This window comes from Bradyrhizobium sp. AZCC 1577, from assembly GCF_036924575.1.
Classification (GTDB): Bacteria; Pseudomonadota; Alphaproteobacteria; order Rhizobiales; family Xanthobacteraceae; genus Bradyrhizobium.
Genome location: NZ_JAZHRQ010000001.1, coordinates 6,991,927 through 7,048,193, shown reverse-complemented (window position 1 = coordinate 7,048,193; position 56,267 = coordinate 6,991,927). Strand labels below are relative to the sequence as shown.

At 64.0% G+C, this 56,267-nt stretch carries 55 protein-coding genes and 2 pseudogenes (2 of these 57 only partly in view); 29 read left to right on the top strand and 28 right to left on the bottom strand.

The window, feature by feature from the left end:
- From V1278_RS33370 to V1278_RS33360, 3 genes are all read left to right on the top strand, one after another.
- Positions 1-8, top strand: the end of a protein-coding gene (locus V1278_RS33370) for a hypothetical protein (protein WP_057841639.1). The gene continues 352 nt to the left of window position 1, outside the view; only the last 8 of its 360 coding nucleotides appear in the window; its start codon lies off the left edge, out of view; the stop codon is at positions 6-8.
- Positions 9-422: 414 nt separating this feature from the next.
- Positions 423-1,412 carry a TorF family putative porin gene (locus V1278_RS33365; RefSeq protein ID WP_334366707.1) on the top strand — a complete coding sequence of 330 codons (990 nt, stop codon included), beginning with the start codon at positions 423-425 and terminating at the stop codon, positions 1,410-1,412.
- Positions 1,413-1,479: 67 nt separating this feature from the next.
- Entirely contained in the window at positions 1,480-1,926 is a 447-nt protein-coding gene (locus tag V1278_RS33360; protein WP_334383643.1) for an HPP family protein, read from the top strand.
- Positions 1,927-2,015: 89 nt separating this feature from the next.
- Here V1278_RS33360 and V1278_RS33355 read toward each other — a convergent pair whose 3' ends face one another.
- A complete protein-coding gene (locus V1278_RS33355; RefSeq protein ID WP_334383642.1) occupies positions 2,016-3,758 on the bottom strand; it encodes an ABC transporter ATP-binding protein/permease in 1,743 nt (580 codons plus the stop codon).
- A gap of 289 nt (positions 3,759-4,047) precedes the next feature.
- On the opposite strand from V1278_RS33355, the gene V1278_RS33350 reads away from it, so the two are divergent.
- Positions 4,048-5,712, top strand: coding sequence for an L-lactate permease (locus V1278_RS33350; RefSeq protein WP_334383641.1), 1,665 nt, complete (start codon positions 4,048-4,050; stop codon positions 5,710-5,712).
- A 154-nt stretch (positions 5,713-5,866) separates the two neighbouring features.
- Positions 5,867-6,283, top strand: a complete 417-nt coding sequence (locus V1278_RS33345; protein ID WP_334366711.1) for an META domain-containing protein — start codon at positions 5,867-5,869, stop codon at positions 6,281-6,283.
- Positions 6,284-6,296: 13 nt separating this feature from the next.
- On the opposite strand, the gene V1278_RS33340 is transcribed toward V1278_RS33345, so the two are convergent.
- Complete coding sequence (locus V1278_RS33340) at positions 6,297-6,881, bottom strand: hypothetical protein (RefSeq protein ID WP_334383640.1); 585 nt, start codon at positions 6,879-6,881, stop codon at positions 6,297-6,299.
- Between the two features lie 431 nt (positions 6,882-7,312).
- Here V1278_RS33340 and V1278_RS33335 point away from each other — a divergent pair, with 431 nt between their 5' ends.
- Both V1278_RS33335 and V1278_RS33330 read left to right on the top strand, forming a co-directional pair.
- A complete protein-coding gene (locus V1278_RS33335) occupies positions 7,313-7,771 on the top strand; it encodes a cupin domain-containing protein (protein WP_334383639.1) in 459 nt (152 codons plus the stop codon).
- A 68-nt stretch (positions 7,772-7,839) separates the two neighbouring features.
- Complete coding sequence (locus V1278_RS33330; RefSeq protein ID WP_334383638.1) at positions 7,840-8,310, top strand: SgcJ/EcaC family oxidoreductase; 471 nt, start codon at positions 7,840-7,842, stop codon at positions 8,308-8,310.
- A 15-nt stretch (positions 8,311-8,325) separates the two neighbouring features.
- Here the strand turns inward: V1278_RS33330 and V1278_RS33325 are convergent, their stop codons facing one another.
- From V1278_RS33325 to V1278_RS33305, 5 genes and pseudogenes are all read right to left on the bottom strand, one after another.
- Entirely contained in the window at positions 8,326-9,534 is a 1,209-nt protein-coding gene (locus V1278_RS33325) for a hypothetical protein (protein WP_334383637.1), read from the bottom strand.
- A gap of 91 nt (positions 9,535-9,625) precedes the next feature.
- The gene (locus tag V1278_RS33320; RefSeq protein WP_334366716.1) at positions 9,626-9,994 is read right to left on the bottom strand and encodes a hypothetical protein; all 369 of its coding nucleotides are present in this window, start codon (positions 9,992-9,994) and stop codon (positions 9,626-9,628) included.
- Between the two features lie 32 nt (positions 9,995-10,026).
- On the bottom strand, positions 10,027-10,245 hold the full coding sequence (locus tag V1278_RS33315; protein WP_334366717.1) for a hypothetical protein: 219 nt from the start codon (positions 10,243-10,245) through the stop codon (positions 10,027-10,029).
- A 145-nt stretch (positions 10,246-10,390) separates the two neighbouring features.
- The gene (gene groL / locus V1278_RS33310) at positions 10,391-12,037 is read right to left on the bottom strand and encodes a chaperonin GroEL (protein WP_334383636.1); all 1,647 of its coding nucleotides are present in this window, start codon (positions 12,035-12,037) and stop codon (positions 10,391-10,393) included.
- A 130-nt stretch (positions 12,038-12,167) separates the two neighbouring features.
- Positions 12,168-12,465 (bottom strand): annotated as a pseudogene (locus V1278_RS33305) (co-chaperone GroES).
- Positions 12,466-12,817: 352 nt separating this feature from the next.
- Here V1278_RS33305 and V1278_RS33300 point away from each other — a divergent pair.
- Complete coding sequence (locus tag V1278_RS33300) at positions 12,818-13,327, top strand: hypothetical protein (RefSeq protein ID WP_334366718.1); 510 nt, start codon at positions 12,818-12,820, stop codon at positions 13,325-13,327.
- A 98-nt stretch (positions 13,328-13,425) separates the two neighbouring features.
- Here the strand turns inward: V1278_RS33300 and V1278_RS33295 are convergent, their stop codons facing one another.
- Complete coding sequence (locus V1278_RS33295) at positions 13,426-14,196, bottom strand: protein phosphatase CheZ (RefSeq protein WP_334366719.1); 771 nt, start codon at positions 14,194-14,196, stop codon at positions 13,426-13,428.
- 309 nt (positions 14,197-14,505) lie between these two features.
- Here V1278_RS33295 and V1278_RS33290 point away from each other — a divergent pair, with 309 nt between their 5' ends.
- On the top strand, positions 14,506-15,300 hold the full coding sequence (locus tag V1278_RS33290) for a L,D-transpeptidase (RefSeq protein WP_334366720.1): 795 nt from the start codon (positions 14,506-14,508) through the stop codon (positions 15,298-15,300).
- Positions 15,301-15,510: 210 nt separating this feature from the next.
- On the opposite strand, the gene V1278_RS33285 is transcribed toward V1278_RS33290, so the two are convergent.
- The 6 genes from V1278_RS33285 to V1278_RS33260 all read right to left on the bottom strand — a co-directional run bounded on the left by V1278_RS33285 (position 15,511) and on the right by V1278_RS33260 (position 21,473).
- The gene (locus V1278_RS33285; protein ID WP_334383635.1) at positions 15,511-16,317 is read right to left on the bottom strand and encodes a DUF2076 domain-containing protein; all 807 of its coding nucleotides are present in this window, start codon (positions 16,315-16,317) and stop codon (positions 15,511-15,513) included.
- 132 nt (positions 16,318-16,449) lie between these two features.
- Positions 16,450-17,295, bottom strand: a complete 846-nt coding sequence (locus V1278_RS33280; protein WP_334383634.1) for a ChbG/HpnK family deacetylase — start codon at positions 17,293-17,295, stop codon at positions 16,450-16,452.
- Entirely contained in the window at positions 17,292-18,338 is a 1,047-nt protein-coding gene (locus tag V1278_RS33275; RefSeq protein ID WP_334366723.1) for a glycosyltransferase family 2 protein, read from the bottom strand. The genes V1278_RS33280 and V1278_RS33275 overlap by 4 nt, the downstream gene beginning before the upstream one ends.
- Before the next feature lie 75 nt (positions 18,339-18,413).
- Positions 18,414-19,391, bottom strand: a complete 978-nt coding sequence (gene hisG / locus V1278_RS33270; RefSeq protein ID WP_334383633.1) for an ATP phosphoribosyltransferase — start codon at positions 19,389-19,391, stop codon at positions 18,414-18,416.
- Positions 19,388-20,554, bottom strand: coding sequence for an ATP phosphoribosyltransferase regulatory subunit (locus V1278_RS33265; protein WP_334383632.1), 1,167 nt, complete (start codon positions 20,552-20,554; stop codon positions 19,388-19,390). The genes hisG and V1278_RS33265 overlap by 4 nt, the downstream gene beginning before the upstream one ends.
- 166 nt (positions 20,555-20,720) lie before the next feature.
- The gene (locus tag V1278_RS33260) at positions 20,721-21,473 is read right to left on the bottom strand and encodes a 16S rRNA (uracil(1498)-N(3))-methyltransferase (protein WP_334366727.1); all 753 of its coding nucleotides are present in this window, start codon (positions 21,471-21,473) and stop codon (positions 20,721-20,723) included.
- 209 nt (positions 21,474-21,682) lie between these two features.
- On the opposite strand from V1278_RS33260, the gene V1278_RS33255 reads away from it, so the two are divergent.
- Positions 21,683-22,336, top strand: coding sequence for a hypothetical protein (locus tag V1278_RS33255; RefSeq protein ID WP_334383631.1), 654 nt, complete (start codon positions 21,683-21,685; stop codon positions 22,334-22,336).
- 10 nt (positions 22,337-22,346) lie between these two features.
- Positions 22,347-23,282 (top strand): 4-hydroxybenzoate octaprenyltransferase, encoded by a 936-nt coding sequence (gene ubiA, locus V1278_RS33250; RefSeq protein ID WP_334383630.1) that lies wholly within the window; start codon positions 22,347-22,349, stop codon positions 23,280-23,282.
- Positions 23,283-23,677: 395 nt separating this feature from the next.
- Here ubiA and V1278_RS33245 read toward each other — a convergent pair whose 3' ends face one another.
- Positions 23,678-24,205: a DUF6101 family protein gene (locus V1278_RS33245; protein WP_334384307.1), complete on the bottom strand. Its 528-nt coding sequence runs from the start codon at positions 24,203-24,205 to the stop codon at positions 23,678-23,680.
- A gap of 249 nt (positions 24,206-24,454) precedes the next feature.
- Here V1278_RS33245 and V1278_RS33240 point away from each other — a divergent pair, with 249 nt between their 5' ends.
- The 6 genes from V1278_RS33240 (at position 24,455) to lpxK (ending at position 29,988) form a co-directional block, all read left to right on the top strand.
- A complete protein-coding gene (locus tag V1278_RS33240; RefSeq protein ID WP_334366730.1) occupies positions 24,455-25,855 on the top strand; it encodes a TldD/PmbA family protein in 1,401 nt (466 codons plus the stop codon).
- Positions 25,842-26,651, top strand: coding sequence for an inositol monophosphatase family protein (locus V1278_RS33235; protein WP_334383629.1), 810 nt, complete (start codon positions 25,842-25,844; stop codon positions 26,649-26,651). The genes V1278_RS33240 and V1278_RS33235 overlap by 14 nt, the downstream gene beginning before the upstream one ends.
- Positions 26,652-26,744: 93 nt before the next feature.
- A complete protein-coding gene (locus tag V1278_RS33230; protein WP_028351494.1) occupies positions 26,745-26,993 on the top strand; it encodes a DUF4170 domain-containing protein in 249 nt (82 codons plus the stop codon).
- Entirely contained in the window at positions 26,990-27,703 is a 714-nt protein-coding gene (locus V1278_RS33225; RefSeq protein WP_334366732.1) for a lysophospholipid acyltransferase family protein, read from the top strand. Before V1278_RS33230 ends, V1278_RS33225 begins: the two co-directional genes overlap by 4 nt.
- On the top strand, positions 27,696-29,000 hold the full coding sequence (locus V1278_RS33220) for a 3-deoxy-D-manno-octulosonic acid transferase (RefSeq protein ID WP_334366733.1): 1,305 nt from the start codon (positions 27,696-27,698) through the stop codon (positions 28,998-29,000). The genes V1278_RS33225 and V1278_RS33220 overlap by 8 nt, the downstream gene beginning before the upstream one ends.
- A complete protein-coding gene (gene lpxK, locus V1278_RS33215; protein ID WP_334366734.1) occupies positions 28,993-29,988 on the top strand; it encodes a tetraacyldisaccharide 4'-kinase in 996 nt (331 codons plus the stop codon). Before V1278_RS33220 ends, lpxK begins: the two co-directional genes overlap by 8 nt.
- On the opposite strand, the gene V1278_RS33210 is transcribed toward lpxK, so the two are convergent.
- A complete protein-coding gene (locus V1278_RS33210) occupies positions 29,985-30,212 on the bottom strand; it encodes a DUF2093 domain-containing protein (RefSeq protein WP_057842324.1) in 228 nt (75 codons plus the stop codon). The two genes, lpxK and V1278_RS33210, sit on opposite strands and share 4 nt — an antisense overlap.
- A 187-nt stretch (positions 30,213-30,399) precedes the next feature.
- Here V1278_RS33210 and V1278_RS33205 point away from each other — a divergent pair, with 187 nt between their 5' ends.
- Positions 30,400-31,233, top strand: coding sequence for a dienelactone hydrolase family protein (locus V1278_RS33205; protein ID WP_334366735.1), 834 nt, complete (start codon positions 30,400-30,402; stop codon positions 31,231-31,233).
- Between the two features lies 1 nt (position 31,234).
- Here the strand turns inward: V1278_RS33205 and xseA are convergent, their stop codons facing one another.
- A complete protein-coding gene (gene xseA, locus V1278_RS33200; protein ID WP_334366736.1) occupies positions 31,235-32,854 on the bottom strand; it encodes an exodeoxyribonuclease VII large subunit in 1,620 nt (539 codons plus the stop codon).
- Positions 32,855-32,990: 136 nt separating this feature from the next.
- Between xseA and V1278_RS33195 the strand changes: the two genes are divergently transcribed.
- The 4 genes from V1278_RS33195 (at position 32,991) to purD (ending at position 36,267) form a co-directional block, all read left to right on the top strand.
- A complete protein-coding gene (locus tag V1278_RS33195) occupies positions 32,991-34,001 on the top strand; it encodes an alpha/beta fold hydrolase (RefSeq protein ID WP_334366737.1) in 1,011 nt (336 codons plus the stop codon).
- 25 nt (positions 34,002-34,026) lie between these two features.
- The gene (locus tag V1278_RS33190; protein ID WP_334366738.1) at positions 34,027-34,578 is read left to right on the top strand and encodes a hypothetical protein; all 552 of its coding nucleotides are present in this window, start codon (positions 34,027-34,029) and stop codon (positions 34,576-34,578) included.
- 4 nt (positions 34,579-34,582) lie between these two features.
- Positions 34,583-34,888, top strand: a complete 306-nt coding sequence (locus V1278_RS33185) for a winged helix-turn-helix domain-containing protein (RefSeq protein ID WP_275189683.1) — start codon at positions 34,583-34,585, stop codon at positions 34,886-34,888.
- Positions 34,889-34,983: 95 nt separating this feature from the next.
- Positions 34,984-36,267, top strand: coding sequence for a phosphoribosylamine--glycine ligase (purD, locus tag V1278_RS33180; protein ID WP_334383628.1), 1,284 nt, complete (start codon positions 34,984-34,986; stop codon positions 36,265-36,267).
- Positions 36,268-36,365: 98 nt separating this feature from the next.
- Here the strand turns inward: purD and V1278_RS33175 are convergent, their stop codons facing one another.
- On the bottom strand, positions 36,366-37,598 hold the full coding sequence (locus V1278_RS33175; protein ID WP_334383627.1) for an acyl-CoA dehydrogenase family protein: 1,233 nt from the start codon (positions 37,596-37,598) through the stop codon (positions 36,366-36,368).
- Between the two features lie 123 nt (positions 37,599-37,721).
- Here V1278_RS33175 and V1278_RS33170 point away from each other — a divergent pair, with 123 nt between their 5' ends.
- Positions 37,722-38,627, top strand: a complete 906-nt coding sequence (locus tag V1278_RS33170; protein ID WP_334383626.1) for an alpha/beta fold hydrolase — start codon at positions 37,722-37,724, stop codon at positions 38,625-38,627.
- A gap of 108 nt (positions 38,628-38,735) precedes the next feature.
- Here the strand turns inward: V1278_RS33170 and V1278_RS33165 are convergent, their stop codons facing one another.
- A complete protein-coding gene (locus tag V1278_RS33165; protein WP_334366742.1) occupies positions 38,736-39,194 on the bottom strand; it encodes a nucleoside deaminase in 459 nt (152 codons plus the stop codon).
- Positions 39,195-39,347: 153 nt separating this feature from the next.
- Here V1278_RS33165 and V1278_RS33160 point away from each other — a divergent pair, with 153 nt between their 5' ends.
- Positions 39,348-41,384, top strand: a complete 2,037-nt coding sequence (locus V1278_RS33160) for a pseudouridine synthase (protein ID WP_334383625.1) — start codon at positions 39,348-39,350, stop codon at positions 41,382-41,384.
- Positions 41,385-41,391: 7 nt separating this feature from the next.
- Complete coding sequence (rsmD, locus tag V1278_RS33155; RefSeq protein WP_334383624.1) at positions 41,392-41,946, top strand: 16S rRNA (guanine(966)-N(2))-methyltransferase RsmD; 555 nt, start codon at positions 41,392-41,394, stop codon at positions 41,944-41,946.
- Positions 41,947-42,263: 317 nt separating this feature from the next.
- Here the strand turns inward: rsmD and mutL are convergent, their stop codons facing one another.
- Positions 42,264-44,069 (bottom strand): DNA mismatch repair endonuclease MutL, encoded by a 1,806-nt coding sequence (mutL, locus tag V1278_RS33150; protein WP_334383623.1) that lies wholly within the window; start codon positions 44,067-44,069, stop codon positions 42,264-42,266.
- 304 nt (positions 44,070-44,373) lie between these two features.
- Here mutL and V1278_RS33145 point away from each other — a divergent pair, with 304 nt between their 5' ends.
- The 3 genes from V1278_RS33145 to V1278_RS33135 all read left to right on the top strand — a co-directional run bounded on the left by V1278_RS33145 (position 44,374) and on the right by V1278_RS33135 (position 45,563).
- Positions 44,374-44,664, top strand: a complete 291-nt coding sequence (locus V1278_RS33145; RefSeq protein ID WP_334366746.1) for a hypothetical protein — start codon at positions 44,374-44,376, stop codon at positions 44,662-44,664.
- A gap of 168 nt (positions 44,665-44,832) precedes the next feature.
- Positions 44,833-45,039, top strand: coding sequence for a YgaP family membrane protein (locus V1278_RS33140; protein ID WP_334383622.1), 207 nt, complete (start codon positions 44,833-44,835; stop codon positions 45,037-45,039).
- The gene (locus tag V1278_RS33135; RefSeq protein ID WP_334383621.1) at positions 45,036-45,563 is read left to right on the top strand and encodes an RNA polymerase sigma factor; all 528 of its coding nucleotides are present in this window, start codon (positions 45,036-45,038) and stop codon (positions 45,561-45,563) included. Before V1278_RS33140 ends, V1278_RS33135 begins: the two co-directional genes overlap by 4 nt.
- A gap of 18 nt (positions 45,564-45,581) precedes the next feature.
- Here V1278_RS33135 and arfB read toward each other — a convergent pair whose 3' ends face one another.
- From arfB to V1278_RS33095, 8 genes and pseudogenes are all read right to left on the bottom strand, one after another.
- Positions 45,582-45,998 (bottom strand): alternative ribosome rescue aminoacyl-tRNA hydrolase ArfB, encoded by a 417-nt coding sequence (gene arfB / locus V1278_RS33130; RefSeq protein WP_213288168.1) that lies wholly within the window; start codon positions 45,996-45,998, stop codon positions 45,582-45,584.
- Between the two features lie 227 nt (positions 45,999-46,225).
- A complete protein-coding gene (locus tag V1278_RS33125; RefSeq protein WP_442893710.1) occupies positions 46,226-47,596 on the bottom strand; it encodes a M16 family metallopeptidase in 1,371 nt (456 codons plus the stop codon).
- Positions 47,593-48,984, bottom strand: a complete 1,392-nt coding sequence (locus V1278_RS33120) for a M16 family metallopeptidase (RefSeq protein WP_442894068.1) — start codon at positions 48,982-48,984, stop codon at positions 47,593-47,595. Before V1278_RS33120 ends, V1278_RS33125 begins: the two co-directional genes overlap by 4 nt.
- A 164-nt stretch (positions 48,985-49,148) precedes the next feature.
- The gene (locus V1278_RS33115; protein WP_334366750.1) at positions 49,149-49,865 is read right to left on the bottom strand and encodes a hypothetical protein; all 717 of its coding nucleotides are present in this window, start codon (positions 49,863-49,865) and stop codon (positions 49,149-49,151) included.
- 93 nt (positions 49,866-49,958) lie between these two features.
- Positions 49,959-50,477: a signal peptidase II gene (gene lspA, locus V1278_RS33110; protein WP_334383619.1), complete on the bottom strand. Its 519-nt coding sequence runs from the start codon at positions 50,475-50,477 to the stop codon at positions 49,959-49,961.
- A 516-nt stretch (positions 50,478-50,993) separates the two neighbouring features.
- Positions 50,994-54,011, bottom strand: a pseudogene (ileS, locus tag V1278_RS33105) (isoleucine--tRNA ligase); the annotation flags it as partial.
- Positions 54,012-54,207: 196 nt separating this feature from the next.
- Positions 54,208-54,762: a sugar O-acetyltransferase gene (locus tag V1278_RS33100; protein WP_334383618.1), complete on the bottom strand. Its 555-nt coding sequence runs from the start codon at positions 54,760-54,762 to the stop codon at positions 54,208-54,210.
- Entirely contained in the window at positions 54,759-55,742 is a 984-nt protein-coding gene (locus V1278_RS33095) for a bifunctional riboflavin kinase/FAD synthetase (RefSeq protein ID WP_334383617.1), read from the bottom strand. Before V1278_RS33095 ends, V1278_RS33100 begins: the two co-directional genes overlap by 4 nt.
- Before the next feature lie 211 nt (positions 55,743-55,953).
- Between V1278_RS33095 and V1278_RS33090 the strand changes: the two genes are divergently transcribed.
- Positions 55,954-56,267, top strand: partial view of a response regulator gene (locus tag V1278_RS33090; protein ID WP_028350718.1) — the 5' portion only. 82 nt of this gene lie beyond the right edge of the window; 314 of the gene's 396 nt are visible here — the first part of the coding sequence; the start codon lies at positions 55,954-55,956; its stop codon lies beyond the right edge, outside the window.

The following is a 56,267-nucleotide window of genomic DNA, read 5'->3' as shown; positions in this document are numbered from 1 at the left end:
AGCACTAGCTCGCTCGCCGAGACCGGACATTTCGAGAGGCCGCAGCGTCCCACCCGCTGCGGCCTTTTCGTTGGGACTGGCCGAAAGGAGTGGCGAAGCGACCAGAGCGGTATTTTCACGGGGAGGTTGATTCGTAAGAGCCGCTCTCCGGTGTGTCACCGGTGCCGCGTTTTTCCGGTTCCGTACGTCGCCGGCCAATCAGGAAACCCGTAAAAACGTTGTGAGAATGCAACACCTGTCGAGAACATTTCTGGAAATGGCCTAAACGCCTAAAAAGGCGGCACGTGCTTGACTTTTTTGCTTCACGACCATGACGCTGCGGCCCACTCTGTGACCGCGTTAAGACATTTGGCCGCAGTCGGTTATCGCTTTGCCCGGGGGGCGCCGGAGCTGGACTGTCAAGAAGGGTGATGGGGATCGATATGAAGAAAGTGGCTTTGTTAGCAACGGCGCTGGCAATGGTGTCCGGTTCGGCTCTCGCCGCGGATCTGCGGGTGAAGGCCGTCAAGGCGCCGCCGCCGGTCGCGTTCGATCCCTGGGATATCGCCTTCGGCGCCGGGATCACCAACGACTACATCTTCCGCGGCATCACCCAGTCCAATCACAAGCCCTCGGTCAACGCCTATTTCGAGCCGCGCTACAACGTCACCAAGGACCTCCAGCTCTATGTTGGCTTGGGTGCCGCGAGCATCTCGTTCCCGAACCGCGCGGCCGCTGAAGTCGACGCTTACGGCGGTGTCCGCGCGACGTTTGGTGCTTTCGCTGTCGACGTCGGTGCCTGGGGCTACCTCTATCCGGGTGGCACCTGCCACTACGGTGCGGCAACTGACACTGCCGGCGTCCCGCTCAGCCTCGAATGCCAGACGAATGCTCTGCTCAACGGCAACGTCATCAAAAAGGACCTCAGCTTCTTCGAGGTCTATGGCAAGGTGAACTACACCTTCAACGACAACTTCTCGCTGGGCGGCAATGTCTATTATACGCCGAGCTTCCTCAACACCGGCGCCGAAGGCACCTACGCTTCGATCGTCGGCAAGGCGATCGCGCCGAGCGCCTGGTTCGGCGCCAGCGGCATCGGCATGTATGTGTCGGGTGAATTCGGCCGTCAGTGGCTCGGTACCTCCGACTCCTTCTACGGCGTGGCTGCGTTCCCGAACGGCATCAACTATGCCGATTACAACACCTGGAACATCGGCATTGGCTTCACCTACAAGGTGTTCACGCTGGACTTCCGTTACTCCGACACCAACCTGTCGCAGGGTGATTGTAACGCCTTCACGAGCGACCATACCGCGACGTTCAACGGTAGCTTCACGCCAATCAATCCGACTGGCGTTGGCTCCAAGTGGTGCGGCGCTGCCGGTATCGTCAAACTGTCGGCTGACCTGACCGCGATGACCAACCTGAAGTAAGATCTTCCTGTCGAAGACGAGGGGGCGGCAGAGCGATCTGCCGCCCCTTTTCTTTTGGGTAGCGCAGATGAAACGGGATTGGCGGCGCGCGGCGTATCGGGCGATCTCCCGCAACGATCACCGCAACGTTCTGGCCGGCGCGGTCGCGGGCCTCGGCGGCGCGATTGCCATCGGCGTCATGGAGTGGTTTTCGTTCGCCGCGCATTATCCGCTCGCGGTGATTCCGTTCGCCACCTCGATCGTGCTGGTGATCGGATCGCTTGACGTGGCGCCGGCGCAGCCGCGCGCCCTGATCGGCGGTCACGTGGTGTCGGCCCTGGTCGGCCTGATCGTGCTGAAGCTGACGGGACCGCAGGCCTGGGCAGCGGCCGCCGCCGTCGGCCTTTCGATTCTGGCGATGTACGTCACCGGGACCTTTCACCCGCCGGCAGGCATCAACCCGCTGCTGGTGGTCTCAGGCAATCTGCCCTGGACGTTCCTGCTCGCGCGGTGGTGGCCGGCGCGCTGCTGTTGACCGCGTTCTCCTACATCTGGCACCGCTGGGTGCGCCGCCAGCCATGGCCGCGGCGCTGGCTGTAGGGAAGGGACGATGCCGCACTACGGCTACGACGCCGCGGCGCTCTTGCTGTCCTGCAGCGCGAATCCGTCTCCCGCTCGGGCAAGCACGACATTGCGATCATGGAAGACGTCGAGCGTCGAACGATGGCCGATCGAGACGATGGTGGTCGCCGGCAATTTGGCCTCGAGCAGGCGATACAGCGCCGCCTCCGAAGGTTCGTCGAGCGACGCCGTCGCCTCGTCGAGGAACAGGTATTGCGGCACATGCAACAGCGCCCGTGCCAATCCAAGCCGCTGCTGCTCACCGAGCGACAGCGTCCGATTCCAGTGCCCGTGTTCATCGAGTTGCGACGCGAGCTTCGGCAGCCCGACCAATTCGAGTGTCTGGCTGATCTGCGCAGGCGTGAACGCGCCTTCCTTGGCCGGATATTCAACCGCCGCCCGTAGCGTCCCGGTCGGGAAATACGGCCGCTGCGGCAGCATCATCAATGTCGCCCCGGCAGGCACGGCGATCGAGCCAGAGCCGAACGGCCAGATGCCGGCGATGGCGCGGAACAGCGTGGATTTGCCGGAGCCGGACGGGCCGGTAACCAGCGTGCGCTCGCCTCTGCGCAAGCTGAATCCATCTGTGTTCAACAGCGGCGTTCCGTTCGGCAGACGCAGTGCCAATCCCTTGAGGTCGATGGCGCCTTCGCCCGCCTTGACCACGTGAATTCGCTCGCTGCGGGTTGCCAGTTCGCCCGCCGCCACGATCCCCGCCTCAAACCCGTCGAGGCGGTTGACCACGGCCTGCCATTCGGCAAGCTGACGATAGATGGAGATGAAGAACGACAGCGCGCCCTGCACGTTCGAAAACGCCGATGCGGTTTGCATCATGCCGCCGAGCTGAATCTTCTCGGCGAAATAGGCCGGTGCCACCAGTACATAGGGAAAGACCACGGAAGCCTGATTGTAGCTCGCCGTGAACGCCGTTATCTTCTTGGTCCGGCTCATGATGGCGAGCCAGTTCTCCACCACGCGTCCGAAGCGAACGAGCAGGCGCTCACGCTCGGCCTGCTCGCCGCGCAGCAGCGCGATCTGCTCGGAATTTTCGCGCACGCGCACCAGGTTGAAGCGAAAATCTGCTTCATATTGCTGCTGCCGGAAATCGAGGCCCACCAGCGGCCAGCCGATCAGGTGGGTCAGGATGGTGCCGAGCACCGAGTAGATCAATGCGCCCCAGACAAGGTAGCCGGGAATTGCATATTCCTGGCCGAACAGGTGCAGCGGTGCGGCGTTCGAAAGTGCCCAGAGTATGGCGACAAAGGATACCAGCGTAACAATCGAGTTCAGCAATCCCAGGCCAATGTTGAGCGTGCGATCGACGAACAGCTTGACGTCGTCGGTCATGCGCTGGTCGGGGTTGTCGGCCGCGTCCCCCTGAAGCTGCATCCGGTAGTGGTTGGCTTGACGTAGCCAGTCACCGAGATATTGCGCGGTCATCCAGCGCCGCCAGCGGATTTGCAGCCATTGATTGAGATAGAGCTGATAGACCGCCAGCACGACAAAGATGGTGACCACGACGCAGAAATAGATGATCTCGCTGACGAAGGAGTCCCAGTTGCGATCCTGCAGCGCGTTGTAGAAGCGGGCGTTCCACTGAGTGATCAGGACGTTGATGGCGACGATGGCAAGCTCGATGGCGATCACCGCGGCCAGCAAGCCGCGGCCGGCCCATTTGTCCTCGGAACGGAAATAGGGGGCGGAGATGCGCCACACCGTGGCGAGTGTCGAGCGGAGGTTTTTCACAGGATTGCCGTCTCCGGGATGGGGCTTAAGGCCCTGAAGGAATGGAGGAATCAGGCTCTACTACTAGGTTATGGATTTCGCCTGCCTGCGGCGGCTTGTCGCACCCTCGGCTAGACCCTAGCATGGCTGTGAGGGCGAGGGGCAGCGGCCATCGAACCTTCGCGAGGTTGTGAGCGTTGGCGGTGCCAGGGCTGCCCAACCCCGCTTTTCCAAGTTGTTCCCGCCAATCGCTCAACCCATGCCCGGCCACCCACGCTGGCGGGCCAACAACAATGTCGGGAGAACCGCAATGTGGGATCAAATCTATAATCCGCTTGGCAACACGGCATTGTCGACGATCGCCGCCGCCGTGCCTGTCGTCACGCTGTTGGTGCTGATTGCCAGTGGCAAGGTCAAGGCGCATCTCGCGGCCATCATTGCGCTGATCGCAGCCAACATCATCACGATAGGCATCTTCACCATGCCCGCCGGCATGTCGATCCGCGCCTCGTTGCTTGGCGTCGTGGTCGGCTTCTTCCCGATCGGCTGGATCGTTCTCAACGTCATCTTTCTGTATCGCATCACGGTCGAGACCGGGCGGTTCGAACTGCTGCAGCGGGCGATCGGCGGCGTCACCACCGACCGCAGGCTGCAGCTCCTGTTGATCGCGTTCGCGTTCGGCGCCTTCTTCGAAGGCGCCTCCGGCTTCGGCACGCCGGTCGCGATCACCGGCGCCGTCCTGATCGGGCTCGGCTTCTCGCCGCTGGCGGCCTCCGGCCTCTCGCTGATCGCCAACACCGCGCCGGTCGCCTACGGCGCACTGGGTACGCCGATCCAGGGGCTGGCGTCGGTGACCGGCCTCGATCCCTACGTGCTCGGCGCCATGGTCGGCCGGCAGTTGCCGTTCTTCTCGCTGATCGTCCCGTTCTGGCTGATCTGGGCGTTTGCAGGCTGGCGCGGCATGGTGGCGATCTGGCCGGCCATTCTCGTCACCGGCGTCTCCTTCGCAGTCCCGCAGTTCGTGATCTCGAACTTCATCAATCCCTGGATCGTCGATATCGGCGCCTCGCTGATCTCGATGGGCTGCCTGATCCTGTTCCTCAAAGTGTGGCAACCGCGCGAACTCTGGACGTCGCCCGCATTGCGCGGCCACGATGAATCGGCAGCGACCATGGCGCCGGCCAAGCCGCTGAATACGGCCAAGCTCAGCCAGGCGCAGCTCTGGAGCGCGCTGCTGCCGTGGATCATCGTCTGCGTCGTCATGCTGATCTGGGGCAGCGGCATGTTCAAGAACTGGGCGAATTCGATCTTCGTCTGGAAGTATCAGGTGCCCGAGCTGCACAACATGATCAACAAGGTGCCGCCGGTCGCCGCCAAGCCGACGCCGGAGGCCGCATTGTTCGACTTCACCTATCTGTCGTTCACCGGCACCGGCATGCTGATCGCCGCAATCATTTCAGGCTTCCTGATGGGCTTCTCGCCGGCGAAGATGATCGCCGAATACGGCCGCACCATCAGGCTGTGCGCGATCTCGCTGATCACGATCTCGGCGATGCTGGCCATCGGCACGCTGACGCGGCTCTCCGGCGTCGACGCCACGCTAGGCCTCGCCTTTGCCGCGACCGGCGTGCTCTATCCGTTCTTCGGCACGCTGCTCGGCTGGCTCGGCGTGGCGCTGACGGGATCTGATACCGCGTCCAACGTGCTGTTCGGCAATCTGCAGAAGATCACCTCCGAACAGCTCGGCCTGTCGCCGGTGCTGATGGCCGCCGCCAACTCGTCCGGCGGCGTCATGGGCAAGATGATCGACGCGCAATCGATTGTCGTCGCCTCGACCGCGACCAACTGGTACGGCCACGAAGGCTCGATCCTTCGCTACGTCTTCCTGCATTCGATCGTGCTGGCCTGCCTCGTCGGCGTGCTGGTAACGCTGCAGGCCTACGTCTATCCGTTCACGATGATGGTGCTGAAATAGGCGCTATCGACTCTCTCGCCAAAAATCCCCGCTGGCCGTCGCCCGCGGGGATTTTTTGTCGCGCGGCGCTGTCTTCGGACGGTCTAGCCAACGGCTCACTTGTCCAATAGAACGGCGCGCGGCGGTAGGGTCTGGAATTTTTTCGAGAGGTGGCATGATTTCATTCGCACGCACGGCCCGGGCAGGCGCCGCTTCGCTCTTGCTGATCGCGACGGTCCTGGCCTTCAGCCCGGCGCGCGCCGATGACGGCTTTCCGTTCGGGACGGAAATGCAGCTCGATGTCGGCCGCCAGCCCGGATCCAAGCGGATTCCCAATCTCGAGATCGGCGACAAGGGCGAGGTGGTCCTGGAACTCTGGTGCAAGGGCGGTAAGGGCCAGTTTTCGGTCGCTGGCAATACCGTGATCTTCGTTCCCGGCGCGATGGAGAACCGCACTTGTCCGCCGGATCACGCGCAGCAGGATGATGAGCTGATTGCAGCGCTCGCCGAGGCCGGCACCTGGAAGCGGCAGGGCGATTTCGTATCGTTCATCGGCGCAAAGACGCTGCGCTTCCGCATCAACACGAACTAAATCGGAACTTCGGTCAGGGCGTCGCGATCAGGCCGCTGGCGGTGGCAACAACCCAGCGTCCGCCCCAGCGCACGATCGATTCGACGCGTCCGATTCCGGGAATGGTGTCGCCGCGCGCGGCCATCCTGATACCGTCGGGGCCTTCGAGAACGGCGGTGCCATCCCGAACATCGACAACCGTCCAGCCGGAAATGGTGGTCGGCTTGGTTTCCGGCGCCGCCACCAAGGGCTGCGGCCGCATCGCAATCGGCGAGGCGCTCGCATTTGCCTGGGAGGCCGGGCCCGCAGACGGACGTGCACCGGCCGACAACACGGCGGACGGCTTGGGAATGCTTCCAACGATGGCGGGCGAGTCTGAGGTGGATGCGGTCTTCCGGGTGCCTTCAACCTTGCCGCTCGACCGTGCTTCAGCCATGCGCGGCGCGGGCGCTTGCGCAACAGTTTCAAGGCCGAGCGTGCCTGCCAACTCGGGCCAACTCAGGCCACCGGCCCATCCGAGCCCAAAGCTTGCCGCCACGGCCGCGGTGACCAGCAACACGTTGCGCGCCCGGTCGCGAAATGACTCCCGCACCACCAATACGTCATCGCGATCGGGCACGAGAAAATCCCACGAACCCGCCGGCTGCTCCGGCCCTCGGCCGTCAACCACATTCCCCGACAAGATGCTTTCAACGGTACTCGGCTCGCGGTCTTGCATGGTGTGACCCAGGTTCAGCTAGCCGATGATGTTCCTTTAAACTGAATCGAGTCTTAACAACCTGGCAATCGAACTGCTGCAGCGAGCCCGGTTGACAGGAAAGATGTTCGTCTGGGTCATTGGCGTCGAACCGTATGACGCGAAGCACCCAAAGCGGACAACCGAGCCTATTAAGTCAGCATCTCTGACTTGTGGTTCGCCCTTCGCTGATGATGTAGTTTTTCTGGTGTGACGCACGCAACATTGTGGCGCGAGGCTTCACTCCAGTCCCCATAACTGACCGCCCATTGCGATTTGCGTCTCTTGCTGCATACAGCTTGGGAGGAACTCGCATGAAAAAGTTGCTGCTAACGGCGACCGGCTTGATTGCGCTCTCCATTCCGGCAATGGCCCAAAATACCGAGGTCCGGGTGATGCCCGATACGCTCACCTGGAAGGATAATCCAGCTTTTCCGAAGGGCGTTCAGATTGCGACCCTGGTCGGTGATCCGACGAAAGCGGGCGAGGTTGTCGTCCTGCGCATCAAGTTTCCACCTAACTTCCAGATGCCTCCGCATACGCATCCCTATTCCGAAGTTGTTACAGTCATAAGCGGTGACGTCGGCAGCAGCCATGGTGAAAAATTCGAAAAGAAGGGTGATCTCCTGAAGCCAGGCTCGCTATGGGTGTACCCCGCAAGACACCCGCACTACGCCTGGACCGGAAACGAGGAAGGGATACTTCAAGTCCAATTTATCGGCCCTGGTGGCATCGATTACATCAATCCGGCTGACGATCCGCGCAAACAGTAGCCGCTTGCATTGCAAGAGCCCGTCTCAAGCGGACACTTGCCTGCACGGTATTCGCAAGGGAGGATGTCATGCAATCTTCTCCAAAATTGGCGAACGCAGCACTTGCCCTGTGCATGGTGGCGTTGTCGTTTGGCCCAAGCGCCTCAGCCGAGCCGAAAGCGGAAGTGGCGGCGGCGACTTCGGGATGGGGGCAGGCTCTCGGCGAAGGCGATCCCGAAAAGGTGCTGCCGCTCTATTCGGACGACGCCGTGCTCTGGGGCACACTGTCGCCGACCGTGCGCTCCGACCGGGCGGCGCTACGAGACTATTTCGTGGGCGCCTTCAAGGTTCTGCCCAGCCTCAAGGTCACCTTCGGCGATCAACTCATCCGCGTGTACGGGAATGCAGCAGTCAATACTGGCTACTACACGTTTTCTTATGTGAAGGATGGCGAGACGAAGACCTTGCCCGCGCGCTACAGCTTCACCTATGTCAAGAACGGCCAGCGTTGGCTGATCGTCGACCACCATTCCTCGGCCATGCCATCAACCTCGAGGTAGCTGGCTAAATCATCGTTACTTCCACACCGACTTGTCGGCGTCCCAGCGCTGGCCCTTGAACTCCTTGGCCAGCGCTTCGAGCGAGCCGTTGTCGTCCTTCGGCTCGCCGCCTTCCTCGTCGCCGGTGGATTCTTCCGACACATGCAGTTTTGGGTCGGCGCCTTCATCTGCGGTCGTGATCACCGGGCTCGAGATCCACAGCATCAGCCGATCGGTGGCGCCCGGCTTATCCGGCGAGATCAGCGCGGTGATCTCGACAGTTTCGGTCAGCGCGAGCGCGGGATAGATCGGGCTCGGCCGCTTGAAGCTCAGCGTCAGTTTTCCGGTGTTGGCGTCCCACTCGGTGCCTGCGGGCTTGGCGGCGAGCGTTTTCGCGAGCACGCCTGAAATGGCGGACGCGATCTTGTCCCTGTTGATCTTGTCGCCGTCGCGCCACTCGGCTGCGGCAAAGCGGATGGTGCGGTCCATTTCGATGCTGCCACTGGTCCATCCCGCGGCGACCACGCCGGGCATCGACTTCGCCTTCGCAATCAGCGCTGCGGCGCGCTCCGGATCGACCGTCAGATTGATGGTCTGCTCGCCGGCGCGCAGCGCATCGCAGGAGATCGAAAGGCTGGAGAGCCCGACTTCGACGGCCTCGCCCTTCAGGCTTTTCAGAAAATCCAGCGCGGCGTCGAGCTTGACCCGCACGCCGATCGCTTCCGGCGAGACGTCGGTAAAATCCTTCGGCGCCGGCGTGATGCCGTCGTCGCTGGTCTGGTTGTCCAGAAATTCCTTCTCGCTGAGATCGGAATTGTCGGTCGAGGTCACTTCGGTCACGGTCTGGCCGATGCTGATCTGGCCGCGGAACTCGAAGGTGTCGCCGACAGGCTTGCGCACCAGCTTGACGGTAACCGGCAGCTTGTCACCGAGGCTCTGCGTGGAGCCGGTCAGGTTCTGGCCGCTGACGGCGAGGTTGGCGACGAAGCGGTCCTTGCGGTCCGCACCCTTCGCGGCGGGGTAGCAGACGTCGAGGGTAGCGGCGGTAACGTTCTTGCCCTGACGGGTTTCCTTCAGAATGACATCGGCATTGCCGTCCATCAGCCCGTCGATCGCGGTGAAATAGCGCGTCTCGGTCGCGCCCGGCGCGGTCTTGGGCTGCAGTTTCATCTGGGCGAAGGCGAGGTCCGAAGCGGCCGTGACAACCGCCAGGAGCAACAGAGCGGCGCAGAGAAAAAATCGCATGCGAACGGCCTCGTTATGGCGGGGGTGAATGCGTTCACTTTCCCAGAACTAGCCCGGATTCGCGACTTAATTTTTGCCCCGCATTTCCCGTCTAACCGCCGGATCTGGCGGCGGCCGTTTTTTCGCCGAAATAGAAGCCGGTCACGGCGCCCACCAGGCCGACGAGAGGTGTGAGAACCAACTCGATCACGACCCGAATGGCCTTCAGCTCGTTAGTTTCCGGCGTGCAACTATTCGCGACGTGGCAGCCATAAATTGTGATTAGGCCAGTCACGACGACCGCCGCGACCACACCGACTAATGTCCACACCAGCCAAAGCGCAATAGTGCCGCGAATGTTCTCGCGGTCGGGCGTCGGATCGTACGGCTTCTCGATGATTTGACCTGCGGTGGCAGGTACACTTGCTGTACGTCCTGTAGTTGTTGCCCCAAGCGTATTCAGATCCTGCACGTCAGACATCGGTGCCCCCAAAGACCGGTGCTACGGGATTGTTATATGCGGGAGACCTTCTTGAAGGTCTTGTTGCTTTCTTCGATCAGGATCGATGCGCCGGCGGCTTCCTTGTCGGAAAGATATTTTTCGCGGACGATCGCATCTTGCAAGACGGTGTTGGCCGATACACCACGCTGCTTCGCCAGATCGACCAGTGCATCAAACAGCTCTTTGGGAAGGTCCGCAGTGATCTTAACGGGCTCGTTTGGGTCAGCCATTCGAAAATCTCCGGTTACCGGCAAATATAAGCCGCGTCCGAGGTGGCGTGAAGTAGGTCGGAAAAATATTGGACTGAACGAAAAAGCCCGCCACCTTGCAGGCGGCGGGCTGGTTTTGCAGCGGAAGTAGTCGGACTGAAGGCTCTCAGAAGCCCATGCCGCCCATTCCCCCCATGCCGCCGCCACCGCCGGGCATCGCCGGGGCGGGCTCCTTCGGCAGTTCGGCGACCATGGCTTCGGTGGTCACCAAAAGGCCGGCTACCGACGAAGCGTCCTGCAGCGCGGTGCGCACCACCTTGGCCGGATCGATGATGCCCTTGTCGACCATGTCGACATATTCCTCGGTCTGGGCGTCGAAGCCGAAAGTCTCCGACTTGTTCTCCAGGATCTTGCCGACCACGATCGAGCCTTCGACGCCGGCGTTTTCCGAGATCTGGCGAACCGGGGCTTCCAGCGCCTTCAGCACGATATTGATACCGGCCTGAACGTCGGAATTGTCGTTGTTGATGCGGCCGACCGCCTTCTTGGCGCGGAGCAGCGCCACGCCGCCGCCCGGCACGACGCCTTCCTGGACGGCCGCCCGAGTCGCGTTGAGGGCGTCCTCGACGCGGTCCTTCTTTTCCTTGACCTCGACTTCGGTCGCGCCGCCGACCTTGATCACCGCGACGCCGCCGGCGAGTTTTGCAAGACGCTCCTGCAGCTTCTCGCGGTCGTAGTCCGAGGTGGTCTCCTCGATCTGCGCCTTGATCTGGGTGACGCGGGCCTCGATGTCCTTCTTCTTGCCGGCGCCCTTGACGATCGTGGTGTTCTCCTTGTCGATCACCACCTTGCCGGCGCGGCCGAGCATGTTGATGGTGACGCTTTCGAGCTTCATGCCGAGTTCATCGGAGATGAGCTGACCGCCGGTCAGGATCGCGATGTCTTCCAGCATCGCCTTGCGGCGATCGCCAAAACCCGGCGCCTTGACGGCGGCGACCTTCAGTCCACCGCGCAGGCGGTTGACCACCAGCGTCGCCAGCGCCTCACCCTCGACGTCCTCGGCGATGATCAGGAGCGGACGGCCGGACTGCACCACGGCCTCCAGCACCGGCAGCATCGACTGCAGGCCGGACAGCTTCTTCTCGTGCAAGAGCACGTAGACGTCTTCCAGCTCGGCGGTCATCTTCTCGGCGTTGGTGATGAAGTAGGGCGACAGGTAGCCGCGGTCGAACTTCATGCCCTCGACGATGTCGACCTCGGTCTCGAGCGACTTGTTTTCCTCGACCGTGATCACGCCTTCATTGCCGACCTTCTGCATCGCCTGCGCGATCATCTTGCCGATCGCGGTGTCGCCATTGGCCGAGATGGTGCCGATCTGGGCGACCTCGGAGGAGGCGGCGACCGGCTTGGCGCGCTTCTCGAGGTCCTTGACCACCGCGTGAACCGCGATGTCGATGCCGCGCTTCAGGTCCATCGGGTTCATGCCGGCGGCAACCGCCTTGCCGCCCTCGCGCACGATCGCCTGCGCCAGCACGGTGGCGGTGGTGGTGCCGTCGCCGGCGGTGTCGTTGGTCTTGGAGGCGACTTCGCGCAGCATCTGCGCGCCCATGTTCTCGAACTTGTCCTCGAGCTCGATTTCCTTGGCGACGGTGACACCGTCCTTGGTGATGCGCGGAGCGCCGAAGCTCTTCTCGATCACGACGTTGCGGCCCTTCGGACCGAGCGTCACCTTCACCGCGTTGGCGAGAACGTCGACGCCGCGCAGCATGCGGTCGCGGGCGTCGCCGGAAAATTTAACGTCTTTGGCAGCCATTTGAGTTGCTCCTGGAAAATGGACCTCATCCTGAGGAGCGGGCCTCGCCCGCGTCTCGAAGGATGATTTGTGAAAGCCGGGCCCTTCGAGACGGCAGCTTCGCTGCCTCCTCAGGGTGAGGCAGGGTGCCTTACGTCAGCACGCCCATGATGTCGGACTCCTTCATGATCAGGAGTTCCTCGCCATCGAGCTTGACCTCGGTGCCCGACCATTTGCCGAACAGCACGCGGTCGCCGACCTTGACGTCGATCGGAATCAGCTTGCCGGCCTCGTCGCGGCCGCCCGGGCCCACGGCGGTGACTTCGCCCTGCGACGGCTTTTCCTTGGCGCTGTCGGGAATGATGATGCCGCCCTTGGTCTTCTCTTCGGCATCCGATGCGCTTGACCACGACGCGGTCGTGCAGTGGACGGAATTTGGTTTTAGCCATGACGTCTCCTCTTGAAGTTCCTCTGGGAGGCTTAGGTTTCGGGTCTGTACCACTCGAAAATGGCTGGGAATGCCGGTATTCGACGCCGCCCCGGGGCGGGGCAGCACAACCCTTAGCAATCATTGTATTTGAGTGCTAAACGTGGGGCCGGGGAATATGTCTTGGCGCTGATCCTGTCAAGCAAACAAGGAGATTAAAGCCTTGGTGAGGCCAATATAGGATGGTGCTTCGGAAACCAAATCGGTGCAGCGGCGTCATTTCAACCGACGTCATTGCTCCGGGAGGCTTTTTGCGGTTGGCTGCTTATCGGCTGCTTGACGGGAGCGGCCAAGTGATTGCTCGGGGGAATGCGATGATCAGCTCACGTAATGCGCGTACGGTTGCCAATCTGGCGATCGCGTCGGCGCTTTCGATCTTGCTGGCGGCGTGCAGCAGCATGAGCCTGCCGTCGCTGTCATCCAGTCCGCCGCCCGAGCCTGAAGTCGCGCCGGAAATGCCGGCAACCGTCCGCGCCGACGAGATCGTCGGCCGCTGGGGCCTTGCCTCGTTCCAGAATCCCAATGACCGCGCCCGCACCGAGGCCGCGGCGCGCGGGCAGTGCAAGCAGCCCTACGTGATCGGCGCCGGCGCCAATGGCGGCGTGGTCATGCATCTGGCCGATCAGGCGACGCCGCAGGAACTGCGCCTTAAGGGCAGTCCGAGCGGCAAGAACTATATCGGCCCGCCCGGTCCGGCCGGCGGCGACCAGGACCGCGAGATCGTCTCGTTCGACGGCCGTGTCATGGTCACCCGCTTCATCGAAAAGGATGCCGCGGTCCGTTACGGCAACATGGTCTATGTCCGCTGCGCGCCGCGGGCGTGATTGGACGTCCCTCCGACGGTGGAGGACGGACAACCTGGCAACAAAAAAACGCCGGCATCGCTGCCGGCGTTTTGTTTAGCGCGCGTTAACCAGCCCGATCAATCGAACAATGCGTCGATGTCATTCTGCGAGGCGTGACCGTCGTCGCCGTCCATCTTCGGGCCGTTGAGCAGCTTGGCATCGCCTTCGCGGGTATCGACGATCGGGGGGGCGTGCGCCTTGATGGCATCGACGCCACCCCAGATTTCCATCATCTCGACGATATGCTGTTCGATGAACCTCATCGTGTTCATCACCTTGCTGATGCGCTGGCCTGTCAAGTCCTGGAAATTGCAGGCCTCGAAGATTGAGACGACGCGTTCCTGGATCTCCTCGCTGAGCAGCTTCTGCTGGTCCGGAGAAATGTTCTTGGAAAGCGCGGTCGCCGCCTGGTCGATCGCTTCGGTGGCTTCCAGAATCTGCTGGGTGGCCTGTTCGGTGCCGCCGACGACGGCGCCGAGTTCGCCATTGACCTTGGCCATTTCCTGGCCATCAAAGCTCTTGCCGTGCAGGGTGGCGATTTCGCGCTTGGTGCGGTTGATGGCGTCGTGAATGAGGTCGAGCTCGACCTTCAGCTTCTCGCACTGCTCGATCTGCGCGCGATAGGTTTCCAGAAGCGCGTGGGACTCGGCGACTTCGCGGATAATGTCCGCGCTCTCGGTCGAAGCGGCGCGGGCGTGGCCGAAGCCGGCCATCTGTGACCGGATCGCGCGCAGCTCGGCCATGATCTCGCGATGCATCGGGCCGATCTCGCCGCCTTCTGTAGGCATGACAATTGGCGCATCGCCCAGAATGGCTTCGATACGAAAACGTTTGCGATTTACCGACATGAGTTTTTCCCACCCCTTCATTGCCCGCGTGTTCTAAACCATGGCGATTTAACGTCAGGTTCACGGCGCAATATCGCGCGTTGGCGCTTTGCCCGCGGCCGCACACCAGCGATTAACCATGAGGGGAGCGCGTTCACGCAAAATAAACGCTACCGGACAAATCCGGACGCGCTTGCCGACGTGGTGAATCGAAACACGGCTTCTGTTTACCAAACCGATTAGGTTTTGATTTGTATTGATCGCGCGCAGCGGCGCTCGTCGCGCTGCGGCGCCGCGAACCCGCAGTGACGAACAGTACAGAGTACGTCGATGTCCGGAAAAATCCTTGTTGCGCTCTTCGCGAGCGTGTCTTGCCTTTGCTTCGCCAGTGAGGCTGCAGCGATCGACGCCTCATCATCAGCTGAACCCACCGTGATCTACGCCCGCCAACCGGCGCCGGTGCGCATGGCCTCTGCCCAACGCTCCAACATGGGCGGCGGCTTCATCGAATTCCTGTTCGGCGATGCCCCGCAGGGCGGGCGCTATCAACAAGCGCCGGCCTATCAGCAGCAGCCGGATTACGGCTATGGCGGGCGGCGCGCGTTGCTGCCGCCGATGGATCCGCAGCAGTCGATGCGGCGCGAGGAGGAGGAAGCATTCGACCCTGCGCAGCACCGGCTCGATCCGAAATATGAAAAGCAGGTGGTCGAGTATCACGGCAAGGAAAGCCCAGGCACCATCGTGATCGATACCCCGAACAAGTTCCTGTTCCTGGTGCAGGGCGACGGCAAGGCGCTGCGCTACGGCGTTGGCGTCGGCCGTCCCGGCTTCACCTGGTCGGGCGTCAAGACGATCTCGGCGAAGAAGGAATGGCCGGCCTGGACGCCGCCACCGGAAATGCTGGCGCGCCGCCCTGATCTGCCGCGGCACATGGAAGGCGGCCCGCAAAATCCGCTCGGCGCGCGCGCTATGTATCTGGGATCGTCGCTGTATCGCATCCACGGCTCCAACGAGCCATGGACCATCGGCACCAATGTCTCGTCCGGCTGCATCCGCATGCGCAATGAGGACGTGATCGATCTCTACGGCCGCGTCGGCGTCGGCGCGAAAGTAGTAGTGATCTGATACGAGCCGCAAAAACAGTGTCGTCCCTGCGAACGCAGGGACCCATAACCACCGGTGCTTGTTGCCTGGCAGGCTGCGGCTCAAACCGCCGCGATTACGTACATCCGTGGTTATGGGTCCCTGATCGCGCTTCGCTTGTCAGGGACGACAGCGGAGGAAATCAAAACGGCCGCCTATCGGGCGGCCGTTTCGTTTGATCGCCGACGCGCGTCAGGCGTAATCGCCGTCACCGCCGTCACCGCCATCGTCGCCGTCGAAGCCATCGGCACCGTGATCCATGTCATCGTCATCGTGCGAGGCTTGATCGAAGAATCCTTGCCGCGAACCACTGTCATCATTGTTGTCGGCGCGTCGGCTCGACGACCCGATGTCGTTGATTCCGGCCTCGCGCGCGAGATCGCCGCCGGACTGATCGCCCCACGGCCTGCGGTCTTCGACACCGCCGCTGTGGTTTGCCGTGTCGCCGAACGCTTGATGATTGCCGCCGCCGCCCATCATCCCTCGAATGCTGTTGAGCAGCAGCGATCCGCCGACCACGCCGGCTGCGGCTGCTGCCGCCGTGCCGAGGAATGAGCCGCCACCGCCGCCTTGCTGCGGCTGCTGCGCGCCATAGGGCTGGCCGTAAGCCGGCTGGTTATATTGTCCGGGCGGCGGCGTCTGCTGCAGCACCTGGCCGCTGTTCCACGTCGGGCGGCCGCCCATGTCGGGCGCGCGAACGTTGGGCACCGAGCCGTGCTGCTGATTCTGCCCGAAGATCGCGTCGCGCATCGAATCGAGGAAGCCGCCGGGTTGGTTTTGCTGGCCCGCCGCCGCTTCCAATTCCTGGATGCGCGTGTCGGCGCGCTTCAGTGCCTCGTCCTGCACCAGCGCGGTTTGCACCAGCGCATAGACCGCGTTGGGCGCGTTGCGCAGGCCCTCCATGATTGCGGACATGGCCTCCGGATCGCGCTTGGCGCTCTCCAGCTTGGCGAGCCGGTCGAAAAGATCGTCAATCAGTTGGCGTTCTTGCGGTGTCATGGCCCTCTCCCTCGCGTCGAATCGCGATCGACGCGCCCGAGGATGTAAGGAGGGTTTTGTGTCGCAAGTAGTGGGCGGCCGAATTAATTTTTGGTATGCGACAAAACGCCAGGCGGCTTTCGCTGATATCTGTCAACTCAATGTGACTTTATTCGCCGCCAGCAATGTCGGGAATCGATCGCTTGCCAGAAATGCGTGTTCCGCCTCGCGCTGGGTGGTCAGGGGATCGAGGCCCTCGAGCGTTTCGTCGACAAAGCCGGGGTGGCACATCACGAGCCCGCCTTCCGGCAGCCCTTCGAGGAACTGTCCCATCAGCACGCTGAAATCGGGCTCTTTGGAAAAATCATAGGCGCCGGCGAAGGCGGGGTTGCACGGGATTTTCGCATGGAGGGCGCGCTTGCGAAATTGCGCGCTGAGAACGTCGAGCAGCAAAGCCTTCGGCGCGCTGAGCAGTTGGCCCAACGGCTTGAGGCGTCCGCCTTGGCGAACCCAGGCGCTGGGGGCCGCCTCCTTGACCGCGTGCAGAAAAGCGTCGCGCACCCCAGGGAAGAGTTGCGCGTGCTGATGGCCGTCGACGAAATCGGGCGCGCGGCCGAACAGGTCCTTGAAGGCTGCAAGCTGGGCTGCGAGTTCGTCTTCGATCATTTCGGAATCGAGCCGCCGCAGCAGGCCCGCGCGCAGCAGTCTCGGAAACGGCAGGAACAAGCCGCCGTCGACCGGCCTGAAGTGCATCGTCAGCGGACGAAACGGCGCAGTCAGCGTCGCATGCAGTCCGATCGCGCATCGCGGGCTCGCCGCCGCAACCTCCTGCAACGCGGCGACTTCGGCGCGTCCGATCGCGGCGCCGACCACCATCACCGAGGTGGCATTGAGACGGCCGCGGCCGATCAAATCGCGGATGGCGCGGTTGACGCCTTCGGCCAGTCCGTAATCGTCGGCGCATAGCCAGATCCGGCGCGGCGGCGCGGCATCATTCATTCGGCGGCGGTCCGTTCGGTGGCGCTGGCCGCCGTCTCGCCATCGGCACGCTTCTCGTTGTGCTCGGCGACGAAGTAGATCGGACGCGCCTTCAGCTCGGAAAGGATCTTGCCGATATATTCGCCGACGATGCCGATCATGATGAGCTGCACGCCGCCGATCGTCATCATGCCGATCATCAGCGAGGGATAGCCGGGGACCTGCTTGCCGGTGGTCCAGACCTCCCAGAGAATGGTGAGGCCGAACAGGAACGCGCTGATGGCGAGCAGCACGCCGAGCAGGCTGGCAAAGCGCAGCGGCGCCACCGAGAACGACGTCAGTCCCTCGATGGACAGGCCAATCAGCCGGCCCGGGCTGAACGTGGTGACACCGTGCGCGCGTGGCGCCGGCTCGTAATCGACGCGGATCTGGCGGAAGCCGATCCAGTTCGACAGGCCCTTGAAGAAGCGGTTGCGTTCGGGAAGCTGCCGCAGCGCGGCCGCCGCGCGTGGCGACAGCAGGCGGAAGTCGCCGGCGTCCTCGGGGATCTTCTGCCGCGCGCCCCAATTGATCAGCGCGTAGAAGCCACGTACGGCCTGGCGGCGCAGGAACGATTCATTGTCGCGATGCGCCTTCGCCGTATAGACGACATCGTAGCCGTCATCGATCCAGTGCGCGACGAGCTTTTCGACCAGGCTCGGCGGATGTTGGCCATCGCCGTCCATGAACAGGATGGCGCCGCGGCGGGCATGGTCGAGCCCCGCCATCAGGGCCGCCTCCTTGCCGAAATTGCGCGACAGCGAGACGACCTGCACGTCGAGCGCATCGGCAGCAAGCGAACGCGCGATCGCAAGCGTGTTGTCGGCGCTGCCGTCGTCGACATAGACCACTTCGCAGACGAGGCCGTAGCGCGCCTTCAGCGTCTTGGCGAGCCCGATCAATCGCTCGTGCAGCAAAGCGAGCCCTGCCGCCTCGTTGTACAGCGGCAGGACAATCGACAAGCCTTTCGCCGCCGCGCTGGCTGCGGTCGTCGTCAGGCGGGAAACGTCAGAGCCGAGCGTCATCAATCAGGTCCCAGATTATCCAACCATATATGTTACCTGCGAGATGCTGTCGCAACGATGAACGAAACGGCAGCCTTATTGCCGCAGGAACGTCTCGAGCCCGGCAAATAACGGGTTTTCGCGGTCGAGCACATAGTCGAGCGAGGCGATCGAGACCGTGTCGGCGCCATGCTCGCGCAGGAAGCTGCCGAGCGCGTAAAGATGCATCGGCGGGCAGTGCAGCGTGAGCATGCCGGACGAGGTCGGCCCGCCGAACGGCGCCACCACGCCAAAGCGGTTATGCGCCTCGTTAAGCAACGCCTCGTTGCAGCCGGCGAAACGGGTGCGCACCTCGCGATATTTGCTGGCCCGGGCGCGAGCGGCGATGTGATCGAGGATGACGCGTGCGGTCTCGCGGGCTTCAGCCGACCAGTCGGCATCGCGGGAGGCCACGAGGTTGGCCTGGCTGCGCAAAATCACGCCGTCGTCGAGCACCTTCAGCCCGTTGGCGGCGAGCGTCGCGCCTGTCGTCGTGATGTCGACGATCATCTCGGCGGTGCCGACGGCAGGCGCGCCCTCGGTGGCGCCGGCGCTTTCGACGATGCGATAGTCGACCACGCCGTGAGCGGCGAAGAAGTTGCGCGTCAGGTTGATGTACTTGGTCGCGACCCGCATCCGCCGGTTATGCTGGGCGCGGAAGCCGGTGGTGACGTCGTCGAGATCGGCCATGGTGCGGACGTCGATCCAGGCCTGCGGCACCGCGACCACGACATTGGCGCTGCCGAAGCCTAGGCTGTCGATCAGCAGCACGCGTTTGTCGGCATCGGGGATGCTTTCGCGCAACAGATCCTCGCCGGTGACGCCGAGATGCACCATGCCGCGCGCGAGCTGGGAAGCGATTTCGCTCGCCGAGAGATAGGCGATCTCGACATTGTCGAGGCCTGCAATGGTGCCGCGATAGTCGCGCGCGCCGCGCGGTTTTGCCAGCGCAAGCCCCGCGCGCGTGAAAAACGCCTCGGTATTTTCCTGCAGGCGGCCCTTGGAGGGAACGGCGAGGACGAAGGGAACGGTCATGCGGCGCTCCCTTGCGCGTTGGATTGGCCGAGCTGCGTCAGCGCTTCGATCCACACCGAGAATCCGACCGCCGGGATCGGCGAGGCCGAGCCGAGTTGCGTCATCAGGCCATCGTAGCGCCCGCCAGCAACCAGCGGCTCGACGTCATTACCCTTGGCATGCAGTTCGAATTCAAAGCCGGTGTAATAATCGAGCCCGCGCCCGAACGAGGTGGAGAAGCGCGTTAGCTTGGTGTCGATGCCGCGCGCGGCCATGAAGCCGACGCGGCTTTCGAGCTCATCGATCGCCGCGGTCAGATCGAGCTTGGCGTCTGACGCCAGCGCGCGCAGTTGCTTAACCGATTCATCGGGATCGCCCGCAATCGCCAGGAAGCGCTTGATGATATCGAGCGCGTCGCGCGGCAGTGCACCGCCCTTCAGCGTCGATTGTTCGAGGAAGCGATCGGCGATTTCGTCGACAGTGCGTCCGCCGACATTGGTGGTGCCGGCGATCGACATCAGGTCAGTGACCAGCGCCAGCGCCGCCTTGCGATCGGAGCCGGCGAGCGCCGCCAGCACGCCCTCATATTCGTTGCGGCCGGGCGCAGTCGCAAGCGTCAGCCGTTCGATGTCCTCGGCGAGGCTGACCTTGCGGTTGAAATCCTTGATCAGCCGCCGCCGCCACACCGGATAGAGATCGAGCGCGTCGATCAGCGCAGTGAACAGCGCGACGTCGCCGGTGCGGATTTCGACATCCTTCAATCCGAACGCCGAGGTCGCTCCCAGCGCCAGCGCCAGCATTTCCGCATCCGCCGCGGCGCGGTCCGGCCGGCCGAAGGATTCGATGCCGGCCTGCAAGAATTCGCTGGGCCGCCCGCCCCGATAGCGGAACACCGGCCCGAGATAGCTGAAGCCCGCCGGCTTTCCGGCGCGTTCCGAGGCGAGATAGTCCCGCGCCACCGGAATGGTGAGGTCGGGGCGCAGGCAGAGTTCCTCGCCGGAAGCGTCGGCCGTCAGGTAAAGGCTCTTGCGGATGTCCTCGCCGGAGAGGTCGAGGAACGGCTCCGCCGGCTGCAGGATAGCAGGGTGAGCCTGGACGTAACCGCCTTGTGCAAACGACAATAGCAGCGCGTCCGCCCAGGCGGCGGACCCGGCAGCACCTCTGACGGCAGCGGTCGCGGTCATTTTGCGTCCAAATATCCGTAAAAAACCGGGTTCCAAGTTCGTTTGGGCTCCCCGGGGGTCCGGGCGGCTCATTGGCGCAGGCCTTAGCATGGCCGGGGCGGCGTTTCGACAGGGATTGGCCAACTGAATTAATGGGCGATGTCTCGCCCGGTCAGCCTTCCACCGGCTATCCCGGCCCCTGCCAGTCGCCAAGCGCGGCCTGCACCAGCGCCAGCGCGGCGACACCAGCGGTATCGGCGCGCAGGATGCGGGGGCCCAGAGACAGCCGCAGCGTCCTGGGCTGCCGCAGCAAGAGCGCCCGCTCTTCCTCGGCAAATCCGCCCTCGGGGCCAATCAGGACGTCGATCCCCTCAGCCGCGGTTAACCCCTGTTGCAGCGCCTCGATGGGATTGCCGATGTCAGCCGCCTCGTCACAGAACACCAGCAGGCGGCCGGTCTCGCGCTGTTCGAGAAATCGGTCCAGCGCGATCGGCTCGGCAACGTGCGCAAGGCTCAGGATTCCGCATTGCTCGGCGGCCTCGATGACGTTGGCGCGCATCCGCTCGCCGTTCACCCGCGAAACCTGGGTGTGTCGCGTCAGCACCGGCTGCAGGCTTGAGGCTCCCATCTCGACCGCCTTCTGCACCATGTAGTCGAGGCGCGCGTGTTTCAGCGGCGCAAAGACATAGGCGATATCGGGCAGGCGGTCCTGCGGCCGCGTCTGCGCGACGATGCTCAAGGCGTCGGGTCGCTTGCGGCCCTCGATTGCTGCCTGCCACTCGCCGTCGCGGCCGTTGAACACCAAAATGGTTTCGCCGGCCGCGAGCCGCAGCACATTGCCCAGATAATTGCTCTGGTTGCGCTCCAGCGCGATTCTTTCGCCCTCCCGCAAGGGGGCGTCGACGAACAGGCGCGGGGCGCGAAAATCGAGGTCAGGCATCCGTAATATTCCGTGTCCGCGCCGGTTTTAGCCTAAAGCGCTAGAATCCGGACGCTATTTTTAACTTCCGGGGCGCCCCTGCGCCGCGCTGCTGCCCCAATCAACGGGTTGTTAAGCGTCGGCAGGAATCGTAAAAAGTGCCCACCGCAAATCCGCTTCGTTTTCGAAGACGCTGGGGTTGCCTGGACCTAGCCGGAGATACCGCCTTGATGATCCGCCGCCTGATTGTGCCGCTGACCGCTGCCGTCGTGACCGTTCACGCGGGCCAAGCCTTCGCGCAGGGCGCGTTTCCGGCCCCCTTGCCGAACCAAAGCGCCGCGCCTGCGAATTCGCCTTTTCCGCCGGTGAATGGCGCAGCACCATCGGCCTCGGTCGGCGCCCCGTCGCCGTTCCCGTCGCAGGGCGCTGCCCCGGTTTCCAGAGGGTTCAGCGGCCCGCCGCCACAGGCCAGCGGTTCGGCGGACGCCTGCATGCAGGGCTTCGTCCCGCTGCGCGAGGAAGCCGAGCGGCGCGGCAAGCTGATCAAGGCCGCGAGCGACCGCAAGGCGCCGCCAGATGAAGCCTGCAAGCTGATCGGCAATTTCGGCCAGGCCGAATTGAAGATGATCAAGTACGTCGAGACCAATTCGGCTAAATGCGGAATTCCGCCGCAGATCGCCGACCAGCTCAAGAACGGCCACAAGAATACCGAGAAGATGCAGAAGCAGGTCTGTGCCGTTGCGCAGCAAGCGCAGGCCCGCGGCCCGGCCGGGCCAAGCCTGAGCGAGGTGCTCGGCTCCTCCGCGGCGCTCCCTGAGGCGCAGACGGTCAGGAAGGGTGGCAGCACCTTCGATACGCTGAACGGCAACGTTCTCGCGCGATGACCGCGATCCGATGAGCGACGCGTCTACCCGCGTTGCCGATGCGACCGGCAACTGGGTCGACACGCGCGCGCCGGCCTGGTCGCGGCCTTACTTGCGGCTTTCCCGTTACGACCGTCCGATCGGCTCGTGGCTGTTGTTGATGCCGTGCTGGTGGTCGGCGGCGCTGGCCGCCGGCGTTGCGCGTGACATCTCGCAATTGCCGCTCGTGATCGTGCTGTTCTTCATCGGCGCCTTCGTCATGCGCGGCGCCGGCTGCGCCTGGAACGACATCACCGACCGCGAGCTCGACGCCAGCGTCGAGCGCACGCGCTCGCGGCCGCTGCCCGCTGGTCAGATCAGCGTGACGCAGGCGTTCGCCTTTTTGGTCCTGCAGGCGCTGATCGGGCTCGCGGTGCTCTTGCAGTTCAACCGCTTTGCGATTCTGACCGGCATCGCCTCGCTCGTCATCGTCGCGGTCTATCCCTTCATGAAGCGCATCACCTGGTGGCCGCAGGTCGTGCTGGGGCTGGCGTTCTCCTGGGGCGCGCCGATGGGATTTGCCGTCACGCTCGGCCGCATCGATCTCACCGCGCTCGTGCTCTATGCCGGCTCGATCGCCTGGGTGATCGGCTACGACACTATCTACGCCCATCAGGACACCGAGGACGATGCGCTGATCGGCATCAAGTCGACCGCCCGCCTGTTCGGCGCGCGCACCCATCTGGCGCTGGCGCTGCTTTATTCGCTCGCCGTCATTCTGATCGGCGTCGCGCTGGTACTGGGCGGCGTGCGCTGGCCGGCCTGGATCGGGTTGGTGGCGTTTGCAACGCATCTCGCCTGGCAGATCAGGACGCTCGACATTAGCAATCCCGCGCTGTGCCTCCGCCTGTTCAAGTCGAACCGCGATGCGGGGCTGTTGCTGTTTGCGGGATTACTGATTGACGCGGTGATGCGTTCGGTCTCGTAGGGTGGGCAAAGGCGCGTTGCGACGTGCCCACCATCGATCATCAAGCAAGCTTCATGATGGTAGGCACGCTTTCGCTTTGCCCACCCTCTACCTACGTGTCCGCGAACTGATTTGCCGCGTACGCCACAGTTGCTCTGATGATAGGGCAGGAAGTTCTTAAAACAAACTCGGGCGTACTTCGCCGCGTGATCGCGAAGGTGTGCCGGTGTTTGAAAATTGAATCCGAAAGCTCCTCCATCGTCCCTGCGAACGCAGGGACCCATAACCACCGGCCGAAATTGCTTGATGAGGTCGTTGTTGCCTGGTCTTTTCCGAGAACAACGGCCGCGGAGTATGGGTCCCTGCGTTCGCAGGGACGACAGCACTTGCTTGGCGAGAGTTCTGTTAAAGCAAACTCAATCCCGCGCGATGATCTCGCGCTCGTCGTGATGAACGGTTTCGGTGTTGCCGAGATTGCCGAGCCGACGGCGCACTAAAAATTTCGGGCGGCGGGCGCGGATCGCGTTGTGGCGGCGCCGCCGGGCGGCCGGTTCGCGATGATCATCTTCTGCCAACAGCGGCAGCGCGAAGATGTCACTCCACATCTGCCAGGCGGAGGCGATCTCCTCGTCGTCGGAGCTCACGCACAAGGGAATGTTCAAGGACGGGTCCCGATGCGCCAGCACCAGCATCTGTGCATCGTCGTCGAGACCACGCAGTGCTACGCCGAGAAAATCGCTGACGCGGACGTTGATCGCCATCCGCATGCCCTTGACGGCACGGTGCAGCACGACGCGCTCGCGATGAAGTTCGATCCTGCGCACGCCGCCGTCCGCACGGGTGTCGTGCGCATGGAAGCTGAGCGGCAGAGAAAGAGGGTCGAGCCGCAATGAACGGCTCGACCCGGCGGGATTGATCCCGCTTGTTGCTGTTTGACGCCTCACGGCTCTCATCTCCCCGCCGGGATTATGTTCCCGGTCGATACGCGAGACCTTAGCCGAGCGATTTCCGTTTCGCCTTAAAAAGCCTGGTTAACCCAACGTCACCCGCCAGCATGATTGACGAGACCTTGCGGCGGTGCCGAAAATGTTTGGTATTTGGCGTCGCAAAATGCTTGAAATCCCTGTGAATCAGGCACATCTCAGGGCCTTGCCGGCCGGCGTCCGAACCCTTCAATGTCAGGGATTTTGTTTGTGAACTCTTCACCATCTACGGCTTCGCCGCTTTCGAAGGCCCCCGCAACTTCCGACCTGTTCGATCAATCGGCGCTCTCGACGCTGGCGCAGCGGCTGGTCGAGGCCGCCAAGCGTGCGGGCGCGGATGCCGCCGATGCGGTCGCGGTGCGCGGGGTTTCGCAAGGCGTCGAAGTCCGCGATGGCCGGGTCGAGGAATCCGAGCGTTCCGAAGGCGACGACGTCGGATTGCGCGTGCTGGTCGGCCAGCGTCAGGCGGTGGTCTCGACCAACGATATTTCCGGCGACGGCGTCGCCAAGTTAGCCGAGCGGGCGGTCGCAATGGCCCGCGTCGCGCCCGACGACAAATATGTCGGCCTCGCCGATCCCTCGCTGCTCGCGCGCGAGTTCGCCGAGCTCGATCTGCTCGACCGCAATATTCCGACCACGAGCGAACTCGAGCGGCGTGCCTGCGAAGCGGAAGCCGCAGCTCTGGCAGTCAAGGGCGTGACCAAGTCGAGCGGTGCGTCTGCCTCGAGCGGCATCGGCGGCATGGTGCTGGTGACCTCGACCGGCTTCCACGGCTCATATTTGCGCTCCAGCCACGGCATCTCGGTGACCGCGATCTCCGGCGAAGGCACCAGCATGGAGCGCGATTACGACTTCACCTCGGCCCCGCATGCGTCCGACCTCGATTCTCCCGAGAGCGTCGGCCGCAGGGCAGGCGAGCGTACCGTGGCGCGTTCCAATCCGCGCAAGGTCGAGACCTGCAAGGTGCCGGTCGTCTACGATCCCCGGGCCTCGGGGTCGCTGGTCGGTCATCTCGTCGGCGCCATCAACGGCGCTTCGATTGCGCGCAAGACCAGCTTCCTCAAGGACAAGCTCGGCGAGCAGTTGTTTTCGAGGAACATCCGCATCATCGACGACCCCTTACGCGTGCGCGGCCTGCGCTCGCAGACCTTTGACGCCGAGGGCGTCAGAGTGAAGAAGCTTGCGCTCATCGACGAGGGCGTGCTGACCACCTGGCTGCTGGACTGCGCCACCGCCCGCGAGCTCGGGATGGTCACGACCGGACATGCCCATCGCGGCGTCTCCTCGTCGCCGTCGCCGGGGTCGTACAATCTGCATCTTGAACCCGGCGCGATGACGCCGAAGGAACTGATCGCCGACATCAAGCAGGGCTTTTACGTCACTGACCTGATCGGCTCCGGTGTCAACGGCGTGACCGGCGATTACAGCCGCGGCGCCTCCGGTTTCTGGATCGAGAACGGCGAGCTCACTTACCCCGTCAGCGAGGTGACGATCGCCGGCCACCTGCTGGAGATGTTCAAATCGCTCGTTCCGGCCAACGACCTGGAATTCCGCTACGGCGTCAACGCGCCGACGCTCCGCATCGAGGGCTTGACGCTTGGCGGACGCTGATACCGCCGACCGGATCTGGGCGCGCGATGCCGCGCTGCTGAAGGACACCGTGCGCGAAGCCGGCGCGCTGGCGCTATCGCTGTTTCGCACCGAATTGAAGAACTGGACCAAGGGCACTTCCTCGCCGGTCTCCGAGGCCGATATCGCCGTCAACGACCTCGTCGAGCGGCGGCTGCGCGCGGCGACGCCGGAATATGGCTGGCTGTCCGAGGAAAGCGTCGATGATGACACACGGCTCGGCAAGGAACTGGTCTGGATCGTCGATCCGATCGATGGCACCCGCGCCTATCTCGCGCATCGTGAAGACTGGTGCGTGAGCGTGGCGCTGGTTTCGGGTTCAACCCCGGTACTGGCGGCGGTGTTCGCGCCTGCCAGCGACGAATTCTTTTTCGCAATGCGCGGCAAGGGCACCATGCTGAACGGAAAGCGGGTCCGTGCATCCGCAGGAACGGAGCTCGATTTTTCGCGCATGGCCGGCCCAAAGCCGCTGGTGCAGCGGCTGAGTTCGTCACCGGACGACATCACGCTGCATCCGCGAATCGGATCGCTGGCGCTGAGGCTGTGCCGGGTCGCCGATGGCAGTCTCGATGCCGCTTTTGCAGGCGGCCAAAGCCGCGATTGGGATCTTGCCGCGGCGAATTTGATCGTGCAGGAAGCGAATGGTAGAATGACCGCGCTCTCGGGGGATGCGATTGAGTATAATCGCCGGGAGGTGGTGCACGGGGTGCTTGTGGCAGCGGGATACGATCGGCATGCGCGCATTGTCGAGCATTTCCAGGATCGTCGGCTGCCCTGAATCGGTTGAAATCCGTGCCACAAATCATCCCGTTCATACCGCGATTCACAATATCGATCTTGCTCGCCGGGCACCTCGTTAGGAAAGACCATCATGCCAGATAGTGCCCCGCAGCAATTGCTGCATCTCGTCATCGGCGGCGAGTTGACGGATCTCGAACACGTCACGTTCAAGGACCTCGACCAGGTCGATATCGTCGGCGTGTATCCCAATTACGCATCCGCTTACGCGGCCTGGAAGGCGAAGGCGCAGCAGACCGTCGATAATGCCCACATGCGCTACTTCGTGGTTCACCTCCACCGGCTGCTCGACCCAGGTCAAGACACGAAGTCCTCCAGTTGAAACGCCTCCTTCGCGATTTGCTGCGCAGCACTTGGGTTCAGCGCGCGCTGGGTGTGCTTGCGGCCGAATATCTGCGGCTGGTCTGGCTGACCAACCGCTTCAGTTATGACCCCGCCAACGTCTACGACATCGTCGAGCCGGAGATGCCGGCGATCTTCGCGTTCTGGCACGGCCAGCATTTCATGACGCCGTTCATTAAGAAGAAGGAGAGCCACCGCGCCAAGGTCCTGATCTCGCGACACCGCGACGGCGAGTTCAACGCCATCGCTGCCGAGCGGCTCGGCATCGGAACCATCAGGGGCTCCGGCGATCATAGTGGCGCCTTCCACCGCAAGGGCGGCGTCGGCGCGTTTCGGGAGATGCTGCAGGCGCTGGAAGACAAATGGAACGTCGCTACCACTGCCGACGTGCCGAAGCGCGCGCGGGTGGTCGGGCTTGGCATCATCATGCTGGCGCGGGAGTCTGGCCGGCCGATCATGCCCTTTGCGATGGTGACCAGCCGGTTCATCCGGTTGAAAAACTGGGACTCCACCACCATCAATTTGCCATTCGGGCGCGGTGCCGTGGTAGGCATTGAACATATATACGTGCCGCCGGATGCCGACGCCGAGACTATGGAAAAGCTGCGCCTTCAGGTAGAAGCTTTGCTGAACGAAGCGACTCGTCGCGCCTACGCGGCTGTCGGGCGTCCGGAGGCAGCTCTTGGCTGATCCACTGCCGATGACGTTGCGCGTCTACCGGAAACTGTCCTCCGTGATGGTTCCGTTGTCGCCTGCCGTCATCAACCGGCGCTTGAAGCTCGGCAAGGAGGACCCGGCGCGGGTCGGCGAGCGCCGCGGCATGAGCGCCGATGTTCGCCCCGCAGGGCCTCTTGTGTGGATTCACGGCGCCAGCGTCGGCGAAGTGCTGGCGGCGGCTGCGCTGATCGAGCGGCTGCGGGCCTTGGACCTGCGCATCCTCCTGACGTCGGGCACGGTGACTTCGGCTGCGATCGTCGCCAAGCGGTTCCCCCCTGACGTCATCCATCAATATGTCCCCTATGACTCGCCGCGCTACGTCGCGCGATTCCTCGATCATTGGCGTCCGTCGCTGGCGCTGTTCATCGAGTCCGATCTTTGGCCGAACCTGATCCTGTCGAGTGCCGCGCGGCGGCTGCCGATGGTGCTGATCAATGGACGGATGTCGCAGCGCTCGTTTCCGCGCTGGCGTCGTGTCGCCGGCACCATTTCGGCGCTGCTCGACAAGTTCGACATCTGCCTGGCGCAGTCGCAGACCGATGCGGATCGCTTTGCCGCGCTGGGCAGCCGCAACGTCATGATCACGGGAAATCTCAAGCTCGACGTTCCCGCGCCGCCGGCTGACGCCAACAAGCTGGATATGCTGATGTCGATGACGCGCGGCCGCCCGGTGGTGGTTGCGGCCTCCACGCATCCGGGCGAAGAAGAAATCGTGACGGCAACCCACCGGACGCTCGCCGGATTCTTCCCGGGGCTGCTGACGGTGATCGTGCCGCGGCACCCCGACCGCGGCGAGGCCATCGCGCGCATGATCTCCGCTTCGGGCCTCAATCCGACCCTGCGCTCGCACGAGGACTTGCCTACCGCCACGACCGACATTTATGTCGCCGACACCATGGGCGAACTGGGACTGTTCTACAGGCTGGCGCCGATCGTATTCATGGGCGGATCGCTGGTCGAGCATGGCGGGCAGAATCCGATCGAGGCGATCAAGCTCGGCGCCTCGATCGTCCACGGCCCTCACGTCTTCAACTTCACCGACGTCTACGAAGCCCTCGATTCAGCGGGCGGCGCGCGGCGGGCCGATACGCAGGAAGCGCTGGTCAATCAGTTCGGGCAGATGCTCGCCGATCCCAAGGCGCGCGAAGCCGTGCTCACCGCATCCGAGCGCGTGGTCGGTCAGCTCGGCGGCGCGCTGGAGCGAACGCTCTCTGCGCTTGAGCCGTATCTGCTGCAGTTGCGGATCGAGATGGGAACCGGCAATGCGTGAGCCGGGCTTCTGGCACGGCCCGTCCTCGCTCAACTCGCATCTGTTGAAACCGCTCGGCGCGCTCTATGGCGCCATCGCCGCACAGCGCCTGCAGCGCAAGGGATTGAATGCCGGCATTCCGGTGCTCTGCGTCGGCAATTACCACGTCGGCGGCGCCGGCAAGACGCCGACTGTGCTGGCGCTGGCGAAGCTCATGCGCGACCTCGGCGAGACGCCGGTCGTGCTGAGCCGCGGCTATGGCGGCGAATTGCGCGGGCCGGTCCGGGTCGATCCTGAGCGGCACGCGGCGGCCGATGTCGGCGACGAACCGCTGATGCTGGCAGGCCATCTGCCGGTCGTGGTGTCGCGCAAGCGCGCCGACGGCGTGCCGCTGGCGCGCTCGCAAGGCGCGACCGTGATCCTGATGGACGACGGCTTCCAGAATCCGTCGATCATCAAGGACGCATCCCTGATCGTGATCGACAGCGAACGCGGACTTGGCAACGGGAAGGTATTTCCCGCCGGACCGCTGCGCGCGCCGCTGCGGCCGCAATTGGCCCGCACCGACGCGCTGATCATTGTCGGCAACGGCACCGCTGCCGAGCCAGTGGCCGCCGAGATTGCCGCACAGGGCAAGCCGGTACTGCGCGCGCATCTGAAGCCGGATGACGCGCCGGTCGCCGCGCTTCGGGGCAAGCGCGTGCTGGCATTTGCCGGCATCGGCGATCCCGTGCGATTCTTCAACACGCTGCGCTCAAGCGGCATCGATGTCGTCAGGCAGCAGGCCTTCGCCGATCATCATCCGTATTCACAAGCCGAGATCGAAGGCTTGATTACCGAGGCCGAGCGCGACGGGCTGACATTGGTGACGACGGAAAAGGATCTGGCGCGGCTGCGCGATCGGCAGCACATCGTGCCGTTCGCGGTAACGCTGGAGTTCGACGATCCTGCGCGCCTGCGAAAATTCGTCGCCGACCGGCTATTCAAGGCGCGCGAGAAGCGATCTTAACCCTGCGTCTTCAGCGCACCGGGAAAGTGCCGCTGCAGCACGGCGCCGGGAACCGAATAGGCCTCCTGCAGATCGACGCTCCAGTACTTCAATTCGTCGAGCGGAATCCGCACGTCGGTGACGGCGCAGCGCACGTAGGTTCCGGGCGAGATCACGCGGAAATCGCCGTCCAGATATTGCACCTGCGCTTCGCCATGGCCCGAGGGGCCGAATTTATTGAGCACCGTCAAACTCTCCGATGGGCCGGCCCGCGGGCTGGCCTTAAGTGTAATTTTTGTGGATTCGATCTATCATAAATAGGTCGTACTGTCCGCCCCGCAAACTGACCTACTTGTGATGATTTTGCGCCCACCTGCATGATAGCGTGAATTTCATCGTGCCCGCAGCGTCATACCGATCCGACAGAGACCGATGCGCCTGTTGTCAGCAACGCTATTCCTGACGCTCCTTGCTGCGGCCTCCACGGCCAGTGCCACGCCGTTGCCGACCCCCCGCCAGGTCGATATTCCGGCGACCGGACTGACCCTGCACGCGCAGCTCTACAAGCCTGATGGTGACGGGCCATTTCCCACGGTAATCGCGCTGCATGGCTGCGGCGGATTGAGCGGGCAATCCGAGCCGGTGCTGCCGCGCTACCGTGACTGGGCGGAACAGCTCCTGAAGTCCGGCCATGCCGTGCTGTTGCCGGACAGTTACGGTTCGCGCGAGCTCGACCCGCAATGCCGCGTCAACGAGCGCCGCGTGCTTGCCCGTCGCGAGCGGGTGGCCGACGTCAACGCGTCGCGGCGATGGCTGTTGCAGCAGCCCTGGGTCGCGCGTGACCGCATCAGCCTGATCGGATGGGCCAACGGCGCCAGCGCGGTGCTGTGGGCGGTACGCCCGCAATCATCTTCGCGCGGGACTGACCCGGATTTCCGCTCGGCCATCGCATTCTATCCGGACTGCCGGATCTCCTCCGGCCTCGGCTGGAGCACGCGGGTGCCGACGCTGCTGTTGATTGGCGCGAAGGACGACGTCAGTTCGCCACACGCCTGCCGTCAGATGGTGGAGGGAGCTCGCGGCCGCAGCGCGCTGGCGCGAATCGTGGTCTATCCTGGGGCGGCTCACGATTTCGACCGCGCCAACCTTCCGCTGCGGGCGATCGCGGGGGCCGACGCGGCATTGCCCGAACACGGCCATATCGGCACCGACGCGGATGCGCGAAAGGATGCGCAACAGCGCGTCACGGAGTGGCTGGCGCGCTAAACTAGAACAGGCTTCCCTGATCGACCGGTTTTGGCACGCGCTTCGGCGCTGCCGGCTTGGCCTCGCGCGGGGCTGGCTTGGCAGGGCTCGCGGGGGCAGTCGTCGCGGCCGGCCGGTCCGCATCCGCGGTGACGCCCACGCGGCCGTCGGCGAATTCGACTGAGAGGCGTGCGCTCGGTCCGACCGCGGCGGCGGCATGGACGGCGTGGCCGTGCTCGTCGCGCACCAGGGCAAAGCCGCGGGCGAGCACGCCGCGATAGGACAGCGCCGACAGCAATTGCCCGCTATGGGCGACCCGCGCGTCGAGACGCTGCATGGCGGTCAGAAGCGCGCGGCGGGCGCGCTCGGCCAGCCGTTGCGTGCGTTCGCGGTCGCGTGCGATGGCATTGCGCTGGGCCTGGGCGTTGGAGAGTTTTGATGCCTTGAGCCTGACCTCCAGCCCGGCAAAGCGGTCGCGCCGGTTGCGCAGCAGGGCGCGGGCGGACAGCCTGATCCGTTCACCCGACACCGTGAGACGATGGCTGGCCTGCGCGACCTGTCCGCGCAACACCTTCAGCGTCAGGCCGGCGCTGAGATGCGAAAAGCGGCGGTGATGGGCGTGCGTATTGGCCTTCAATGCGCGGGGCAGGGCGGCGCCGAGGTGATCCAGCCGCTGCCTGGGGATCGCGAGCAGTTCGCTCAAGCTCGGCAGCGCGCGGGCGGTGGCGCGCAATTCGTTGCGGCGGCTCTCCTGGCCGCGTTGCCAGCACACCATGGTGCGGCGCGCCAGGCTTTCCACCTCGGCGAACAATTCGCTGCGCACGGGAACGGCCATTTCGGCCGCCGCCGTCGGCGTCGGCGCGCGCTTGTCGGCGGCGAAATCGATCAGCGTGATATCGGTCTCGTGGCCGACGGCCGAGATCAGCGGGATCACGCTATCGGCGGCAGCGCGAACCACGATCTCCTCGTTGAACGACCACAAATCCTCCAGGGAGCCGCCGCCGCGCGCGACGATCAGGAGATCGGGCCGCGGGATTCGTCCGGTCTCGGGTAGCGCGTTGAAACCGCGGATGGCGGCCGCAACCTGCTCGGCCGAGCCTTCGCCCTGCACCTTGACGGGCCACACCAGCACGCGGCGGGGAAAACGGTCCTCCAACCGATGCAGGATGTCTCTGATAACCGCGCCTGTCGGCGAGGTGACGACCCCGATCACTTCCGGCAGCCACGGCAGCAATTGCTTGCGCGCCTCGTCGAACAGGCCCTCGGCGGCGAGCTTCCGCTTGCGCTCCTCCATCAGCGCCATCAGCGCGCCGATGCCGGCAGGCTCCAGCGAGTCGATGACGATCTGGTATTTCGAGGAGTTTGGATAAGTCGTGAGCTTGCCGGTGGCGATGACCTCAAGCCCCTCCTGCGGCTTGAAGCGCATCCGGGCATGGGCGAACTTCCAGATCACCGCCTCGATCTTGGCGCTCTCGTCCTTCAGCGCGAAATAGCAATGACCCGAGGAGTGCGGCCCGCGAAAGCCGGAGATTTCGCCGCGGACGCGGACATGGCCAAAGCGGTCCTCGACCGTCCGCTTCAGCGCGGAGGAGAGTTCCGAGACGGTGAATTCGGGCGCGTTGATCAGGTTATCTGGCGGCATCGGCAACTGATTCGGACGTTTGAGGCGTTGCCGCAACGTAGGGATTTTTAATCATCCCCGCCAATCGAGGACTTGTGGAACTCAAATACTCTGTAGTACAGAGTTCTCTACATTGTGTTCAGGCGAGGCGAGGTCGATGTTGAAATTCCTAATCCGCGGCTTCGTGAGCCTCGTGAAATGGGGCCTGTGCGGCATCGGCGTGCTGGCGCTGGTGGTGCTGGCCCTGCTGGCAACGCCGCTGCAGCCGTTGCCGGAACTGCAAGCAATCTCGCGGGCGCGAGCCACCGTCGATCTTTCCAGCCTGCCTGCGATTGAGCGGTTCCAGGCCCGCGACGGCACATGGCTCGGTTTCCGCCATTATAGCGCGGGCGGCGCGCCGACGGGGCGCGTGGCGATCGTGATTCATGGCTCCTCCGGCTCCAGCGGCGGCACCATCCATGCGCTGTCGCAGGCGCTGGCTGCGCACGGCGTGGAGACCTTTGCGGTCGATATGCGGGGCCACGGCACGTCAGGCACGCGCGGCGATATCGGCTATGTCGGCCAGCTTGAGGACGATCTCGCCGATTTCGTCGCGGTGTTGCGCAGCAGCGTGCCATCAGCGCCGCTGACCTTGATCGGCCATTCCTCCGGCGGCGGCTTTACGCTGCGCGTGGCGGGCTCGCCGATTCAGAACCTGTTCGAGCGCTTCGTGCTGCTCGCTCCCTATCTCGGCTACGATGCTCCCTCCACCCGGCCGAGTTCCGGCGGCTGGGCGCGCGCCGATATCCCGCGCATCCTCGGGCTGACGGCGCTACGCGCCATCGGCGTCAACTGCTGTGAGGCGCTGCCGGTGCTGGCGCTCGCGGTACCACCGAACTCCGAGAAGACGCTGGTGTCGACCTATACCGACCGGTTGATGCGCAACTTTGCGGCGCGCAGCGACTTCCGCCGCGATCTCGCTGCGGCGGCGAGACCTCTCACTATCATCTGCGGCGCCGACGACGAATTGATGCTCGCGGACAAATACGCCGAAGCCGTGCGTGGCGCGAAGGTCGCGGTCGACGTCAGGGTGCTCGACGGGATCAACCACATGGGTATCGTCGCCGCGCCGAAGGCGGTATCCATCATCGCCGAAGATGTTGCCACGCGCGCCATGGCGGGGTCATAGCGGCGAAGGGGTGGGGATGGGCAACATGATCGACAGCCGCGCGGCCTCCGAGGCGCTCGCCGACATCAACGAGATGACGCGCCGCGTCCGGCAATCGCGGATCTACCATCTCGCCAGCCTGATGCTGATCATGTGGGGCGCGCTGGTATTTGCCGGCTATCTCGGCTCGTTTCTGCTGCCGCGCCAGGCCGGCTATTTCTGGGCCGCGCTGAACGTCGCGGGCGTCGCGGGATCGTTTGCGATCAGCGCCTTCGGATATCGCAAGACAGGCATTCGCACCTTCGACTTCAGGATGCTGATCGCGTTCGTGCTGTTCTTCGCCTTTGGGTTCCTCTGCACCAGCGTGCTCGGCCACTTCACGCCGCGCCAAATGGGCACGTTCTGGCCAATTTATTTCATGCTGCTCTACGTCATCGCCGGACTCTGGTTCGGACAAGCCTTTGTCGTGATCGGTCTTTGCATCAGCGCACTGGCGCTGGTCGGATACTTCCTGGTCGGCGACTGGTTCGACCTGTGGATGGCCTTTGTCGATGGCGGCGGGCTGATGCTCGGCGGCTGGTGGATGCGCCGGAGCTAGCGCCATGGCCGAGATCGACGATATCATCCATCAACCCCTGCGCTTGCGGATCATGGCGGGGCTGAACGCATTACCATCGGGCACCGGGCTGGAATTCTCAAAACTGAAGCAACTCACCGGCGCTACCGACGGCAATCTCGGCGCCCATATCGAGACGCTGGCCAAGGCCGGTTATGTCGCGGTGGAAAAGGCCTTTGTCGGCAAGAAGCCGCAGACCACGGTAACCGCGACCGCGGCCGGCCGCGGCGCCTTCGCCCGCCATGTCGCCACGCTGCAGGAGATCATCGCCGCGTCAGGGGGGAAAGTGTAGCGAAACTCCTCTGCACAAGCGTGATGCTCCCCTTGCGGGGGGAGGGAGTTTTATGCGACCGACTTGGCCTTGAACTCCCGTATCTGGCCAGATTCATGAACATTCTCCTGCTCGGTTCCGGCGGCCGCGAACATGCTCTGGCGTGGAAAATCGCCGCTTCCCCGCTGCTGACCAAATTGTGGTGCGCGCCGGGCAATGCCGGCATCGCGCGCGAAGCTGAATGCGTCGCGCTCGACGTTGCGAATCATGGCGCGGTGATCGAGTTCTGCAAAACGAACGCCGTGGATCTCGTCGTGGTCGGCCCTGAAACGCCGCTTGCCGCCGGGATCGTCGACGATCTCGCTGGTGCCGGCATCAAGGCGTTCGGTCCGAGCAAGCAGGCGGCGCAACTCGAGGGCTCCAAGGGATTTACGAAGGACCTGTGCCGCGAATTCGATATTCCGACTGGCGCCTATCGTCGTTTTGACAATGCGGCCGACGCTCGCGCCTATGTGCGCACGCAGGGCGCGCCGATCGTGGTCAAGGCCGATGGGTTGGCCGCCGGCAAGGGCGTCGTGGTAGCGAAGACTTTGGCTGAGGCGGAAGCTGCCATCGCCATGATGTTCGACGGCGCGTTCGGCGCGGCCGGTACCGAAGTCGTGATCGAGGAATTCCTCGCCGGCCGCGAGATCAGCTTCTTTGCGCTATGCGACGGCGACACCGCGATCCCGCTCGCCTCGGCGCAAGACCACAAGCGCGTGTTCGATCACGACGAGGGGCCGAACACCGGCGGCATGGGCGCCTATTCGCCGACCCCGTTCGTGACGGCTGAAATTCACGACCAGATCATGGCGCGGATCATCCTGCCGACCGTCGCGGGCATGAAGAAGCGCGGCGCGCCGTTTCGCGGCGTGCTCTACGCCGGCGTGATGCTGACGGAGCAGGGGCCAAAACTGTTCGAATACAACGTCCGCTTTGGCGACCCCGAGTGCCAGGTGCTGATGCTGCGAATGATGTCGGACATCGTGCCGGCGTTTCTGGCGGCCTGCGACGGAGAACTGAAGCATTTCGACCTGCGCTGGTTTCCCGATCCGGCGCTGACCGTGGTGATGGCGGCGAAGGGTTATCCCGGCGACTACAAGAAGGGCACGCGCATCGACGGGCTCGATGATGCGGCCAAGATTGAGGGCGTCGAAATCTTCCATGCCGGTACGGCTGCGAAGGATGGTGGCATTGTCGCCAACGGCGGCCGCGTGCTGAACGTCTGCGCGATGGGCAAGACCGTCACTGAGGCGAGAGAGCGTGCCTATCAGGCCGTCGATCGCATCAAATGGCCGGATGGTTTTTGCCGCCGTGACATCGCCTGGCAGGCGGTGGAGGTGGAGAGGGCGCAGGGCTGACCGCTCCTTCCGTCATTGCGAGGAGCGCAGCGACGAAGCAATCCAACTATCCCGGCGCGGAGAAGTGGATTGCTTCGCTTCGCTCGCAATGACGATGGCTACAACAAATCCCCGCCTGCTGCACTCGCAGTCGTGCCGTGCTCGCGGAACGCCTTGATGACGTTCTTGCCGATCTTCCACTTGTGTACTTCATCCGGACCGTCGACCAGCCGCTGGGAGCGCACCTGGGTGTACCATTTCGCCAGCGGCGTATCCTGGCTGAAGCCGAGCGCGCCGTGGAGCTGGATCGCGGTGTCGATCACCTTGTGCACCATGTGCGCATGGAAGATCTTTGCGATCGAGTTCTCCTGGCGGATGTCGAGGCCTTTTTCCGCCTTGTAGGCGATGTGCAGCAGCATCAGGCGGCCGATGTAGAGTTCGCTGGCGCAATCGGCGAGCATGAACTGCACCGCCTGCCGGTCGGCGAGCAATTTACCGAAGGTCGAGCGCTTGGTGACATGGGCGACTGCCATGTCCAGCGCGCGTTGCGCCTTGGCGACGTTGTGCATGCCGTGGCGCAGGCGGCCATAAGCGAGACGGTGCTGGCCCATTGCAAAGCCATTGCCTTCGCCGCCGAGCAGATTGTCCGCCGGCACCTTCAAATCTTTGATCTCGATTTCGGAGTGGCCGCCGTGGAGCACATCGTCATGCGGCCCTTCGATCGCCATGTTGGCGACGTTGCGCTTGATCTTATAGCCGGGGTTCGGCAGCTCCACGATGAAGGTGGAATACTGCTTGTGCCGCGGCGCGTTCGGATCGGTCTTGGCCATCACCAGCGCCATGTCGGCCACGCTGGCGGAGGAGGAAAACCACTTCTCGCCGTTCAGGACGTAGTTCTCGTTGCCGTCCTTGACTGCCGTGGTCTGCATGCCGGTGGCGTCGGCACCAGCGGCCTTTTCCGTCATCGAGAAGCAGATGCGCTTGTCGCCGTTGAGTAGGGGTTTAAGGAACTTCTCCTTCTGATATTCCGTGCCGTGGGCCAGGATCGTCATCATCGAGGCGTCGTCGGGACCTTGCGTGTTCATCGACAGCGCACCCAGCATGCTCTCGCCGAGCTCCATCTGCACCAGCGCGTTGGCGAGCGGGCCGAGGCCCATGCCGCCATATTCCTTCGGCACCCACGGGCACCACAGGCCGCGCGCCCGGGCCTTGGCCCGTAGCGGGCCGAGTACTTCAGCGAGCGGCTTGGAGTCGAGTTCCTTCTCCGCAGGGATGCATTCCTCGTGCACCCATTTGCGGACCTTCTCGCGGATCGCCTTGGCCTCAGACGGGATTTCGAAATCGATCGACATCGCTGGTTTCCTCGCGTCTTGTTGTTGTTGGTCGGACTTGAGGGATGGCATAAACCTGCGGTCTGCCAGCGGCAACGGCAAACAAAGTTTGAAGCAAGTGCTGCAGCCCACGAAGGAGTGCCCATGCCCGATCTTGCCGATCTGTTTCCCGGATACGCGGCCGAATGGATCAACACCTCGTCGGGGCGCATCTTTGCCCGTGTCGGCGGCAACGGCCCGCCGCTTTTGCTGCTGCACGGGTTTTCGTCGACGCATGTGATGTGGCACCAAGTCGCGCCGCAGCTCGCGGACCAGTTCACGCTGATCATCGCTGACCTGCCGGGCTATGGCTGGTCGGACATGCCCCGCAGCGACGAGAACCATACGCCCTACACCAAGCGCGCGATGGCGCAGGCGATGGTGGAGGCGATGGAGCAGCTCGGCCACGTGCATTTCGCACTCGCCGGACACGACCGCGGCGGCCGCGTGTCATACCGGCTGGCGCTCGATCATCCCGGCCGGCTGTCGAAGCTCGCGGTGCTCGATATCGCGCCGACCTATGACTATTGGGAGAAGCTGAACCGGCTTTCGGCGCTGAAGATCTACCACTGGGCGTTTCTGGCGCAGCCCTATCCGCTGCCGGAAACGCTGATCGCCAACAACGGAGAATTTTTCCTCAAGTGCAAGATGGCGAGCCAGACCAAATCGAAGACGCTCGACGCGATCGATCCGCGCGCGCTGGAACATTATCTCGCGCCGTTCCGCGATCCCGCCCGCGTGCATGCGATGTGCGAGGACTACCGCGCCGGTGCCTATGCCGACTATGAAATCGACAAGGCCGATTTCGACGCCGGAAAGAAGATCACGGTCCCGATGCTGGCGCTGTGGGGCGATGCCGGCGTCGCGCCTGCTGCAACGACGCCGCTCGATGCGTGGAAGAAATGGGCGACGAACGTGGAAGGTGCGCCGGTGGACTCGGGGCATTTTCTGGCGGAGGAGAATCCGGACGTGACGGCGAAATTGTTAAAAGAATTCTTCATGGCACCATGAGTTGGCGCGGACCTCTCCTACGTCATTGCGAGGAGCGGAGCGGACGAAGCAATCCATCCGTCATGTCGCGACGTGGATTGCTTCGCTTCGCTCGCAATGACGGCGGGGCTACCGTCTCACCTTGAAGAACTCCTTGAGCAGCGCTGCCGCCTCTGTCTCTCCCACAGCCGAGTAAACCTCCGGCACGTGATGGCAGGTCGGCTGCGCGAAGAAGCGCACGCCGGAATCCACCGCGCCGCCCTTGGGATCGGCGGCGCCGTAATAGAGCCGCCGGATCCGCGCAAACGAGATCGCGCCGGCGCACATCGTGCAGGGCTCCAGCGTGACGTAGAGGTCGCAATCGACCAGCCGCTCGGTCCCGATGACCTCCGCCGCCTGCCGGATCGCCAATATTTCGGCGTGCGCGGTCGGATCGCGGTCGGTCAGCGTCCGGTTGCCGGCGGTGGCGATCACCTCGTAATCCCGCACGATCACGCAGCCGATCGGAACTTCGCCGGCCTTTCCGGCGTTTTCGGCCGTTTTTAGCGCCAAATCCATGAAAGAAGGGGCAGTCATGCCTCGTATCATTGGAATAAACCTGCTATGAGGGCCGCCTTCAGCAAACGTGGATGCCGGTTTTGCGTGAGAATGCGCCTTGAGCGAAGTGCGCGCGCGTTATCGCTATGACAGCACATCCTGATCCGCCTGATGGCCATTTTATTCGGACCCAAGAGAACATTCATGCCCCGCGATAACGACAAAAACAACGATTCCCGCGGCCGGCGGGACCGTCCCGGGGGCGGCCAGGGCCGCGCCGGCGGAGGCAAGGGCCGCTCGGGAGCGGCGCGGGGGCCTGAGAAGAAGTTTGCCAAGCGCGGCTTTGGCGCCCGGGATGGCGACGAGCGCGGCGGTGAGCGGCGTCCCTATGCCGGGAAGTCCGAAGGGGCAAAATCGTTCGGCAAGAAGCCTTACGCCGGCAAGCGGGAAGGTGCTTCGTTCCGCCGCGACGACGACCGTCCGCCGCGCCGGGATTTTGGCGATCGGCCTCGGGCAAGATTTGACCGGGAGGATCGTTCCGGCGGTGATCGCCCCGAGCGGGGGCCGCGCAAGGATTTTCGCGCGCGGGACGATCGCGATGGCGACAAGCGTTCGTTCAAACCGCGTGGCGATCGGGGGAGCTATGCTCGCGACGAGCGTCCCGCGCGTCGCGAGCGCGAAGAGGGCCGTCCGGCCGGGCGTTTTCAGGACAGGAAATTCGGCGATAAGCGGCCTTACACGCCGCGCGGAGAAGGTTTCCGCAAAGACGGCGACCGTCCGCGTGGCGATCGGCCCTATGGTGATCGTGCGCCGCGCGATGGCGAGAAGCGATTTTCGCGCAGTCCACGCAAGGATTTTGGCGATCGTCCCGAGCGGGGTGACGAGAAGCCCTGGCAGAAGCGCGATGATCGGGGAGGGCGTGACGCGCGCCCTTCACGCGAAGGCGGGCGCAGCTTCGACAAGCCGCGCTTTGAGCGGTCGCGCGATGATCGTGGCGGCGACGAGCGTCCGCGGTTCTCACGCTCGCGCGAGGATCGCCCGAAGTTTGACCGTCCCCGCCACAGGCCGGAAGGCCGCACCGATTGGCAGGAGCATCCGCGCAGCGAGGGACGCTTTCGCGACCGGCCGCGCCGCGACAACGAGGACGACGGCAAGATCTTCGCAAAGCGCCCGGCCTTCGGCGGCCGTGGTGCGTATCGCGAGCGCCCGGCCGATTTCGACAAGCGCGCGCCGCGCGCGGAGCCGAAGCCGAAGAAGGCCGGAGAGCGCATCGCCAAGGTGGTCGCCCGCGCAGGCCTGGCCTCGCGCCGCGATGCCGAGGAATGGATCACGCAGGGCCGCGTCACCGTCAACGGCCGCGTCATCAATTCGCCGGCGCTCGACGTCACCGCCAATGACGTGATCGCCGTCGATGGCAAGGTGTTGCCGCCGCGCGAGCGCACGCGACTGTTCATGTATCACAAGCCGCGCGGGCTGATGACCACGCATGCCGATCCCGAAGGGCGGCCGACCGTGTTCGACAACCTGCCGGAAGGCCTGCCGCGGCTGATCTCGGTCGGCCGGCTCGATTTCAACACCGAGGGGCTGCTGCTGCTGACCAATGACGGCGGACTCGCGCGTGCGCTCGAACTGCCCGACACCGGCTGGCTCAGGCGTTATCGCGTCCGCGCCCATGGCGAGGTCACGCAAGCGCAGCTCGATGAACTGAAGAAGGGCGTCGAGGTCGACGGCGTCAAATACGGTTCGATCGACGCGACGCTGGAGCGCGACCAGGGTGCCAACGTCTGGCTGGTGTTCGCGATCCGCGAAGGCAAGAACCGCGAGGTCCGCAACGTCATGGCGCATCTCGGCCTCGAGGTGAACCGCCTGATCCGCGTCTCCTACGGACCGTTCCAGCTCGGCGAGCTGGTCGAGGGCCAGGTCGAGGAGGTCAAGACCCGGGTGCTGCGCGAGCAGCTCGGCGATAAGATCGCTGCACTCGCGGGCGCGGATTTCAACCGGCCGATGCCGGGCGAGAAATCCGATAGTGAGGACGACGCAGCGCGCGGCAAGAAGCCGTTCAAGCCGGCGGGCAAGAGCGCGCTGATCGCCGACCGCAAGGGCCGCCGCGTGCTGGTGCAGCGCACCGGCAGCGAGGAAGCCCGCGCGCGCAACGAGGACGAGGCCAGTGGCTACGGCCCGCCGCGCCGCCCGCGACGCGGCTATCACGGCAAGCGCGATCTGAAGCCGCGGGACGAGTAGCTGGGCTATGCGTGTCGTTGGCGGACGATTGAAGGGCCGTAATATCGCCTCGCCCTCATCGCGGGAGATCCGTCCGACCGCGGATCGCTTGCGCGAGTCCGTGTTCAACATCCTGATCCACGCTTACGACAACCCGATCGAAGGCGCGCGCGTGCTCGACCTGTTCGCCGGCACCGGCGCGCTCGGCATCGAGGCGGTGTCGCGCGGCGCCAGCTTCACGCTGTTCGTCGACAACGGCGCCGAAGCGCGCGCGTTGCTGCGCAACAATGTCGAGGCGTTGGGGCTGGGCGGCGTGACAAAAGTCTATCGCCGCGACGCCACCAATCTCGGCCCGGCGCATCCGGTCGAGCCGTTCTCGCTGGTGTTTCTCGATCCGCCTTATGGCAAGGGGCTAGCGGAGAAGGCGCTGGTCTCGCTACGCGGCGGCGGCTGGCTGACGGCGGGGGCGCTGCTGGTCGTGGAGGAATCGAAGGATGCGGCGTTCGCAGCGCCCGAGGGCTTCGAGGAGCTCGAGCGGCGGGCGTATGACGATACGGAGTTTGTGTTTTTGCGGGCGGAGTGACGCTTTCTTACCCTGGCCCTAGTGGGGGAGTTCTATGCTTGACGAGTACGGCTGTCGACGGCGGAAGCTAGCCGCAAGCCGTCAGTCAGAAATGAGCTGGCTCAAATAGTGCGGGGGCTTCCGGCGCGTCGGTCAATCGCTCCCGGAAACACGAGCCGTGGCACGTCCAAGCCTGCCATTTGCCATCAGCCGTTTCAACCGTGACACGGCACGGATCAGTCGCGGTTTTTCTGATTTCGCGACTGCAGAAGCAGCATGGTCCGAACATAACTGACATTTTCGTCACTCACCAAGGGGGAACAAGAAGCGGCTTGCAGCTAACGCCGCCCGAACAGCTTCTCGATGTCGCTCAACTTCAACTCCACATAGGTCGGGCGGCCATGATTGCACTGGCCGGAATTCGGCGTGTCTTCCATCTCGCGCAGAAGCGCGTTCATCTCTTCGGGCTTGAGGCGTCTCCCGGCGCGGACCGAGCCGTGGCAGGCTATGGTGGCGGCGACATGCATCAGGCGGCGCTCCAGCGGCAGCGCCTCGTCCCATTCGGCCATGTGCTCGGCGAGATCGCGCAGCAACCCTGCGGCATTTGCCTTGCCGAGCAGCGACGGTGTCTCGCGCACCGCCACCGCGCCGGGGCCGAAGGATTCGATCGCAAGTCCGAAGGAGGCGAGTTCCTCGGCGCGCGCCAGCAGCTTCTCGACGGTCGCCTCATCGAGTTCGACGATCTCGGGGATCAGAAGAATTTGCCGCTGCACGCCGTTCTTCGCCAGCGACGCCTTCAGCTTCTCGTAGACAATGCGCTCATGGGCGGCGTGCTGATCCACGACGATGAGGCCGTCGCGGGTCTGCGAGACGATATAGGTCTCGTGGATTTGCGTCCGCGCCGCGCCGAGCGGACGGTCGAGCAGGTCGGCAGAGGGCTGCGCCTCGAAGCGCACGTCGGCGGTCGGCGCGCCGACATCGAACGCGGCTTGCCCGGCTTCGGCGAGCGCCGTTGCCGCCGCGCCTTCGAACGAAGGCCTGACCGGATAGGCCGGCGAACTCCGCCAGTCCCAGTTGGTCGGGCGCGCCGCAAAGGACGGACGAAACGCCGACAGCGCCGCACCGTCGGTATTGGCAGCGGTGCGCCGGCCCTCGCGGGCGAGGCCATCCTTGAGCGCATGCACGATCAGCGCACGAACAAGCCCGGCGTTGCGAAACCGCACCTCGGTCTTGGCCGGATGCACGTTGGCGTCGACCTCCTGCGGCGCCAGCGTCACGAACAGCGCGACGACTGGATGCCGGTCGCGCGGCAGATAGTCGGAATAGGCCGCGCGCACCGCGCCGAGGATGAGCTTGTCGCGGACCGGGCGGCCGTTGACGAACAGATATTGCCCGAGCGCATTGGCGCGGGTCAGCGAGGGGGCGGCGGCAAAGCCCTCGACCACGACGCCTTCGCGCTCGGAGCGCACTTCAATGGCGCAAGAACGGAAATCGTGACCCAAGATGTCGCCGAGCCGCGTCAGCCGGCCCGCAGCACCCGGCAGCGCCGCGGCCCAGGTCACCGGCGCGCGTTCCTCGCCGGCCAAGGTGAAAGCGATGTCGGGCCGCGCCATCGCGAGGCGCCGCACCACTTCGCGGATCGCCTCGGCCTCGGTGCGGTCGGTCTTGAGGAATTTCAGCCGGGCGGGCGTTGCATAAAAGAGATCGCTGACCTCGACGCGGGTGCCTTGCGACAGCGCGGCCGGCATGATCTGCGATTTCAGGCCGCCTTCGACCGACAGCGACCAGGCATGCGGTTCGCTGGCGTGGCGCGTGGTGATACCGAGCTTCGCTACGGCGCCGATCGAGGGCAGGGCCTCGCCGCGAAAGCCCAGCGTGCGAATGCGTAACAGATCCTCATCATCGAGCTTCGAGGTGGCGTGACGGTCGACGGCGAGTGCGAGATCGCCATGAGTCATTCCGCTGCCGTCATCGGTGATGCCGATCCGCCGCCTGCCGCCGCCATCGGTGAAAATGTCGACGCGGCTGGCGCTGGCGTCGATGGCGTTTTCGACCAGTTCCTTCACCACGCTCGCGGGACGCTCGACCACTTCGCCGGCGGCGATGCGGTTGACGACCTGTTCGGGAAGCTGGCGGACGGGCATGAGGTCTCAGATCGATTCGAGGCTGGACGACGATTTTACGCGGCTACCGAGTCAAATGCATGTGTTCAAAATATTTTTACGGAACTTTCCGGATGCTGCGGAGGCGCCGAATATGCGGTCTGCATGTGGCCAAGGATTCGCAAAATGACCTCGAAATCCCTGCACGATCACCACATCGCGCGGCTTGCATGGCGAGCGCACCGTTCGCGGATAACGACTGATCCGGCGATGAACATGTTCGGGTTGTGAACGGTGCCTGAAGAAACCGAACTGTTTGTCGTTCGACAAAACCTTGGAGAAATGGATGAAGCTAGTGAAAACCTCGGCGATCGCGGTTGCAATCTCGGCTCTGCTTGCCGGTCCGGTACTGGCGCAAGGCGCCTCATCCGACACCCAGATCCGCGGCGGAGCAAAGGGCACGACCCAGATGCAGGGCGGCGCGGCGGGCAGCATGGACGAAGACGCGCCGGCGGGCGCCGCGGGCCAGAGGGCAGGCGCCAAGCCGGGTGCGAAAGGCACCGTCGGAGCGGGCGGTAGTGCAGCGCCGCCCAAGGCCACGGGCGGAGCGGCGACCCCTCCAGCAAGCAGCCGCTAAGTGCCTGGAGGAAACCCGCCTCCTCCGACGGGTTGCTCTCCAACAGAACTCCGGCCGTGTGGCGGCCGGAGTTTTTTGTGCCTCGACCCGCGAACCGAAAGCTCGGCCCGGCGGCTCTATTTGACGAGAACGCGCTGACGTTCTTTCGCGCAATCAAAGGGAGCTGCTATGTTTTATCGCAAGAATTTGCCGGGCTGGGAGCGGGCGATGCGGACGATCGGGGGCGTTGTGATGATCGCCTATGGGTTTTTCGGCATGCCCGGCACGACGGCCGGCTACCTGATCGCGGCCACCGGCGCGGTCGCAATCGCGACCGGATTTTTCGGCTTTTGCCCGATGTGCGCCATGGTCGGCCGCAGGCTTCCCTCATCATGAGCGTGTTGGTCCGAGCGGGGCGCTTCAATCCCTCGCTGATCGAGGCCGCTCGCGGCGGCGACACCGCGGCGCGGGTGTCGCTGATCGCAGCCGCTCAGCCGGATATCCGCCGCTATGCCGCACGCAATTGCCGCGCGGCCGATATCGACGACGCGGTTCAGGAAACGCTGCTGCTGTTGTACCGGCGGGTCGGCACGTTGCGCGCGGTGACGTCGTTTTCGGCGTGGCTGTTTTCGGTGGCGCGCCGCGCCTGCCTTCGCTTGCTGCGCCGCGCGACGGAAACACGGGCGGCCGACGATGCGGAGGCGCGCCTGGCGCATCTTGCGCCAGAAGACATTCGCATCGATCTTTCTCGCGCCATCCAGTCGCTGCCCGACCACTATCGCGAGGTGATCCTGCTGCGCGATATCGAGGAGTTGTCGATCGACGAGATCGCTGGTGTTCTTGGGTTGACACGCGAAAGCGTCAAGGCGCGCATCCACCGCGCGCGGATCATGATCCGGGAATATCTGGTTCGCGATTGAGACGTCGTGATCGGCGGTTCAATCGTCAAAGCGCGCCGTGCGTTTCGCCTTGACGTCGCTGCGGCGCTTCTTGCCTTCCAGCCGCCGCTGCTTCGATCCGAAGGTCGGCTTGGTCGGCCGGCGCGGCGTCGGGCGGATCAGGGCCTCGCGCAACAATTCGAGCAGGCGATCGATGGCGTCGGCCCGGTTGCGCTCCTGGGTGCGGAAGCGCTGGGCGTGGATCACGATCACGCCCTCCTTGGTCATGCGCTGGCCGGCGAGCCGCACCAGCCGTGCGGCCGCATCCTCGGGCAACGCGATCTTGCGCGTGTCGAAACGGAGCTGCGCTGCGGTCGCGAGCTTGTTGACATTCTGCCCGCCCGGGCCGGAGGCGCGGACGAAGCCGATCTCGATGTCGTTTTCGTCAATCGTGAGGTCGCGGGAAACCCGCAGCATGGCGTTCACCGGAATGCTAGAGAATCGGCGAATGCAAGATAGCGGTTTTGAATTGAAGCCGCTTGCCGCGCGCTCGGTCGTTCCCTCCCCCCTTGCGGGGGAGGGTTAGGGTGAGGGGTAAGCCACAAGCACCGGAACTCGCGGCCACCCCTCTCCCCAGCCCTCCCCCGCACGGGGGGAGGGAGCGCAGAGTGCCGTATCGCTAGAGTGTAGCTAAGCTTAAAGGCCTAGTTCGCTCTCGGCGGCGCCGCGGCGGGCTGCGCGGCGGCTTGCGGGGCGCGGCCGACGATCACGGTGAGCAAGCCCTGGCCCCACAGCTTCTGCGCCGCCTTTTTGGCGTCGTCCAGCGTGACCGCGTCGACCAGGGCATTGCGCTTCTCGATGTAGTCGATCGGCAGCTTGTCGAGCTGGTATTGCAGCAGTGCCTGCGCCAGCTTCGAAGAGGTGTCGAGCGCCAGCATCTGCGAGCCCTTGAGGTACGACTTGGCCTCGTCCAGCTCCTTCTGGGTCGGGCCTTCCTCGGCGATGCGGCGGATTTCCTTCTCGATCGCGTCCACCGTCTCACCGGCGCGGTCGGCACGGGTACCGGTATTGCCGATGAACAGCGCGGAGCGATCCATCCAGAGCAGGGATTCATAAACGGAATAGGCAAGGCCGCGCTTTTCGCGCACCTCCTTGTAGAGCCGCGATGACAGCCCGCCGCCGCCGAGGATGTGGTTCACGACGTAGGCGGCCATGAAATTCGGATCGTGGCGGCGAACGCCGGGGCCGCCGAACGTCACCACGGTCTGCGGCACGTCGAGCGGCACGAACGCGCGCTGCGGCGGCTTGGTGGCCTCGACCTCGGCGATCGGCGTGAGGCTGGCCTTGGCCGGCAGTCCGCCGAACGTCTTGTCCAGGAGCTTGCCGAGCGTGTCGGCATCGACGTCGCCGACCACAGCGATCCGCAAGTTATCCTTTGCAATCACGCGGCGGACGTAGTCCTTCATGTCGGCGACATCGATCTTCGGCACGCTGTCGAGCGTGCCGTTGGCCTGCCGGCCGTACGGATGATCGCCAAAAGCGACTTCCAGGAATTTACGGCTCGCCAGCGAGGTCGGGTTGGTGGTGTCGCGGCGCAGCCCGGAGAGCACCTGCGCGCGAATGCGCTCGACGTCGACGGCATCGAAACGCGGCGAGGTCAGCGCCAGATGGAGCAGGCCGAAAGCCTCGTCCTTGTTGTCCTTGAGCATCCGAAGCGAGCCGCGGAAATAATCCCGGGTCGACGAAAAGCTCAGTTCGATGGCGCGGCGCTCGAGGCGCTCGTGGAAGGTTTTGGAATCGAGATCGCCGGAGCCTTCATCGAGCAGGCTGGCGACCATGTTGCCGACGCCGGACTTGCCGGCCGGATCCTGGGCGGCGCCGCCGGCGAAGGCGTATTCCATCGCTATCAGCGGCACAGTGGCGTCCTGCACGAACCAGGCCTCGATGCCGCCAGGCGAGACCAGCCGCTGGATCTTGGCTGCGGCGTGCGACGGGCTCGCCGCCAGCAACAGCAGGACGGTGCCGGCGATCAGGGCGGATGCGAGGCGCTGCGCGGGAATCGAAAAACGGATCACGAGCGCTTCTCCTCGCGTTTTTGCGCGGTATCCTTGATCAGATAGCCGGTCACCGAGCGCTTCTTGTCGAGCCATTTCTGCGCGGCGTCACGGACCTGCTCGGCGGTGACGGCGCGAATCCGGTCCGGCCAGCTCCTGATGTCGTCGATCGAAAGCCCCGTGGTCAGCGCGCCGCCATACCAGCGCGCCAGCGTGGCCTGGTTGTCCTGGGCGTAGATCGCTTCCGCAATCAACTGGGTCTTGACCCGCTCGAGATCCTCGGCGCGGGCCGGGTTTTGGATGACCTCCGCGATCACGCCGTCGATCACCTGCTCTACTTGCGAAAATTCCACGCCGGGCTTTGGCGAAACCGAGATCGAGAACTGCGAGGGATCCAGCGCGGTGCCCTGGTAACCGGCACCGGCGCTGATCGCGAGCTGACGGTCGATTACAAGTGCGCGATAGAGATAGGAGTTGGAGCCGCCGCCCATCAGTTGCGCGAGCACGTCGAGCGCCGGGCCTTCGCCGGCCGCAGCGGTCGTGGAAGAGGGGACGAGATAATAGCGCCGCAGGCTGGTCTGTTCGACGCGCGGATCGGACAGCGTCACCGTGCGCGGTGCCGCCGGCACCGGCTCCTGCGGGCGGATTCGTTGCGCCGCAATGGCCGGCTGCGCCGGGATGCCGCCATAGGCCTTCTCGACCATGGCTTGGACTTCCTTGGCATCGACGTCGCCCGCGATCACCAGGATCGCGTTGTTCGGCGCGTAGAAGCGCTTGTAGAACGCCAGCGCATCCTCGCGGTCGAGCTTCTCGATCTCCTGGCGCCAGCCGATCACCGGGCGGCCATAGGGATGGTTGAGATACAGCGCCGCCATGATCTGCTCGGTGAGCCGGGCGTCCGGATTGTTGGCGACCCGCATGTTGAATTCCTCGAGCACGACATCGCGCTCGGGAAGCACGTTCTCATCCTTGAGGATGAGGCCGGTCATGCGGTCGGCCTCGAATTCCATCATTTTCGCCAACTGCTCGCGCGGCACGCGCTGGAAATAGCCGGTGTAATCGAGCGAGGTGAAGGCGTTCTCGTTGCCGCCGATCCGCAGCACGGTCTGCGAAAATTCACCGGCGGGATGTTTCGCGGTCCCCTTGAACATCAGATGTTCGAGGAAGTGCGCCAGTCCGGATTTGCCCGGCGTCTCGTCGGCGGAGCCGACCTTGTACCACATCATCTGCGTGACGACGGGCGTGCGGTGATCCGGGATCACCACGACTTGCAGGCCGTTGTCGAGGGTGAAGCTGGCGGGACGTTCCGACGTGACCGTGGTCTGGGCGAATGCGCCGCCGGCGGAGAAAGCAAACGTCGAGATGAGGGCTATCGCGAGAGAAACGGCAAGACGGTGTGACGACATCATGACCTATCTGGCGCTAAAATTCCGCAAAGCTGGTTGCCGGCCCTGCGAAACGAATCCGCGCAAATGTTAGAAGTAACCCGACAAAACCGTTCGGGATCAAAGCCGCGGCATCGTACACCGCGCTTGGTTCCGGCAATCGTCACGATGGCGAGAGATCAGCTTAACTAATCGCCATATTTGCCCTTGGCCGGATTATATTCCTTGTTCAGCGATTCCTTCGGTCCGGTGCCGTAGGCAAAATTGGACGACGGTGTCTGGTAGCCGGGCGGAGGCTGGGTCAGCGATTCCCGCGTCGGCTCACCCTTGAAGGGAGCCGTTTCGGTCTTGCTGCCACCGAACAGGCCGCTGAAGCCGCCGTTATAGCCGAGCTGCGACGGGCTCAGGATCGGATTGTTGTTGGAGGTGCCCGGCTGCACCGGATCATTGTCCTTGCGCGCGGGCGCCGCGGTCTTGCCTACCGCGAGTTCGGCCGGCGTCAGGATGCGGGACGCTTCACGCGGGTCCTTGTTCTCTTTCTTGCGGGCCGCAATCGCCGCCTTGCGGCGCTGCTCGTCGGGGTCCTTTGGCCAATTCGGCGCCTTCGCGTCGGCTGCGGCCGCGGCCGGCGGCGGCAAATCCAGCTTGGGTGGAACGACCAGCGGGGAGCGCTCGCGGTATTCGATGCCGCGATTTTCCATGTTGGTGCCGCCAAGGCCGCGCATAATGCCTTCGATGATCTTTTCCTCGAAGGTCTTGTCGTCTTCGTCCTCGTCGTCAGCCGCGCGCACGGGGCCAGCGGCCATCACAAGACCTATGCCGAGAGCGATGGCGGCGAACCGCAGCGCCCGGGTGAGCGAGCTGGTCTGCATCATCCAGAAGAAGCGGGGTTCGGTCTCGCGCATCGCGCTGTTCCCATTCACAATTTCTGCAACACGCGGGGGGCCGAGCTTAAGGGGCCTAACGGCGCCAGACCGCAGGGGTCGTATCGGCCGGGATCAGGGCGCTTTTGCGGCGGGTACCCCCAGGAACGAGTCATACAATAGGCCCGCTACCCCGGCAACAATGGCCACATCCGCAAGGTTAAACACGTACCAATTGAAGGTTTTTCCCCCGACCTCGATGTGGAACAGGGCGAAATCGACCACCGCGCCGTGCACGAATCGGTCGATGCCGTTGCCGAGCGCGCCGCCGATGATCAGGCCGAGCGCCAGCGTCGCGAGACGCGTGCTGGAGCGTGCCATCCAGATCCCCAGCACGATCACCGCAATCGCCTTGATCGCCATCAGCGCAAGCTGGGCGAGTTGGTTATCGCTCTGGAACCAGCCGAAGCTGATCCCGACATTCCAGGCCAGCACCAGGTCGAAGAACGGCGTGACCCTGACCGCGCCGCGATTGGCGAGGTCGAAGACGTAGAGCAACCAAAGCTTCGAGGCCTGGTCGATCACCAGCGTCGCGAGCGCGGCAACGGCGCCGGCGCGAAGGTGAGGGGTTACGAAGCGCTCCTTGCCGGACACTTATCTCGCCTTCTTCTTTTTCTTCTTTTTCGACGGGGTCGCAGACGACTTTCTTCCCGCCTTCTTGGCGGTCTTTTTGTCCGCCTTCTTTACCGCTTTCTTCTTAGCTCCCTTCTTGGCCGCCTTCGTTGCCGAAGCTGCCTTTTTGGATTTGGCGGCTTTCCTGACCTTGGCTTTCTTGGCTTGGGCTTTCTTGGCCGTGGTTTTGTTGGCCGCGGTCTTGTCGGCCTTGGCTTTCTTCGTTGTGGCCTTCTTGGGTTCTGCTTTCTTGACTTCGGCCTTGGGTTCGGGGGCGCTCTTGGCTTTCGCCTCGCTCTTGGCTTGCTCGGCCTCCGCGGTTTCCAAAACCTTCCTGGCTCTGACCTTCTTGGCAGTCGTGTCCGCCGTCACCTTTCCTGAACCGGCCTGCTCCGGCGCTTCCTCTGCTTGTTGCGGTTGTTCTACAGCTTGCTGCTCGACCAACGCGACAGGCCTGGCGGCCGCTACGGCTGCATCGGCCGGCTTATGGCCCTCGGCAAGCGCCTTCCATTCCCGCAACGCTTGCGCGTCGCGCGGGGAGACGTCGGGATACTCGGCGTCTTCGCCGACCGTGGGCAGGATCTTCCACGACCGCGCGCATTTGGTGCCAACTGCCCTTTCGACCACAACGGCGACGCCGGGCACGTCGGCGAGGCTGAATGCGCCGGCCGGCGCATCGTCGTTGGTCACCATCGCGTTCGAAGTGATGCAGACCTCGGCCAGATCGATGTCGAGCAGCGTGTTGAAGATATTCTTGTCCGACACATAGACCAACGGCGAGGCCTCGAGCGATGAGCCGATGTTCTTGGCCGCGCGTTCGACTTCGAGCGCGCCGGTGACGACACGGCGGACGTCGCGAACGGTCTCCCACTTCTCCGCCAACTTCTCGTCGCGGAATTGGTCAAAACTTTCGGGGAACAGCGTCAGGTGCACCGAGGCTTCCGCGTCCGGCTTGTACATCCGCCACGCCTCTTCGGTCGTGAAGCTGAGCACCGGCGCCAGCCAGCGCAGGATCGCATCGCAGATGATGTCGATCGCGGTCAGCGCCGCCTTGCGCGTGACCGAGGACGGCGGATCGCAGTAGAGCGCGTCCTTGCGGATATCGAAATAGAACGCCGACAATTCGCTGTTCATGAACGCCGCCAGCGTCGCGACCACCGTCTTGTAGTCGAACTCGGCATAGGCCTGGCGCACGATTGTCGCGCGTTTCGCCAGTTCGTGCAGCATCAAGCGTTCCAGCTCGGGCATGTCGCCATGGGCGACCGCGTCGGCCGGGTTGAAATGATGCAGCGTGCCGAGCATCCAGCGGATCGAGTTGCGCAGCTTGCGATAGGTCTCGATGGTGTTCTTGAGGATCTCCGGTCCGATGCGCTGGTCGTCGGCATAGTCGGTGGCGGAGACCCACAGCCGCAGGATATCCGCGCCCGAATCCTTCATCACCTTCTGCGGCTCGACGGTGTTGCCGAGCGACTTCGACATCTTGCGGCCGTTCTCGTCCAGCGTGAAGCCGTGAGTCAGCACTACGTCATAGGGCGCGCGGCCGCGGGTGCCCGCGCTTTCCAAGAGCGAGGAATGAAACCAGCCGCGATGCTGGTCGCTGCCTTCGAGGTACATCACGGTATCCTCGCCGCCATCGACCTTGCGGACGATGTTGCCGAGGCTGGGAAAATTCTGGCGGTCCTCCAGCACGAAGGCATGCGTCGAGCCGGAGTCGAACCAGACGTCCAGGATGTCGTCGATCTTTTTCCAGTCTTCGCCAGCGCGTTCGCCCAGGAAACGTTCACGTGCGCCGTCCATGTACCAGGCGTCGGCGCCTTCCTCCATGAAGGCTTCGACGATGCGCTGGTTGACGATGTCGTCCTGCAGGATTTCGGCGGAGCCGTCGCCCTTCTCGCGCACGAACACGGCGATCGGCACGCCCCAGGCGCGCTGGCGCGAGATCACCCAGTCCGGGCGGCCGGCGATCATGCCGTTGATGCGGTTCTGCCCTGCGGGCGGCACCCATTGCGTCACCGAGATCGATTTCAGAGCCCGGTTCCGCAAAGTGTCATCGCCGGCCATCGTCATGGGGGTATTCACACCACTGCCCCAAACCAGCTTGTTTGGAGTGATTGCTTTATCCATCGCGATGAACCATTGCGGCGTGTTGCGGAAGATCACCGGCTTCTTCGAGCGCCAGGAATGCGGATACTGATGCTTGAGCCGCCCGCGCGCCAAAAGCTTGCCGGCCTCGACCAGCGCCTTGATGACGGCATCGTTGGCGTCGCCCTTCTCGCCCTTGTCGTTGATGACGCGCCTGCCGGTGAAGCCAGGAGCGTGATCGGTGAAAGCACCGTTCTCGTCGACGGTGTAGGGGATGGCGGTGTTGATGCCGCGTTGATCGAGTTCACGCGCATTTGCCGTCCAGACGTCGAAGTCTTCGCGGCCATGGCCCGGCGCGGTATGGACGAAGCCGGTACCGGTGTCGTCGGTGACATGGTCGCCGGGCAACAGCGGCACCATGAACTCGTAGCCACCGCTAAATCCCTTCAACGGATGGGCACATTCCACGGCGTCGAGCGTATCGCCGGGCAGGTCGCGCACCTTTTCATAGGCGGTGACGCGCGCCTGCTTGAATACTTCTGCTGCGAGAGCATCGGCGAGGATCAGAAGATCGCCGGTCTTCGCCCAATTGTCGGCAGGCGCATCGGTGACCTTGTAGAGGCCATAGGCGATCTTCGGCGAGAACGAGATGGCGCGGTTGCCGGGCAGCGTCCACGGCGTCGTGGTCCAGATCACCACGGAAGCCTCGGCCAGCGCGCCATGCGCCGGCGAGGTGACCGGAAACTTCACCCAGACCATGTCGGATGTGTAGTCCTCGTACTCGACCTCGGCTTCGGCCAGCGCGGTCTTCTCGACCACGCTCCACATCACGGGCTTGGAGCCGCGATAGAGCGTGCCGTTGGCGGCGAACTTCATCAATTCGCGCGCGATCTGGGCTTCGGCCGGATAGCTCATGGTGGCGTAGGGGTGGTCCCAATCGCCGATGATGCCGAGCCGCTTGAACTCCTCACGCTGTACGTTGAGCCAGTGCGTCGCATAGGCGCGGCACTCCTTGCGGAACGCCACCATCGCGGTGGAGTCGCGGAAGTCCGGCTTCGGCTTGCCCTTGGAGCGGTAGTTCTCTTCCTCGATCTTCCATTCGATCGGCAGGCCGTGACAGTCCCAGCCCGGCACGTAGTTGGAATCGAAGCCGAGCATCTGCTGGCTCTTGGTCACGACGTCCTTGAGGATCTTGTTCAGCGCGTGGCCGATATGGATGTTGCCGTTGGCATAGGGCGGCCCGTCATGCAGCACGAATTTGGCGCGGCCCTGCGCGCTCTCGCGCAGCTTTCCGTAGAGGTCGATCTCGTTCCAGTATTTGAGGATCTCCGGCTCGCGCTGCGGCAGGCCGGCGCGCATCGGGAATTCCGTCTGCGGCAGGAACAGGGTTTTCGAATAATCTGTGACGTCGGACTTTTGCGGCTGTTGGGACATGAATGCTCTGGTTTGGCTCGAAGACGGCGCTGAAACGCTGGGGAGTAGCGGCTGAAACAGGAAAATCCCGGTCTTGCGCCGAGGCGGACGCTCAGGCGGAAGCCGGGCCCCTAATGCTGATGGTGCGCCGCGCAAACATGGGGCTTTCCATAGCAGGGGGCCGGGAAAATCGCAAAGCCTGCTGGCGGGCGGACTGTCAGCCCTGCCGCGACCGGGCCGGGTTTCCCGCGACGATGACGCCCGCGCCGACGTCCCGCGTGACCACGCTGCCGGCGCCGATTACGGCGCCATCACCTATCGTGACGCCGGGCAGGATGATGGCGCCGCCGCCGATCCAGACATCGCTGCCGATTCGCACCGGACGGCCGAATTCAAGGCCGGTTCGCCGCGTTTCGGCATCGCGCGGGTGGTCGGCGGCGTAGATTTGCGTCGCCGGTCCGATCTGGGTGCGGTCGCCGATCGTCACTTCAACCACGTCAAGGATGACGCAATTGAAGTTGAGAAACACCTCATCGCCGAGCTGGATATTGTAGCCATAGTCGCAAAAGAACGGCGGACGGATCACGGCGCCGGCGCCGACACGGCCGAAATGGGCCGATAGCAGCGCATGCCGCTCGGACACAGGCGCAGCGAGCGCCGCATTGTAGCGCGCGAGCCAGGCCTTGTTGGCGGCGGCATCCGCCTGCAGCTCGGGATCGCCGGGGCGATAGAGTTCGCCGGCCAGCATCTTTTCTTTTTCGGTCTTGCTCAATCGATCACTCCGAGCTTCGGAAACGCATCGGGGGCTGCGGCCAGCCGCGCGCGGGCGCGCGTGCTGTCGTCGTTCATCTGCCGGATCAACGCGTCGATCGAGTCGAATTTAAGTTCGTCGCGAATGAAGCCGATGAAGGCGATATCGAGCACCGCGCCGTAGAGGTCGCCCTTGAAGTCGAACAGGAACACTTCCAACAGCGGGGCGCCGTTGTCGAAAGTCGGGCGGCGGCCGAAGCTTGCGACGGCGTCGAAGCGCACATGATCCTTTCCTTGCCCGTGGCCGACCCGCACCGCATAGATGCCATGCTTGAGGCTGCAATTCTTGTCGAGGCGGATGTTGGCCGTGGGGTATCCGAGGTCACGGCCGCGCTTGTCGCCATGGATTACCGCGCCGCTGACGAACCACGGTCCGCCCAGCATGGCGGTGGCTTCGTCGATCTGGCCCTCCGCCAGCGCCATGCGGATCGCGCTGGAGGACACCGGCCGCTCCTCGATGTCTACATGGGCCTGAACGTCGACCTCGATGCCGAGCCGCGGCCCCTCGCTGACCAACAGGCTCGGCGAACCGGCTCGTCCCTTGCCGAAATGAAAGTCGTAGCCAACGGCAATGCCGCTGACGCCGAGCCGCCCGATCAGGTCATGGTGAATGAAATCTTGCGCCGAGGTTCCGGCGCGGGTCTTGTCGAAGGTCATCACGACCGCGCCGTTCAGCCCCGTTCCGGCCAGCAGCCGCAGCTTGTTTGTCTCGTCGGAGAGGCGGAACTGGGGGCTGTTCGGGCTGAAGAAGCTGCGCGGATGCGGCTCGAAAGTGACGGCAAAGGCCGGCTTGCCGTGGGCGCGGCCCATCCGCAAAGCCGCGTCGATCACGGCCCGGTGGCCCAGATGGACGCCGTCGAAATTGCCCATCGCGACCACCGCCCCGCGAGGGATGTCGGCGGCAGGGGTGGCGTCTCGGATAACGGTAAAACCAGTTGTCATTTCAGGGATTCTTGGTCTCGGTGAAGGCGGCCGGACGGTGACGCGGCGCCGCCGTCGAAGTCAAGCCGGGCGCGGCGGGTCAAAACGGATGCAATCCGGTGTCGTCGGGTTAACGGGCTGTTTAACGGCTGATGCTAGAGGTTTGGGGAGGACTGCGGGTCCCGCAGGCCTGTCGATTTTTTGTGGCGTAAAGCGTCGAGTGGGGGAAAAGATGGCGGTTGATTTGTCCATGCCGGTTCTGGTGGTTGATGACTACAGCACCATGATCCGCATCATCCGAAATCTTTTGAAGCAACTCGGCTTCGACAACATCGACGACGCCAGCGACGGCTCGGCCGCGCTGAACAAAATGCGCAGCAAGAAATACGGACTGGTGATCTCGGACTGGAACATGGAGCCGATGACCGGCTACGACCTGCTCAAGGAAGTCCGCGCCGACCCCAACCTTGCCACCACGCCCTTCATCATGATCACGGCGGAATCCAAGACCGAGAACGTGATCGCCGCCAAGAAGGCCGGCGTGAA

Coding starts and splice junctions, on each gene's coding strand:
- V1278_RS33365 (WP_334366707.1), top strand. CDS start 423: ATGAAGAAAGTGGCTTTGTTAGCAACGGCGCTGGCAATGGTGTCCGGT.
- V1278_RS33360 (WP_334383643.1), top strand. CDS start 1,480: ATGAAACGGGATTGGCGGCGCGCGGCGTATCGGGCGATCTCCCGCAAC.
- V1278_RS33350 (WP_334383641.1), top strand. CDS start 4,048: ATGTGGGATCAAATCTATAATCCGCTTGGCAACACGGCATTGTCGACG.
- V1278_RS33345 (WP_334366711.1), top strand. CDS start 5,867: ATGATTTCATTCGCACGCACGGCCCGGGCAGGCGCCGCTTCGCTCTTG.
- V1278_RS33335 (WP_334383639.1), top strand. CDS start 7,313: ATGAAAAAGTTGCTGCTAACGGCGACCGGCTTGATTGCGCTCTCCATT.
- V1278_RS33330 (WP_334383638.1), top strand. CDS start 7,840: ATGCAATCTTCTCCAAAATTGGCGAACGCAGCACTTGCCCTGTGCATG.
- V1278_RS33325 (WP_334383637.1), bottom strand. CDS start 9,534: ATGCGATTTTTTCTCTGCGCCGCTCTGTTGCTCCTGGCGGTTGTCACG.
- V1278_RS33320 (WP_334366716.1), bottom strand. CDS start 9,994: ATGTCTGACGTGCAGGATCTGAATACGCTTGGGGCAACAACTACAGGA.
- V1278_RS33315 (WP_334366717.1), bottom strand. CDS start 10,245: ATGGCTGACCCAAACGAGCCCGTTAAGATCACTGCGGACCTTCCCAAA.
- groL (WP_334383636.1), bottom strand. CDS start 12,037: ATGGCTGCCAAAGACGTTAAATTTTCCGGCGACGCCCGCGACCGCATG.
- V1278_RS33300 (WP_334366718.1), top strand. CDS start 12,818: ATGATCAGCTCACGTAATGCGCGTACGGTTGCCAATCTGGCGATCGCG.
- V1278_RS33295 (WP_334366719.1), bottom strand. CDS start 14,196: ATGTCGGTAAATCGCAAACGTTTTCGTATCGAAGCCATTCTGGGCGAT.
- V1278_RS33290 (WP_334366720.1), top strand. CDS start 14,506: ATGTCCGGAAAAATCCTTGTTGCGCTCTTCGCGAGCGTGTCTTGCCTT.
- V1278_RS33285 (WP_334383635.1), bottom strand. CDS start 16,317: ATGACACCGCAAGAACGCCAACTGATTGACGATCTTTTCGACCGGCTC.
- V1278_RS33280 (WP_334383634.1), bottom strand. CDS start 17,295: ATGAATGATGCCGCGCCGCCGCGCCGGATCTGGCTATGCGCCGACGAT.
- V1278_RS33275 (WP_334366723.1), bottom strand. CDS start 18,338: ATGACGCTCGGCTCTGACGTTTCCCGCCTGACGACGACCGCAGCCAGC.
- hisG (WP_334383633.1), bottom strand. CDS start 19,391: ATGACCGTTCCCTTCGTCCTCGCCGTTCCCTCCAAGGGCCGCCTGCAG.
- V1278_RS33265 (WP_334383632.1), bottom strand. CDS start 20,554: ATGACCGCGACCGCTGCCGTCAGAGGTGCTGCCGGGTCCGCCGCCTGG.
- V1278_RS33260 (WP_334366727.1), bottom strand. CDS start 21,473: ATGCCTGACCTCGATTTTCGCGCCCCGCGCCTGTTCGTCGACGCCCCC.
- V1278_RS33255 (WP_334383631.1), top strand. CDS start 21,683: ATGATCCGCCGCCTGATTGTGCCGCTGACCGCTGCCGTCGTGACCGTT.
- ubiA (WP_334383630.1), top strand. CDS start 22,347: ATGAGCGACGCGTCTACCCGCGTTGCCGATGCGACCGGCAACTGGGTC.
- V1278_RS33230 (WP_028351494.1), top strand. CDS start 26,745: ATGCCAGATAGTGCCCCGCAGCAATTGCTGCATCTCGTCATCGGCGGC.
- lpxK (WP_334366734.1), top strand. CDS start 28,993: ATGCGTGAGCCGGGCTTCTGGCACGGCCCGTCCTCGCTCAACTCGCAT.
- V1278_RS33205 (WP_334366735.1), top strand. CDS start 30,400: ATGCGCCTGTTGTCAGCAACGCTATTCCTGACGCTCCTTGCTGCGGCC.
- xseA (WP_334366736.1), bottom strand. CDS start 32,854: ATGCCGCCAGATAACCTGATCAACGCGCCCGAATTCACCGTCTCGGAA.
- V1278_RS33195 (WP_334366737.1), top strand. CDS start 32,991: ATGTTGAAATTCCTAATCCGCGGCTTCGTGAGCCTCGTGAAATGGGGC.
- V1278_RS33190 (WP_334366738.1), top strand. CDS start 34,027: ATGATCGACAGCCGCGCGGCCTCCGAGGCGCTCGCCGACATCAACGAG.
- V1278_RS33185 (WP_275189683.1), top strand. CDS start 34,583: ATGGCCGAGATCGACGATATCATCCATCAACCCCTGCGCTTGCGGATC.
- purD (WP_334383628.1), top strand. CDS start 34,984: ATGAACATTCTCCTGCTCGGTTCCGGCGGCCGCGAACATGCTCTGGCG.
- V1278_RS33175 (WP_334383627.1), bottom strand. CDS start 37,598: ATGTCGATCGATTTCGAAATCCCGTCTGAGGCCAAGGCGATCCGCGAG.
- V1278_RS33170 (WP_334383626.1), top strand. CDS start 37,722: ATGCCCGATCTTGCCGATCTGTTTCCCGGATACGCGGCCGAATGGATC.
- V1278_RS33165 (WP_334366742.1), bottom strand. CDS start 39,194: ATGATACGAGGCATGACTGCCCCTTCTTTCATGGATTTGGCGCTAAAA.
- V1278_RS33160 (WP_334383625.1), top strand. CDS start 39,348: ATGCCCCGCGATAACGACAAAAACAACGATTCCCGCGGCCGGCGGGAC.
- rsmD (WP_334383624.1), top strand. CDS start 41,392: ATGCGTGTCGTTGGCGGACGATTGAAGGGCCGTAATATCGCCTCGCCC.
- mutL (WP_334383623.1), bottom strand. CDS start 44,069: ATGCCCGTCCGCCAGCTTCCCGAACAGGTCGTCAACCGCATCGCCGCC.
- V1278_RS33145 (WP_334366746.1), top strand. CDS start 44,374: ATGAAGCTAGTGAAAACCTCGGCGATCGCGGTTGCAATCTCGGCTCTG.
- V1278_RS33140 (WP_334383622.1), top strand. CDS start 44,833: ATGTTTTATCGCAAGAATTTGCCGGGCTGGGAGCGGGCGATGCGGACG.
- V1278_RS33135 (WP_334383621.1), top strand. CDS start 45,036: ATGAGCGTGTTGGTCCGAGCGGGGCGCTTCAATCCCTCGCTGATCGAG.
- arfB (WP_213288168.1), bottom strand. CDS start 45,998: ATGCTGCGGGTTTCCCGCGACCTCACGATTGACGAAAACGACATCGAG.
- V1278_RS33120 (WP_442894068.1), bottom strand. CDS start 48,984: ATGATGTCGTCACACCGTCTTGCCGTTTCTCTCGCGATAGCCCTCATC.
- V1278_RS33115 (WP_334366750.1), bottom strand. CDS start 49,865: ATGCGCGAGACCGAACCCCGCTTCTTCTGGATGATGCAGACCAGCTCG.
- V1278_RS33095 (WP_334383617.1), bottom strand. CDS start 55,742: ATGACAACTGGTTTTACCGTTATCCGAGACGCCACCCCTGCCGCCGAC.